The 57671-nt window shown below is 51.0% G+C and carries 43 protein-coding genes, 4 tRNA genes and 3 pseudogenes (1 of these 50 running past the window's edge); 11 read left to right on the forward strand and 39 right to left on the reverse strand.

The features are described from left to right. Window positions 1-202 (forward strand): hypothetical protein (locus DBY90_RS13350; RefSeq protein ID WP_234405119.1); only part of this gene is annotated, 202 nt, incomplete at its 5' end. Between the two features lie 51 nt (window positions 203-253). Here the strand turns inward: DBY90_RS13350 and dnaJ are convergent. Next, a complete protein-coding gene (dnaJ, locus tag DBY90_RS07760) occupies window positions 254-1390 on the reverse strand; it encodes a molecular chaperone DnaJ (RefSeq protein ID WP_070493231.1) in 1137 nt (378 codons plus the stop codon). A gap of 361 nt (window positions 1391-1751) precedes the next feature. On the opposite strand from dnaJ, the gene leuS reads away from it, so the two are divergent. The 4 genes from leuS to DBY90_RS07780 all read left to right on the forward strand — a co-directional run bounded on the left by leuS (window position 1752) and on the right by DBY90_RS07780 (window position 6918). Continuing rightward, window positions 1752-4382, forward strand: coding sequence for a leucine--tRNA ligase (gene leuS / locus DBY90_RS07765; protein WP_107986968.1), 2631 nt, complete (start codon window positions 1752-1754; stop codon window positions 4380-4382). Between the two features lie 314 nt (window positions 4383-4696). Further along, on the forward strand, window positions 4697-5047 hold the full coding sequence (locus tag DBY90_RS07770; RefSeq protein WP_234405120.1) for a helix-turn-helix domain-containing protein: 351 nt from the start codon (window positions 4697-4699) through the stop codon (window positions 5045-5047). Next, on the forward strand, window positions 4951-5847 hold the full coding sequence (locus DBY90_RS07775; protein ID WP_107986940.1) for an IS3 family transposase: 897 nt from the start codon (window positions 4951-4953) through the stop codon (window positions 5845-5847). The genes DBY90_RS07770 and DBY90_RS07775 overlap by 97 nt, the downstream gene beginning before the upstream one ends. A 159-nt stretch (window positions 5848-6006) precedes the next feature. After that, the gene (locus DBY90_RS07780) at window positions 6007-6918 is read left to right on the forward strand and encodes an AraC family transcriptional regulator (protein ID WP_070492401.1); all 912 of its coding nucleotides are present in this window, start codon (window positions 6007-6009) and stop codon (window positions 6916-6918) included. 316 nt (window positions 6919-7234) lie between these two features. Here the strand turns inward: DBY90_RS07780 and adhE are convergent, their stop codons facing one another. The 3 genes from adhE to gltS all read right to left on the reverse strand — a co-directional run bounded on the left by adhE (window position 7235) and on the right by gltS (window position 12592). Beyond that, on the reverse strand, window positions 7235-9850 hold the full coding sequence (gene adhE / locus DBY90_RS07790; protein WP_070492400.1) for a bifunctional acetaldehyde-CoA/alcohol dehydrogenase: 2616 nt from the start codon (window positions 9848-9850) through the stop codon (window positions 7235-7237). A 388-nt stretch (window positions 9851-10238) separates the two neighbouring features. Beyond that, the gene (locus DBY90_RS07795; RefSeq protein WP_060975247.1) at window positions 10239-11246 is read right to left on the reverse strand and encodes a lysozyme inhibitor LprI family protein; all 1008 of its coding nucleotides are present in this window, start codon (window positions 11244-11246) and stop codon (window positions 10239-10241) included. Between the two features lie 125 nt (window positions 11247-11371). Next, a complete protein-coding gene (gene gltS, locus DBY90_RS07800; RefSeq protein WP_070492399.1) occupies window positions 11372-12592 on the reverse strand; it encodes a sodium/glutamate symporter in 1221 nt (406 codons plus the stop codon). A gap of 408 nt (window positions 12593-13000) precedes the next feature. Between gltS and DBY90_RS07805 the strand changes: the two are divergent. After that, window positions 13001-13950 (forward strand): annotated as a pseudogene (locus DBY90_RS07805) (bile acid:sodium symporter family protein). A gap of 95 nt (window positions 13951-14045) precedes the next feature. Here the strand turns inward: DBY90_RS07805 and ubiG are convergent. Next, on the reverse strand, window positions 14046-14765 hold the full coding sequence (gene ubiG, locus DBY90_RS07810; RefSeq protein ID WP_107986942.1) for a bifunctional 2-polyprenyl-6-hydroxyphenol methylase/3-demethylubiquinol 3-O-methyltransferase UbiG: 720 nt from the start codon (window positions 14763-14765) through the stop codon (window positions 14046-14048). A gap of 253 nt (window positions 14766-15018) precedes the next feature. On the opposite strand from ubiG, the gene DBY90_RS07815 reads away from it, so the two are divergent. After that, entirely contained in the window at window positions 15019-15921 is a 903-nt protein-coding gene (locus DBY90_RS07815) for a hypothetical protein (protein ID WP_107986944.1), read from the forward strand. A 101-nt stretch (window positions 15922-16022) separates the two neighbouring features. Next, the gene (locus tag DBY90_RS07820) at window positions 16023-16829 is read left to right on the forward strand and encodes an integrase core domain-containing protein (protein WP_107986946.1); all 807 of its coding nucleotides are present in this window, start codon (window positions 16023-16025) and stop codon (window positions 16827-16829) included. Between the two features lie 313 nt (window positions 16830-17142). On the opposite strand, the gene rpsJ is transcribed toward DBY90_RS07820, so the two are convergent. The 20 genes from rpsJ to rsmD all read right to left on the reverse strand — a co-directional run bounded on the left by rpsJ (window position 17143) and on the right by rsmD (window position 36833). After that, entirely contained in the window at window positions 17143-17454 is a 312-nt protein-coding gene (gene rpsJ, locus DBY90_RS07825; RefSeq protein WP_002642322.1) for a 30S ribosomal protein S10, read from the reverse strand. Window positions 17455-17471: 17 nt separating this feature from the next. After that, entirely contained in the window at window positions 17472-18656 is a 1185-nt protein-coding gene (gene tuf, locus DBY90_RS07830; protein WP_041961236.1) for an elongation factor Tu, read from the reverse strand. An 89-nt stretch (window positions 18657-18745) separates the two neighbouring features. After that, window positions 18746-20851, reverse strand: coding sequence for an elongation factor G (gene fusA / locus DBY90_RS07835; RefSeq protein ID WP_013448215.1), 2106 nt, complete (start codon window positions 20849-20851; stop codon window positions 18746-18748). Window positions 20852-20869: 18 nt separating this feature from the next. Further along, window positions 20870-21340 carry a 30S ribosomal protein S7 gene (gene rpsG, locus DBY90_RS07840; protein WP_003745196.1) on the reverse strand — a complete coding sequence of 157 codons (471 nt, stop codon included), beginning with the start codon at window positions 21338-21340 and terminating at the stop codon, window positions 20870-20872. A 117-nt stretch (window positions 21341-21457) separates the two neighbouring features. Further along, window positions 21458-21829 carry a 30S ribosomal protein S12 gene (rpsL, locus tag DBY90_RS07845; protein WP_002218431.1) on the reverse strand — a complete coding sequence of 124 codons (372 nt, stop codon included), beginning with the start codon at window positions 21827-21829 and terminating at the stop codon, window positions 21458-21460. A gap of 351 nt (window positions 21830-22180) precedes the next feature. Next, entirely contained in the window at window positions 22181-26356 is a 4176-nt protein-coding gene (rpoC, locus tag DBY90_RS07850) for a DNA-directed RNA polymerase subunit beta' (protein ID WP_070491701.1), read from the reverse strand. A gap of 162 nt (window positions 26357-26518) precedes the next feature. Then, window positions 26519-30697 (reverse strand): DNA-directed RNA polymerase subunit beta, encoded by a 4179-nt coding sequence (rpoB, locus tag DBY90_RS07860; protein WP_070491699.1) that lies wholly within the window; start codon window positions 30695-30697, stop codon window positions 26519-26521. Between the two features lie 190 nt (window positions 30698-30887). Beyond that, on the reverse strand, window positions 30888-31259 hold the full coding sequence (rplL, locus tag DBY90_RS07865) for a 50S ribosomal protein L7/L12 (protein WP_003742649.1): 372 nt from the start codon (window positions 31257-31259) through the stop codon (window positions 30888-30890). 58 nt (window positions 31260-31317) lie between these two features. Beyond that, entirely contained in the window at window positions 31318-31818 is a 501-nt protein-coding gene (gene rplJ / locus DBY90_RS07870; RefSeq protein WP_003760504.1) for a 50S ribosomal protein L10, read from the reverse strand. A 226-nt stretch (window positions 31819-32044) separates the two neighbouring features. After that, entirely contained in the window at window positions 32045-32740 is a 696-nt protein-coding gene (gene rplA / locus DBY90_RS07880) for a 50S ribosomal protein L1 (RefSeq protein ID WP_003742647.1), read from the reverse strand. Continuing rightward, window positions 32740-33174 (reverse strand): 50S ribosomal protein L11, encoded by a 435-nt coding sequence (gene rplK, locus DBY90_RS07885; protein ID WP_002220151.1) that lies wholly within the window; start codon window positions 33172-33174, stop codon window positions 32740-32742. Before rplK ends, rplA begins: the two co-directional genes overlap by 1 nt. A 105-nt stretch (window positions 33175-33279) precedes the next feature. Then, window positions 33280-33813 (reverse strand): transcription termination/antitermination protein NusG, encoded by a 534-nt coding sequence (gene nusG / locus DBY90_RS07890; RefSeq protein ID WP_003760509.1) that lies wholly within the window; start codon window positions 33811-33813, stop codon window positions 33280-33282. A 2-nt stretch (window positions 33814-33815) separates the two neighbouring features. Beyond that, complete coding sequence (secE, locus tag DBY90_RS07895; protein WP_003742644.1) at window positions 33816-34088, reverse strand: preprotein translocase subunit SecE; 273 nt, start codon at window positions 34086-34088, stop codon at window positions 33816-33818. A 119-nt stretch (window positions 34089-34207) separates the two neighbouring features. Then, a tRNA-Trp gene (locus tag DBY90_RS07900) sits at window positions 34208-34283 on the reverse strand. A 6-nt stretch (window positions 34284-34289) separates the two neighbouring features. After that, on the reverse strand, window positions 34290-35474 hold the full coding sequence (tuf, locus tag DBY90_RS07905) for an elongation factor Tu (protein ID WP_041961236.1): 1185 nt from the start codon (window positions 35472-35474) through the stop codon (window positions 34290-34292). A 40-nt stretch (window positions 35475-35514) separates the two neighbouring features. After that, window positions 35515-35589: transfer RNA gene (locus DBY90_RS07910), tRNA-Thr, on the reverse strand. An 11-nt stretch (window positions 35590-35600) separates the two neighbouring features. After that, window positions 35601-35674 (reverse strand) — tRNA-Gly (locus DBY90_RS07915). A gap of 36 nt (window positions 35675-35710) precedes the next feature. Then, window positions 35711-35794 (reverse strand) — tRNA-Tyr (locus DBY90_RS07920). A gap of 99 nt (window positions 35795-35893) precedes the next feature. Continuing rightward, window positions 35894-36145: a YfhL family 4Fe-4S dicluster ferredoxin gene (locus tag DBY90_RS07925; protein WP_003679513.1), complete on the reverse strand. Its 252-nt coding sequence runs from the start codon at window positions 36143-36145 to the stop codon at window positions 35894-35896. A 121-nt stretch (window positions 36146-36266) separates the two neighbouring features. Further along, a complete protein-coding gene (rsmD, locus tag DBY90_RS07930; RefSeq protein WP_070492517.1) occupies window positions 36267-36833 on the reverse strand; it encodes a 16S rRNA (guanine(966)-N(2))-methyltransferase RsmD in 567 nt (188 codons plus the stop codon). A gap of 281 nt (window positions 36834-37114) precedes the next feature. Here rsmD and DBY90_RS07940 point away from each other — a divergent pair, with 281 nt between their 5' ends. Beyond that, window positions 37115-37336, forward strand: a complete 222-nt coding sequence (locus DBY90_RS07940; RefSeq protein WP_049331412.1) for a hypothetical protein — start codon at window positions 37115-37117, stop codon at window positions 37334-37336. 77 nt (window positions 37337-37413) lie between these two features. Here the strand turns inward: DBY90_RS07940 and topA are convergent, their stop codons facing one another. From topA to rsmB, 8 genes and pseudogenes are all read right to left on the reverse strand, one after another. Further along, window positions 37414-39720, reverse strand: coding sequence for a type I DNA topoisomerase (gene topA / locus DBY90_RS07945; RefSeq protein ID WP_107986950.1), 2307 nt, complete (start codon window positions 39718-39720; stop codon window positions 37414-37416). An 84-nt stretch (window positions 39721-39804) separates the two neighbouring features. After that, the gene (locus DBY90_RS07950; RefSeq protein ID WP_003742632.1) at window positions 39805-40260 is read right to left on the reverse strand and encodes a Smg family protein; all 456 of its coding nucleotides are present in this window, start codon (window positions 40258-40260) and stop codon (window positions 39805-39807) included. A 26-nt stretch (window positions 40261-40286) separates the two neighbouring features. Next, a pseudogene (locus DBY90_RS13670) lies at window positions 40287-40442 on the reverse strand (DprA-like winged helix domain-containing protein); the annotation flags it as partial. A gap of 141 nt (window positions 40443-40583) precedes the next feature. Beyond that, window positions 40584-41507 (reverse strand): annotated as a pseudogene (gene dprA, locus DBY90_RS07955) (DNA-processing protein DprA); the annotation flags it as partial. 377 nt (window positions 41508-41884) lie between these two features. Then, entirely contained in the window at window positions 41885-43168 is a 1284-nt protein-coding gene (locus DBY90_RS07960) for a sigma-54-dependent transcriptional regulator (RefSeq protein WP_107824882.1), read from the reverse strand. Beyond that, complete coding sequence (locus tag DBY90_RS07965) at window positions 43161-45284, reverse strand: sensor histidine kinase (protein WP_003760528.1); 2124 nt, start codon at window positions 45282-45284, stop codon at window positions 43161-43163. The genes DBY90_RS07960 and DBY90_RS07965 overlap by 8 nt, the downstream gene beginning before the upstream one ends. A gap of 3 nt (window positions 45285-45287) precedes the next feature. Then, window positions 45288-45881 carry a DUF4390 domain-containing protein gene (locus DBY90_RS07970; RefSeq protein WP_009312693.1) on the reverse strand — a complete coding sequence of 198 codons (594 nt, stop codon included), beginning with the start codon at window positions 45879-45881 and terminating at the stop codon, window positions 45288-45290. Then, a complete protein-coding gene (gene rsmB / locus DBY90_RS07975) occupies window positions 45847-47106 on the reverse strand; it encodes a 16S rRNA (cytosine(967)-C(5))-methyltransferase RsmB (protein WP_070492519.1) in 1260 nt (419 codons plus the stop codon). Before rsmB ends, DBY90_RS07970 begins: the two co-directional genes overlap by 35 nt. Window positions 47107-47278: 172 nt before the next feature. Here rsmB and DBY90_RS07980 point away from each other — a divergent pair, with 172 nt between their 5' ends. Continuing rightward, window positions 47279-47563 (forward strand): PepSY domain-containing protein, encoded by a 285-nt coding sequence (locus DBY90_RS07980; protein ID WP_009312691.1) that lies wholly within the window; start codon window positions 47279-47281, stop codon window positions 47561-47563. Between the two features lie 284 nt (window positions 47564-47847). On the opposite strand, the gene DBY90_RS07990 is transcribed toward DBY90_RS07980, so the two are convergent. The 3 genes from DBY90_RS07990 to def form a co-directional block, all read right to left on the reverse strand. Further along, the gene (locus DBY90_RS07990; RefSeq protein ID WP_070490844.1) at window positions 47848-48369 is read right to left on the reverse strand and encodes an O-acetyl-ADP-ribose deacetylase; all 522 of its coding nucleotides are present in this window, start codon (window positions 48367-48369) and stop codon (window positions 47848-47850) included. Between the two features lie 334 nt (window positions 48370-48703). Continuing rightward, window positions 48704-49630, reverse strand: a complete 927-nt coding sequence (gene fmt / locus DBY90_RS07995) for a methionyl-tRNA formyltransferase (protein WP_070490843.1) — start codon at window positions 49628-49630, stop codon at window positions 48704-48706. A gap of 297 nt (window positions 49631-49927) precedes the next feature. Beyond that, window positions 49928-50431, reverse strand: a complete 504-nt coding sequence (def, locus tag DBY90_RS08005) for a peptide deformylase (protein WP_036491081.1) — start codon at window positions 50429-50431, stop codon at window positions 49928-49930. A 281-nt stretch (window positions 50432-50712) separates the two neighbouring features. Between def and DBY90_RS08010 the strand changes: the two genes are divergently transcribed. Beyond that, entirely contained in the window at window positions 50713-51993 is a 1281-nt protein-coding gene (locus tag DBY90_RS08010; protein ID WP_107986952.1) for a LysM peptidoglycan-binding domain-containing protein, read from the forward strand. Between the two features lie 388 nt (window positions 51994-52381). Here the strand turns inward: DBY90_RS08010 and DBY90_RS08015 are convergent, their stop codons facing one another. The 3 genes from DBY90_RS08015 to DBY90_RS08030 form a co-directional block, all read right to left on the reverse strand. Then, on the reverse strand, window positions 52382-53002 hold the full coding sequence (locus DBY90_RS08015; protein WP_107986954.1) for an NAD(P)H-binding protein: 621 nt from the start codon (window positions 53000-53002) through the stop codon (window positions 52382-52384). A gap of 992 nt (window positions 53003-53994) precedes the next feature. Further along, on the reverse strand, window positions 53995-55815 hold the full coding sequence (hutW, locus tag DBY90_RS08020) for a heme anaerobic degradation radical SAM methyltransferase ChuW/HutW (RefSeq protein WP_107986956.1): 1821 nt from the start codon (window positions 55813-55815) through the stop codon (window positions 53995-53997). A 348-nt stretch (window positions 55816-56163) separates the two neighbouring features. Continuing rightward, window positions 56164-57671, reverse strand: partial view of a TonB-dependent hemoglobin/transferrin/lactoferrin family receptor gene (locus tag DBY90_RS08030; RefSeq protein WP_107986958.1) — the 3' portion only. 697 nt of this gene lie beyond the right edge of the window; only the last 1508 of its 2205 coding nucleotides appear in the window; the start codon falls outside the window, past its right edge; its stop codon occupies window positions 56164-56166.

Below are 57671 nucleotides of genomic sequence, written 5' to 3' on the forward strand. Positions count from 1 at the left end.
GTGGGAAGCGGTCGATGTGTTTGGCAATCATGGCTTGGGCGGTTTGCCGGAAGAAGGTGCTCATGAGAAATCCCCTAAATGTCTTGGTGGGAATTTAGGGGATTTTGGGGAATTTTGCAAAGGTCTCATCAAGTGTATCGGTTGCAAATTATCCGTTCTATCTGCGGCTTTCTTTGAAACAGGTTGGAGAAAGGTCGTCTGAAAGCCGACAACATCAGCTTTCAGACGACCTTTTTCTGTTTTTAAACCCGAATCAGTCAAACAGTTCGCCCACTTTGTCCCAGAACGATTTTTTGCGCGGGGTTTGGCTGCGGTCGAGACCGGTCGAGATTTTTTCGAACTCTTCCAGCAATTCTTTCTGGCGGTCGGTCAGGTTGACCGGCGTTTCCACCAAAACGTGGCAGTACAAATCGCCCATCGAGTTAGAGCGCAGGGATTTGATGCCTTTGCCTTTGACGCGCATACGGCGGCCGGTTTGCGTTTCTTTCGGGATGCTCAGTTTGACTTTGCCATCCAAGGTCGGGACTTCGACTTCGCCGCCCAAGGCTGCGACGGCGAAGCTGATAGGCAACTCGCAATGCAAATCCAAGCCGTTGCGCTCGAAGATTTTGTGTTTTTTGACGCGGACGTTGACGTACAAATCGCCTGCGGGCGCGCCGTGCGTACCCGGTTCGCCTTCGCCGCTCAAGCGGATGCGTTGACCGTCGTCGATGCCGGCGGGAATGTTGACCTCAACGGTTTTGCTGGTTTTGGTGCGGCCTTCGCCACGGCATTTGACGCACGGGTCTTTGATTTCCTTGCCTGTGCCGTGGCAGGTCGGACAGGTCTGCTGCATTTGAAAAATGGCTTGGCGGACGTGTACCGTACCGGAGCCGTGACAGGTCGAACAAGTTGATGCGGACGTACCGGGTTTTGCGCCGCTGCCGTGGCAGACATCGCATTCTTCGTAGGTTGGGATGTTGATGCGTTTTTTGATGCCTTTGGCGGCATCTTCCAGCGTGATTTCGACGCCGACCTGCAAATCCGCGCCTTGATAGTTTGGCTGACGGCCGCCGCCCCCGCCTCCGCCGAACATTTGGCTGAAGATGTCGGAAAAGTCGAAGCCTTGCGCGCCGCCGAACCCGCCAAAACCGCCGAATCCGCCTGCGCCGCCGCCCATGCCTTGTTCGAACGCGGCATGGCCGTATTGGTCATACATGGCGCGTTTTTCTTTGTCGGACAAGGTGTCGTAGGCTTTTTGAACTTCTTTAAATTTTTCTTCCGCTTCTTTGTCGCCGGGATTGCGGTCGGGATGGTATTTCATCGCCAGCTTGCGGTAGGCTTTTTTGATTTCGTCGTCGCTCGCACCGCGCGCCACGCCGAGTGTTGCATAAAAATCTTGGTTGCTCATGATAGTGATGGTTGTTGATATGTGTAAAAACTAGACCGGATATATGGGTGGGGTGGGGAAAACTCAAGTGTCTGAATGTGAGGTCGTCTGAAAAATACCGTTCTGTTTTCAGACGACCTTTGTCAAACCGACCTAACGACAACCTGCTATAATCCCTCTTTTATTTTTCTCAGGGCGGACGGGCGATTCGAAACGGGCTGGATTTTGGCACAGAAATGCCGGATTCAAGGCAAAAAACGCAGCAAGATTGGACATCTTGCGAGTATTTTTAACGCAGAAGGCGGCAATTTATGGAATAAAATACCGCCGTTATCGAATCGTCAGCCCGCCCTCACATTTTCAAGCGAAAAACAGAATGACCATGCAAGAACATTACCAGCCCGCCGCCATCGAGCCTGCGGCGCAGAAAAAATGGGACGACGTCCGTATTTTCAACGTCTCCGAAGACGCTTCCAAACCCAAATACTACTGCCTCTCCATGTTCCCCTACCCCAGCGGCAAGCTGCACATGGGGCATGTGCGCAACTACACCATCGGCGACGTATTGAGCCGCTTCAAACGCTTAAACGGCTTCAACGTCATGCAGCCTATGGGTTGGGACGCGTTCGGCATGCCGGCGGAAAACGCGGCGATGAAAAACAACGTCGCCCCTGCCGCTTGGACGTACGACAACATCGAATACATGAAAACCCAGCTCAAAAGCCTGGGTTTTGCGATTGACTGGGAACGCGAAGTCGCCACCTGCAAACCCGAATACTACCGCTGGGAACAATGGCTGTTTACCAAGCTGTTTGAAAAAGGCATCGTCTATCGCAAAAACGGCACGGTAAACTGGGACCCCGTCGACCAAACCGTCCTTGCCAACGAGCAAGTCATCGACGGGCGCGGCTGGCGTTCGGGCGCGTTGATCGAAAAACGCGAAATCCCGATGTATTACTTCAAAATCACGGATTACGCCGAAGAGCTGCTCAACGATTTGGACAAGCTGGAACACTGGCCGGAACAAGTCAAAACCATGCAGCGCAACTGGATCGGCAAATCTCGCGGTATGACCGTGCGCTTCGCCGTTTCAGACGACAGCAAACAAGGCTTGGAAGGCGATTACGCGAAATTCCTGCAAGTTTATACCACCCGCCCCGACACGCTGATGGGCGCGACTTATGTCGCCGTTGCCGCCGAGCATCCGCTGGCAACCGCCGCAGCCGCCGACAAACCCGAATTGCAGGCATTTATCGCCGAATGCAAAGCGGGTTCCGTTGCCGAAGCCGACATGGCGACGATGGAGAAAAAAGGCGTGCCGACCGGCCGCTACGTCGTCAACCCGCTCAACGGCGACAAGCTGGAAGTGTGGATTGCCAACTATGTATTATGGGGTTACGGCGACGGCGCGGTGATGGCTGTTCCGGCGCACGACGAACGCGATTTCGAGTTCGCCACCAAATACAATCTGCCGAAAAAACAAGTCATTGCCGTTGGCGACAACGCATTCGACGAAAACCAATGGCAAGAATGGTACGGCGACAAAGAAAACGGCGTATTGGTCAACAGCGGCGACTTGGACGGCATGAATTTTCAGACGGCCTTCGACGCCATCGCCGCCAAACTGCAAAGCCAAGACGCAGGCGAACCGAAAACCCAATACCGCCTGCGCGACTGGGGTATTTCGCGCCAACGCTACTGGGGCTGCCCGATTCCTATCGTCCATTGCGAAAAATGCGGCGACGTTCCCGTCCCCGCCGACCAACTGCCCGTCGTCCTGCCTGAAAACGTCGTACCTGACGGCATGGGTTCGCCGCTGGCAAAAATGCCCGAGTTTTACGAAACCACCTGCCCATGCTGCGGCGGTGCGGCAAAACGCGAAACCGACACCATGGACACCTTCATGGAATCAAGCTGGTACTTCTTCCGCTACATGTCGCCTAAGTTCGCAGAAGGCATGGTATCGGCTGAAGCCGCAAAATACTGGGGCGCGGTCGACCAATACATCGGCGGTATCGAACACGCGATTTTGCACCTCTTATACGCGCGCTTCTTCACCAAACTGATGCGCGACGAAGGTCTGGTCAATGTTGACGAACCGTTCGAACGCCTGCTCACGCAAGGCATGGTCGTCTGCGAAACCTACTACCGCGAAAACGCCAACGGCAGCAAAGACTGGATCAACCCTGCCGATGTCGAATTGACTTTCGACGACAAAGGCCGCCCCGTTTCCGCCGTCCTCAAAGCCGACGGCCTGCCCGTCGTCATCAGCGGCACGGAAAAAATGTCCAAGTCCAAAAACAACGGCGTCGATCCGCAAGAGCTGATTAATGCCTACGGCGCGGATACCGCCCGCCTGTTCATGATGTTCGCCGCACCGCCCGAACAGTCCCTCGAATGGAGCGACAGCGGCGTCGAAGGCGCACACCGCTTCCTGCGCCGCCTGTGGCGTACCGTTTACGAATACCTGAAGCAAGGCGGCGCGGTCGAAGCGTTTGCAGGCAACCAAGACGGTTTGTCTAAAGAACTCAAAGACCTGCGCCACAAACTGCACGCCACTACCGCCAAAGTCAGCGACGACTACGGCCGCCGCCAGCAGTTCAACACCGCCATCGCCGCCGTGATGGAACTGCTCAACCAATACGACAAAACCGACACCGGCAGCGAACAAGGCCGCGCCGTCGCCCAAGAAGTATTGGAAACCGCCGTACGCCTGTTGTGGCCCATCGTGCCGCATATCTGCGAAACCCTATGGAGCGAATTGAACGGCGCGAAACTGTGGGAAGCAGGCTGGCCGACAGTCGACGAAGCCGCCTTGGTCAAATCCGAAATCGAAGTGATGGTTCAAGTCAACGGCAAACTGCGCGGCAAAATCACCGTCGCCGCCGACGCCTCCAAAGCCGACCTCGAAGCCGCCGCACTCGCCACCGAAGGCGCGGTGAAATTCATGGAAGGCAAACCCGCCAAGAAAATCATCGTCGTACCGGGCAGACTGGTGAACATCGTGGTGTAAAGCCAATTCGGCATTGACCGTTGCAATAAGATAAGGTCGTCTGAAAACTTGGAAACAGGGTTTTCAGACGACTTTTTTACATTTTTCAGCGGAAGATTTTGGGAGGCGAGGTATGTGCTGAGATGACGGCATGGAATTTTTGTTTAATTGATGGGCTGTTTTATAGGAAAAGCCTGCGTTTCAGGTTGAAAGACAGCTAACCGTAGCGTAGGCTTTGCCCACAGATTATTTTTGGGAAAGCAAAGGTCGTCTGAAAACTGAACTGCACCCCAAAAGTTGGACATCCCCTCCAACTCACAAGGTGCAGTTTTTTTATGAGCAAATATACATTACACTTCAAATACCAAGCCGTACTCCACTACCTGCATATACGCAGCCAACAGCGTACCGCAGATCATTACGGCATTTCCCGAACCCACCTGCGACGATGGATACGCGCCTATCAGGAAGGCGGCATCGGCGCACTCGAACATCCCCAATCCAAAACCATGCCCCAACACCGCAAAAACCCCTTCATCGCCGACAAACCCGACCACGAAAAAACACAGGCAGAGCTTATCGAAGAGTTGTGCTATATGCGCGCAAAGGTTGCCTATCTAAAGGAGTTAAAAGCCCTCAGCCAAAAGCGGACCGAAAAGGACAAAGCCAAACCGTCCAAACACTGAGGGCGCAACACCCGCTCAAATACCTGCTGCACATCGCAAACCTGCCCAAAAGCAGCTTTTACTACCACCACCAAGACCGGCCTGACCCCGACGCAGCCGACAAAGCCCTCCTTGTCGAAACCTACAAACGGCATAAAGGACGCTACGGGCAAAGGCGCATTGCCGCAGCATTGGGTTGGAACCGCAAAAAAGCAGCGCGGTTGATGAAGCAGATGGAACTGAAAGCCCTCATACGGGCGAAAAAAGCCTACCGCCATCCCGCCATGGGCGAAATATCGGAACACCTCCTCAAACGCCTATTCAAAGCTGAAAAGCCTAACGAAAAATGGCTGACCGACGTTACCGAACTCAAAGGGAAGGACGGCAAACTGTACCTCTCGCCAATCTTGGACTTGTTCAACCGCGAGATCGTCGCCTACGCCATGAGCCGCAATGCTAACAGCGAAATGGTGAAGGAAATGCTCGAAAAAGCCGCACCCCGTCTGACTGATAAGGGAACGATGCTGCATTCCGACCAAGGTGTGCTGTACCGTACGGCGGGGTATAGGGAATTGCTTGCGGAGCATTCCATGGTTCAAAGCATGTCGCGTAAGGCGAACTGCTGGGACAATGCGCCGATGGAAAGCTTCTTTGCGGTGTTGAAGACGGAGTGTTTCTATAACGCAGGTGAATTGACGGTAGATGAATTGATGAAGCAGATAGATGACTATATGGATTACTACAACCGGGAGCGTTGCAGTTTGAAATTGAAAAAGCCGAGTCCTGTCGCATACAGAACCCAGCTTGCACAGAGCGCCTGAATAGGCTTTTATGAGTGTCCAAGATTTGGGGGCCAGTTCAAACCTGCGTACCGGTTTCAGACGACCTTTTATGGGTTTTCACCGTTTTCCGTCTTTCTGCCATTGTGATAAAGTAGCCCGACCTTTTGTTCAAAATACGCGGATTCCACCACACAGCTTATGGAAATATCCTGTCTTAACAGCCAACAGCTCGTCAACATGGTTCAACAGGGCGAAGGGGGCGACTATTTGGACGGCAGCTACCGTTTTGAAACCTTGTGCAGCGGCATTTCCCTGCACGGCGGCAGCCTGACCGCGCGCAAAACGTTTCAAAGCACGCGCCTGTCGGAGCCATACATCGCGTTTGTCCTGCTGCTCGAAGGCAGTTTGGATTTTGGCATCAATCGCGAACGTTACCGTATTGAGGCTGAAGGCGGACATGTCCTATTGATTGCGTGCGACGAGGAAATCTTGTTCAGCCGTTATTTGTATGAAGGCGGGCATACGGCGAAACTGACGCTCAAGGGGCTAGACCGCTGGCTGGTGCGCCCGCAATATGCGGGTTTGCTGCAGGCGGTTTATCGGGAAAAAGTCAGACATTGGCCGCTGGACAGCGGTCTGCGCCGCCTTGCTTTAAGCAGCTTGAAGGGGGCGGAGCAAGGTGGATTGGCGGACGACTTACAGCGTGAAGCGGACGTGTTGCAACTTTTGGCAGGACTGTGGACGGATTTTCTCAACCGCTATCCCTATACCGAAACCGCCGCCGAACCGCCGCATCCTTCGGAAAGTTTCATCCGTCTGCTCAACCAGGCATTTGAGGCGGGCGCGCACCAAGTATCCGCGCTTGCCGACGCGCTGCATATCAGCGAGCGGACGCTGCAACGCCGCCTGAAAGAATCGTTCGGTACGACGGCGAGCGAGTGGCTGCGGCACAAGCATATGCAATATGCGCTGTATGCTTTGGGTACGGACAGCGTCAGCATAGGCGAAACAGCCTACCGTTGCGGCTACGCCCATGTTTCAAGCTTTACCAAGGCATTTCGCGAATATTTCGGCTGCACACCGGCGGAGTTGAGAAAACGAGGTGAGTGATAGGGCAAATAGTGAGGGGGTCGTCTGAAAACTATGTTTCAGGTTTTCAGACGACCTTTGTTGACATGAACCTGTTAGATGTTTGACAACGTTTGGAGTGGAAGGATTTGGGATGCAGCACATCGTAGCGTGGGCTATGCCCACGAAAGACAAAATCTTGCCGAGACTATTCTGCTTTGTCTGCTCCGTGGGCAAAGCCCACGCTACGGCCGCTAAAAATAAGTGGGGCACAATATAAAAAACAGAGGTCGTCTGAAAACCGTATTTCTGGTTTTCAGACGACCTTTTCCTTACGCCTTATTGTGTTTCGCGAACTTTATTCGCCGTAATAGGCTTTGGTCAGGATTTCCTCCATGTCGGCGACCAATGCCAAACGCGGGTTGGCGGGAGTGCATTGGTCTTCGAAGGACAGCATTGCCAGTTCTTTGCGGCCGTCGATGAAGGTTTTTTCGTCTATGCCTTGTTCTTTGAACGACATTTTGATGCCGACGTTGACCGCCAGTTCATGACAGGCGCGGGCGAAGGATTCTACGCCTTCGGCAGGGGTGGCGCACGGCAGGCCTAAGGTACGGGCGATTTCCTGATATTTCAGGTCGGCTTTGTAGTAGTTGTACTTCGGCCAAGTGGCGGTTTTCTGCGGGCGCGTGCCGTTGTAGCGGATGACGTGCGGCAGCAGGATAGCGTTGGCGCGGCCGTGCGGAACGTGGTATTTGCCGCCGATTTTGTGCGCCATCGAGTGGTTGATGCCGAGAAATGCGTTGGAGAACGCCATGCCTGCGATGGTGGAAGCGTTGTGCATGTGTTCGCGCGCTTCGGGGTCGGACGCGCCGTGTTTGTAGGAGCGTTCGAGGTATTGGAACACGAGCTTGATGGCTTGCAGGGCGAGGCCGTCGGTAAAGTCGTTGGCGAGCACGGAAACGTATGCTTCTACGGCGTGGGTCAGTACGTCCAGACCGGTGTCGGCGGTTACGCTGGCGGGGACGGTCATGGTAAACGCGGGATCGACGATGGCAATGGTCGGGGTCAGCGAGTAGTCGGCGATGGGGTATTTTTTGTCGCCGTCGCTGATGACGGTAAACGGCGTGACTTCGGAGCCGGTGCCCGATGTGGTTGGGATGCCGATGAATTTGGCTTTGCGGCCCAACTCAGGGAAGCGGAAGGCGCGTTTGCGGATGTCCATGAATTTTTGAACTAAATCCTCAAAATCGACTTGGGGTTGTTCGTAGAAGAGCCACATGGCTTTTGCCGCGTCCATCGGCGAGCCGCCGCCCAGCGCGATGATGGTGTCGGGCTGGAAGCTGCGCATCAAATCCGTGCCTTTATAGACGGTTTGGACGCTCGGATCGGCCTCGACATCGGTGAAAAGCTGGATGGTGACTTTGTTTTTACGTTGGTGGAGCTGGTGGGTTACTTTATCGACGAAGCCCAAATCGACCATCGAACGGTCGGTTACAATCATGACTTTTTCGCAGTCTTTCATGTCTTGCAGGTATTGGATGGAATCGCGCTCGAAATAGATTTTGGCGGGTACTTTGAACCATTGCATGTTGTTTCTCCGACGGCCTACTTTTTTGATGTTTAACAGATTGACTGCGCTGACGTTGCCGCCGACAGAGTTTTTGCCGTAAGAGCCGCATCCCAAGGTCAGGGACGGCAGGAAGGCGTTGTAAACGTCGCCGATGCCGCCGAAGGTGGAGGGCGAATTCCAAATCACGCGCAGGGCTTTGACGCGGGTGCCGAAGGTTTTTGCCAATTCTTGATCAGCGGTATGGATGGCGGCGGAGTGTCCCAAGCCGTCGAAGGCGACCATTTGTTCGGCAAACTGCAAGCCTTGTTCGGTGGAATCTGCTTTGAGCATCGCCAGTACGGGCGAGAGTTTTTCGCGGGTCAGCGGCTCGTTGGGGCCGACTTCGCGGCATTCGGCGATGATGATGTTGGTTTTTTCAGGGACTTTAAACCCGGCCTGTTCGGCAATCCACGCCGCCGGTTTGCCCACAACGGCGGAATTGAGTTTCGCGCCGCCGCAGTTGGCGCAGTTTGCCGTAACGCCGAAGATGAAGTCTTCGAGCATGGCTTTTTCTTTTTTGTTGGCGAAGTACACGCCGTAGGATTTGAACTCTTCGACCAACTCTTTATAAATCTCTTTATCGGCGATGACGGCTTGTTCACTGGCGCAGATCATGCCGTTGTCGAACGCTTTGGACATCACGATGTCGTGTGCCGCCTGTTGGATGTTTGCCGTTTTTTCGACATAGGCAGGCACGTTGCCCGCCCCGACGCCGAGCGCGGGTTTGCCGCAGGAATAAGCGGCTTCCACCATCGCATTGCCGCCGGTCGCCAAAATCGTCGCCACGCCCGGATGCTTCATCAGCGCGGAAGTGCCTTCCATAGACGGTTTTTCAATCCACTGGATGCAGTTTTCCGGCGCGCCAGCGGCAATCGCGGCATCGCGCACGATTTGGGCGGCGTGGGCGGAACACTGCTGGGCGGAAGGGTGGAACGAGAAAATAATCGGATTGCGGGTTTTCAGCGCAATCAGGGATTTGAAAATGGTGGTGGAAGTCGGATTGGTGGTCGGCACGATACCGCAGACGACCCCGACCGGATCGGCGATTTCGGTAATGCCGGTTACATCGTCCTCGCTGATGACGCCCACGGTTTTCAAATCGCGCAGGCGGCGCACGACGTTTTCGCAGGCAAACAGGTTTTTGGTCGCCTTATCTTCAAATACACCGCGTCCCGTTTCTTCGACCGCGTGCATGGCGAGTACACCATGTTTGTCCAGCGCGGCAATGGAGGCTTTGGCAACGATATAATCAATCTGCTCCTGATTCAGCTTGCGAAACTCGTCCAACGAGCGCAAACCCTTTTCAACCAAACTGTTGACCTCGGCTACGGCGGGGCTGACGACATTGTCGGCTGATGCGTTCATGGTGTATCTCCTTGATATAAGGTGGCAATAAAGTCGATAAATTTTCACTACGATTACTATAAGTAATTTTGTTACATTTCTCTTTGACTTACATCACAAACCATGCATGCTGTTTTCAGACGACCTCTTTCAGGATTTTTCTGTTTTTAATACATTGAAATAAAATCATTTTAACGAGTTTGATAAAAGGGGTCGCCGAGTTTCCTCCTTTGCCATATCGCTATTGTTTTACCTGCTGCAATTCATATGGAAACGAAATTCGTCGGATTTTGTATCAAAATTACAAATGAATCAGACAAAGCTAAATAAAGAAAAAAGGAAAAAGGTCGTCTGAAACCTTGAAGTCAAAGTTTCAGACGACCTTTTGATGATTGGAAGAAAAATCCGTCTAGTCAATCGAATAGCCGCGAAGGTATTGCGTGCGTTCGCGCGTCATGCGGGTGTCGCATTGGAGCTTGAGGTATTCGGCATGAGCAGGGCTGTCAGCCTGGGCAGCAGCCTGTTGACAGTTTTGGATCTTGTTCTGAATCCAGGCACGCTGTTCGGTGAGCAGTTCCTTTTGAACAGTATGTTCCATTCCGTCCCATATTCTTTGAATTTCGGAATCTGCATTGCGGTTTTGGCTGCGTGCATTGTCCAGATCGCTTTGCGAGAACGACGGCTCTTCGCGTTTCGCTTCTGTATCAGGATGCAGGATTTCGGTTTCCAATCCTGCTGCCTGCGGCACGCCCGATGCTTGGCTTGCAGCATTGTTTTCCAGAATATCTTCCGGAGAAACGACAGGCGGCTCATCGTATTTGCCTTTCAACAACTTCATAGCATCTTCTTTGCTGACTGCCTTGCCGTCAATCATCACAATACTTTTAACACCGTAGGGCAGCAGCAGCGAGGACAGCGTGCGCGCCGTCATGGAGACAGTGTTGTCTTCCAAAACGGCGTTGCCGTCTTTATCAGGCGTATAACGTACGGAAGTCGAAAGCGTATTGTCGGCAAATTTCAAATTGCTGCCTGTCAGCTTTTGTTCCAGTATTTCGGCCAAAGTCGTTTCGCTGTAAATCAAAGGGCTATTGTCTTCCGCTGCATTAAGGACATCGGCAGGAACGCGGATACTTAAATCCGCACCGCACATGGTTTTGTTGTCTTCATCAATTTGTTGGGCATTGTTTAAGCCGATTTCCAGTTCGGAACCGGCAGCAATGACTTTGTCCGCATCGACAAATTGGCGGCTGTCGTTGCGGGCGAATGCGCGCGCTTCTTGGCGGATAATGTTTTGGATTTGTGTTTTAATGCTTTGGATGGCGGCGGGATGATTGCATTCCAAAGCCTGCTTGGGCTCATCCTTGCCGCACGCGGCCAATATCAGGACGAGCGGCAAAGCCAGCAGTTTTTTGTTCATAAAATATCTCCTTGATGCGGTTGCAGACCAGACCGGACTGCTTTTCAGACGACCATCATAACAAAAGCACTTGCAGCAAGTAAATGTTGCAAGTGCTTTTTCAACGAACCGTTATAAACGCTTACTTATTTGGTGATAACGTTTACGAAACCGGAAAGGATTGCCGCGTTAATCAAGTCCACGAAGAACGCGCCGACCATAGGCACAATCAAGAAGGCTTTGTGCGAAGGGCCGAAAGTCTGCGTGATGGACTGCATATTGGCAACGGCGGTCGGGGTTGCGCCCAAACCGAAGCCGCAGTGGCCTGCCGCCAAAACCGCCGCATCGTAATCGCGTCCCATAAAGACGTAGGTAACAAATGTCGCGTACAGAATCATCACTACGGTTTGTACGGCGAGGATGATGGTTACAGGACCCGCCAGACCGGTCAATTCCCACAATTTCAAGTTCAAAAGTGCCATTGCGAGGAAAAGCGACAGGGATGCATTGCCGAATACGTCGATGGCGCGGTCGAACATATTGACTTTAAACGCAGAAGTCAGGATGTTACGAATAACGACACCGGCAAACAAACACCATACGAATTTCGGCAAGTCATACAGATATTCTTTATCGTAGCTGTCCACAATTTCGGCAAATGCCAAACACGCTGCAAACATGGCAAGTGTTTCGACTGCGGATTCGGCGGTAATCAGGCGAGTGCGCTTTGCTTGCTCAAATACGTCATCAGTCTGCTCATCAGTATTCTCTTTGCCTGCGCTTTGTTCAATCGGTTTGCGTCCCAATTTGTTAATCAGACGACGTGCAACCGGACCGCCGATCAAGCCGCCGAATACCAGGCCGAACGTTGCCGAAGCCATACCCAATCCGGTAGCACCGACCAAGCCGAATTTGCTTTCAAAGTCAGGACCCCATGCACCTGCCGTACCGTGTCCGCCGGTCAGAGTAATCGAGCCGGTAATCAGGCCGATAAGCGGATCCAGTCCCAAAACCTTCGCCAAGCCGACGCCGACAAAGTTCTGCACGATGATAAACGCACCGACAATAGCGGTGAAAATCACCAACGGCAGACCGCCCGCTTTCAGACGGGAGAAGTCCGCGCTCAAACCGATAGAGGTGAAGAAAATCAGCATGAATGCATCTTGCAGCGGTTTTTCAAATTTGAAGCTCACGCCGTAGGCTTGATGCAGTGCAAACAGGACAATCGCAGCAATCAAGCCGCCTGCCACAGGCTCGGGGATGTTGAAATCGCGCAGGAATTTGACTTTGTTTACCAAAACCTTACCAATCAACAAAACCAATGTGGCGGCAATCAACGTGTAGTAACTGTTAAATTCCCATTCCATAATCGTGTTACCTCTCAAAATCTCAAAAATGTTTTTCTTAAATCCGCCTTGCGGAATCAAACTGTTGGATATTAGGGTATGGGTTAAAGATTGTCAAAGACTAGTGAGGATTTCGGGCATTTTTATACGGAATACTCAGCAAATAAATGAAATATTTTTTTCAATCATGGCATTACTTTTGACTACTTATTGATTGATTGTGAATGGTTTATAGGTGTCAACTAAACATTGTTGACAATATATAAACCAGTTCCTATAAAAACGTCGTTATCCAAAACAGCACTTTCTTAGTTTTCAGACGACCTTTGACACACGTCTGTCATTATTGCCAGAATCACATGGAAAAGTTAATATCCGTTAAATTAAGGCAACCGCCGTCATACATAACAACTTACAAAGGAGCAAACTATGAACTTTCTGACTGCCGTCAGCCGGCAAATGACCCGATTCACCGCCCTGATTATCGTCCTTGCCTCTGTCGTCGCCTTTATCGAGCCTGCTACCTTTTCATGGGTAAAAGGCGACACACAAGTCGTTGTACTCGGCATCATCATGCTCGGTATGGGCATGACCTTGGGCAAAGAAGACTATCAAATTCTGGCTAAACGTCCGCTCGATATTTTCATCGGTGCAGTCGCCCAATACACCATCATGCCGCTGCTCGCCATCGGTATTGCCAAAGCCTTCAACCTCTCGCCCGGATTGACGCTGGGTCTGGTTTTGGTCGGTACTTGTCCGGGTGGGGTTTCGTCCAATATCATGAGTTTCCTTGCCAAAGGCGATGTTGCCTTTTCGGTCGGCATGACCACCGTTTCCACCGTCCTTGCCCCCGTTATGACGCCGCTGTGGATGACTTACCTTGTCGGACAAACCGTCGAAATGGATGGCTGGGGCATGTTCAAGTTTATGTTGCTCGTTACCCTGTTGCCCGTCGTTATTGGCTCTGCCGCCAATATTTTGCTGCACAAAAAACACTGGTTTGAAGATGTCCGCGCCATTATGCCCGCTGTTGCCGTTGCCGCCTTTGCCTGCATTGTCGGCGGTGTTGCCGCCGTCCACGGCCACCGTTTTGCCGAATCTGCCTTAGTTATGGTGCTCGCCATTGCCGCACACAATATCGGCGGCTACATCCTCGGCTATTACAGCGGCGCGCTAACCGGTATGAACACCGCCAAAAACGTACCATCGCTATCGAAGTCGGCGTACAAAACGCCGGTCTCGCCACGGGTTTGAGCGCCAAATTCTTCCCGGGTAACGCCGAATCCGCCGTCGCCACCGCCGTCGCCTGCGTCTGGCACTCCGTATCGGGAACCGTCTTGGGCAACTTATTCGCTTGGTGGGATAAGCGCAAGCAATAAGTTTCGGTGGTCGGTTCAACCTTCGGTAAAGAATCAAAAGGTCGTCTGAAAAACATGTTTCAGACGACCTTTTATCATGATCCCGACAAACAACTTTAGACTGGACGGCAGGCAATCATATAATTCACTTCTGTCGAATCGCATAAAGAATAGCGGCGGGTCAAAAGATTGTAGGTCATGCCCTTAGTGTCAATCACGTCCAACCCTGCCTGTCTGCACATCCGCGCCAGCTCGGCGGGCGTAATGAATTTTTGCCAATCGTGCGTCCCTTTGGGAACGACGTTCAACACATATTCCGCGCCGACAATCAGATGAAGATACGATTTAGGATTGCGGTTGATGGTGGAGAAAAACACCATGCCGTCGGGCTTCACCAGCTCCGAGCAGGCTTTGATGATGGCGGCGGGATCGGGAACGTGTTCCATCATTTCCATACAGGTTACAACATCGAAACTGTGCGGCTGTTCGGCGGCGAGATCTTCGACACGGATGCAGCGGTAATCAATGTTGTCCATGCCTTCGGCAGCAGCATGGGCTTGGGCGGTTTGCAACGATTTTTCTGCCATATCGATGCCGGTAACGTGCGCCGCGCCGCGTTTTGCCATGCTTTCCGACAAAATCCCGCCGCCGCAGCCGACATCCAAAACACGCTTGCCTGCCAACTGCGCGAATGAGTCGATATAACCCAAGCGCAGGGGATTGATATCGTGCAGAGGTTTGAACTCGCCGTTTTTATCCCACCATTTATCCGCAATTTGGCTGAATTTAGCGATTTCGTCCGCATCGACGTTGTGTTGTCCGGCTGCTTCCATCATGATTTTCCTGATTCGGATTTCGGGTTGAAGAGAGGTTTGATTTTATAGCAAAGCAGCAGGATGGAACAGAGACAAACTGCCGCCAGCCGCCAAAAGGTCGTCTGAAAACGCCGCTTATCCTTTTCAGACGACCTTTGACTTGTTTTTACCCCTTCCGCCTTGTTTGCTACGACCTTTCCCATTAATTTATATAAACTTGCCCACGCATTGCCGAAGCAGCAAATACCCCATTCCCCATTCAAAAGAAAATCCAATGAAACCATTTATCCGCGCCGCATCCCTGCTCTTCCTTGCCGCCGCATCCGCGCTTGCCTCAGGCAAAGACTTTATCATTTACGACTGTATGTACTACGTTGGCAAACCCGATCTGACTGCCGACAAACTGTCCAAAGTATTCCTGATTTACGAATCCGAGCTGGTGATGCCCGATCCTGCCGGCAAGCGCAAACACGGCATATTGAACGAAAAGCGCATCCGCGAATTGGCGCGTCAATCCTATCGCGAAGGCTACCGCACCATTTCTACCGACATCGAAACCTGGTTTGCCGAAAAAGACGGACAAATCCTCACGCCTCAAGAACTTAAAACCGACTTTGCCCGTATGTACCAGATTTTCAAAGAAGAAAATCCCCGCACCTACATCAGCAACTACGGTTTGCCCGACGAACACTTACACGCCATCCGCTACTACCAAACTCAGTCAGATAACGAAGCAGTATTGGCAAAATGGCGGCAGTTCAGCAAACGTCGTCAGATGAGTGCAGCCATCAGCGACTACGCCAATCCCGTGTTCTACATCACCACGCCCGATTTGGCGCAATGGGAAAAAGACGTCCAAACCACGGTTACTGACATCAAAAAACGCTATCCCGATAAAAAAATCATCGGCTATCTCTGGCCGCAATATTATTCCGCCACTGGTAGTCCTTATTTCAAACAATTTATTGATGCCGAACGTTGGAAAAAAATGCTGGAAATCAGTAAAAAATATACTGATGGTGTGATTATCTGGTCTGACAAACGTGATGAACACAACAGAATCGTCCCATGGACTGATCCTCGCATTCAAGCAATTCTCAAAGCGACCAAATCATTTATCGCTGACCATCCGAAAGACATTCAGGTAGAGAAACTCCAGCCTCCCGGAAATCGTTAAAAACCGATTCCTTTTGGTTAAATCCATAAAGGTCGTCTGAAAGATATAAATTGTAGAAACTAGTAGCGTTGTTTACAGTATTTCCAGGAGAATACTGAAACATGAACATGCACAAAAACACCCGTCTCACCCCGCACCACCGACAAGCCATTTGGCTGGCCTACACGCAGGAGAAGGAAAGCGTCACCTCCCTGGCACGCCGCTACCAAGTCAGCCGCGTCACCATTTACCGCGCACTTAAAGCCGCAAGAGGCAGACTGCTCAAACCCCAAACCAGTACCAACAACCGTTTCAAACAGGCAAAGTACGGAATGAAACGCCTGGCCAAGGTAGAACGCGGCATTCAGGAAAAACTTAAAAGGCAGGCCAAACGCTACAATAAATCCTACCCCGGAGAGCTGGTACATCTCGATACCAAACGGCTGCCGCTGCTCAAAGGGCAGAAAGCCGCCGATAAGCGGGATTACTTGTTTGTCGCCATCGACGATTTCTCAAGGGAGCTATACGCCGCCATTTTGCCGGACAAAACCGCAGACAGTGCCGCCAAGTTTCTGACTGAACACCTGATTGATCCCTGCCCATACCTGATTGAGTGCGTTTACTCCGACAACGGTACGGAATATAAAGGCTCGGCCAACCATGCTTTCGGTGTAGCCTGTTATGAGAACGGGATTGGTCAAAAGTTTACCCGGGTTGCCCGTCCGCAGACCAACGGTAAGGCGGAACGGGTTATCCGCACCCTGATGGAGATGTGGCATGAGAAACAGTTGTTTGACAGTCCGGAACACCGGCGAAAGGAGTTGTGCCGCTTTGTTAATTTCTATAACACTGTGATACCGCACCGCAGTTTGAACGGCGATACGCCGTTTGAGGTCTTGCAGGCTTATTTTTCTCAACCTGTGGTGTAAACAACGCGACGTTTTCCTACATATAAATGGTTTTCAGACGACCTTAGATATAGGAAATTGTCATATTGTTTATACTTTTTTTCTACCTCAAACAGCTTTTGTTTTTGCTTAAATGTTTCTTTAAATAACTATCCAGCGTTGTCAAGAACAGAGCGTGTTTCCTACGTCTATCGACATTCTTGATAATACCGAATCACTTCCCAATCAGATCTTCAAACAAAACGGAAAGTGTAACAGTGATGTTAATTTTTACAACACACATGAATAACAAAAAACCGAACGGGATACCCGTTCGGTTTCATAAAAGCAACAATTATTGAACTTTAATTTCTACATCAACACCGGCTGGCAAGTCCAGTTTCATCAGTGCGTCGGTAGTTTTGTCAGTCCAGTCCACGATGTCCATCAGGCGCAAGTGGGTGCGGATTTCCAATTGTTCACGAGAAGTTTTGTTCACGTGTGGAGAACGCAGAATGTTGAAACGCTCGATTTTAGTCGGCAACGGAATCGGACCTTTTACAACGGCGCCGGTACGTTTTGCAGTTTCAACGATTTCTTGAGCAGAACGGTCAATCAGGCTGTAATCATAAGCTTTCAGGCGGATACGGATTTTTTGGTTTGCCATTTATCAATATCCTTCAATTAAGCGATAACAGAAGAAACCACGCCCGCACCTACGGTACGACCACCTTCGCGAATTGCAAAGCGCAGACCTTCTTCCATAGCGATAGGTGCAATCAGTTCTACAGTGATAGCCACGTTCTCACCAGGCATAACCATTTCTACGCCTTCTTCCAAAGTAACCGCACCGGTTACGTCGGTAGTACGGAAGTAGAATTGTGGACGGTAGTTAGCGAAGAACGGAGTATGACGACCACCCTCTTCTTTGCTCAATACGTAAACTTCTGCTTTGAATTTGGTGTGCGGAGTGATGGTACCCGGTTTAGCCAATACTTGACCGCGTTCCACTTCTTCACGTTTGGTACCGCGCAACAATACGCCTACGTTGTCACCCGCCTGACCTTCGTCCAGCAGTTTGCGGAACATCTCAACACCGGTACAAGTGGTTTTTTGGGTTTCTTTCAGACCTACGATTTCGATCTCGTCACCAACGTGGATAACACCGCGCTCTACACGGCCGGTTACTACTGTACCACGACCGGAGATAGAGAATACGTCTTCGATAGGCAACAGGAACGGTTTGTCCACGGCACGCTCAGGAGTCGGGATGTAGCTGTCCAATGCAGCAGCCAGTTCGAAGATTTTTTCTTCGTAAGCAGCGTCGCCTTCCAAGGCTTTCAGTGCAGAACCTTGTACGATCGGGCAGTCGTCACCAGGGAAGTCGTAGCTTGACAGCAAGTCACGGATTTCCATTTCAACCAATTCCAACAGCTCGGCATCGTCAACCATGTCGCATTTGTTCATGAACACGATGATGTAAGGTACGCCCACTTGGCGGGCCAACAGGATGTGTTCGCGAGTTTGCGGCATAGGGCCGTCAGCAGCTGAACATACCAGGATTGCGCCGTCCATTTGTGCGGCACCGGTAATCATGTTTTTAACGTAGTCAGCGTGACCCGGGCAGTCTACGTGTGCGTAGTGGCGGGTTTCGGTTTCGTATTCTACGTGTGAGGTATTAATGGTAATACCGCGGGCTTTTTCTTCGGGAGCGTTGTCGATTTGGTCGTAGGCTTTTGCAGCACCACCGAATTTTTTAGCCAAAATAGTAGTCAAAGCAGCAGTCAGAGTGGTTTTACCATGGTCAACGTGACCGATGGTGCCAACGTTTACGTGCGGTTTGCTACGTTCAAATTTTTCCTTAGCCATGAGCTAATTCCTTTACATTAAAGATCGATTAAAGAACAGAGGTCGTCTGAAAAATCATTTCAGCCTTTCAGACGACCTATTTTGCCTGATTAGCCTTTACGGGCTTCAGTTACAGCAGCAGCTACGTGGGCAGGAGCTTCAGAATATTTCTTGAACTCCATAGAGTAAGTAGCGCGACCTTGGGTTGCAGAACGCAGGTCGGTAGAATAACCGAACATTTCTGCCAGAGGTACTTCGGCGCGAACTTTCTTACCACCGATACCGTCATCATCCATACCCAATACAACGCCGCGACGACGGTTCAAGTCGCCCATTACATCACCCATGTATTCTTCAGGGGTTTCCACTTCAACTGCCATGATCGGCTCAAGCAGAGCAGGATTGGCTTTACGCATACCTTCTTTGAAGGCTTGAGAAGCTGCCAATTCGAACGCCAGTTGAGAGGAGTCAACGTCGTGTGAAGAACCGAAGATCAAACGTACGCGTACGTCAACCACAGGGTAGCCTGCAACGATACCGTTAGGCAGGGTATCGCGGATACCTTTATCGACAGACGGAATGAATTCGCGAGGAATCACACCACCTTTAATTTCGTCAATAAATTCGTAGCCTGCACCACCCGGCTCCATAGGTTCCATTTTGATCACAACGTGACCGTATTGACCTTTACCACCGGATTGTTTAGCGTGTTTGTATTCAGCTTCAACTTCTTTACGGATGGTTTCGCGGTAAGCCACTTGAGGCGCACCGATATTCGCTTCCACTCCGAATTCGCGTTTCATACGGTCAACAATAATTTCCAAGTGCAATTCGCCCATACCGGAAATAATGGTTTGACCGGACTCTTCATCCGTACGGACACGGAAAGAAGGGTCTTCTTTAGCCAGGCGATTCAGGGCAATACCCATTTTCTCTTGGTCGGCTTTGGTTTTCGGCTCAACGGCAATATGGATTACCGGCTCGGGGAATTCCATACGTTCCAAGATAATCGGTGCATTTTCTGCACACAGGGTTTCACCGGTAGTAACGTCTTTCAGACCGATGGCAGCTGCGATGTCGCCAGCGCGTACTTCTTCAATTTCAGTACGGTCTGCAGCAGTCATTTGTACCAAACGACCGATACGTTCGCGAGTACCTTTTACAGAGTTCAATACAGTATCACCGGATTTCACTACGCCAGAGTAAACGCGGATGAAAGTCAGCTGACCAACGTATTTATCGTTCAACATTTTGAACGCCAATGCGGAGAATTTCTCTTCATCGCTGGCTTGACGGCTGTCGGCTTCTTCAGTGTTAGGATTAACACCTTGGACCGGAGGAATATCGGTAGGAGCAGGCAGCAATTCTACAACTGCATCCAACATACGTTGAACACCTTTGTTTTTAAATGCAGAACCACACAACATCGGTTGGATTTCGCCTGCCAGAGTACGTTGACGCAATGCGCCTACGATTTCTTCCTCAGTCAGCTCATCACCGCCCAAGTATTTATCCATCAATTCTTCGCTGGCTTCTGCTGCGGCTTCAATCATGTTTTGACGCCATTCTTCGGCAGTTTCAACCAATTCGGCAGGAATATCGCCATAGGTAAAGGTTGTACCTTTATCGGCTTCATTCCAAATGATAGATTTCATTTTCAACAGATCGACAACACCGGTAAAGCTATCTTCTGCACCAACCGGGATTACGATAGGTACAGGGTTTGCGCGCAAACGGGTTTTCATTTGCTCGACAACGCGGAAGAAGTTGGCACCTTGACGGTCCATTTTATTTACAAATGCCAAGCGTGGTACTTGGTATTTGTTAGCTTGACGCCATACGGTTTCGGATTGAGGTTGAACACCACCCACCGCGCAGTAAACCATTACCGCACCATCCAATACACGCATAGAACGCTCTACTTCTACGGTAAAGTCAACGTGTCCTGGGGTATCGATGATGTTGAAACGGTGTTCAGGGAATTGTTTCGCCATACCGGACCAGTAGGAAGTTACGGCAGCAGAGGTAATGGTAATACCACGCTCTTGCTCTTGTTCCATGTAGTCGGTAGTAGCCGCGCCGTCATGTACTTCACCCAACTTGTGAGTCAAACCGGTATAGAACAAAATACGTTCTGTAGTAGTGGTTTTACCCGCGTCAATATGGGCGGAAATACCGATGTTGCGGTACAGGCTGATCGGGGTCTTACGAGCCATTTTATTAGCCTTTCAAAATTAGAAACGGAAGTGAGAGAATGCTTTGTTGGCTTCAGCCATGCGGTGTACTTCTTCACGTTTTTTCAACGCACCGCCGCGACCTTCAGACGCATCAATCAATTCGCCTGCCAAACGCAGGTCCATGGATTTCTCACCACGTTTGCGGGCCGCATCGCGAACCCAGCGCATTGCAAGAGCCAGACGGCGTGAAGGACGAACCTCAACAGGAACTTGGTAGTTTGCACCACCTACACGGCGGCTTTTCACTTCCACGATAGGTTTGGCGTTTGCAATGGCTTCGTTGAATACTTCGATTGCTGCTTTGCCGGTTTTTTTCTCGATTTGCTCCAGCGCACCGTAAACGATACGTTCAGCAACGGATTTTTTACCGTCAATCATCAATACGTTCATGAATTTAGTCAGCTCGACGCTGCCGAATTTAGGATCAGGCAACACATCGCGCTTGGGGACTTCTCTACGTCTTGGCATTTTAATTTCCTTTAATCTATTCAGTTGGGTCAATTCCCATGAATACCCAAAAGAGCATTCACTTACTCGGCCGTTGTTCAGCTTAGGCGGCCGACGTGCCTATTTAAGTCCCTGCAATTATTTAGGACGCTTAGCACCGTATTTAGAACGGGCTTGTTTACGATCTTTAACACCTGCAGTATCCAAGGAACCGCGTACAGTGTGGTAACGTACACCCGGCAAGTCTTTTACACGACCGCCGCGAATCAGTACGACACTGTGCTCTTGCAGGTTGTGACCTTCACCACCGATGTATGAAATGACTTCAAAACCGTTGGTCAGGCGAACTTTACATACTTTACGCAATGCAGAGTTAGGTTTTTTAGGGGTAGTTGTGTATACACGGGTGCATACACCGCGTTTTTGCGGGCAAGCCTCCAGTGCAGGCACTTTGTTTACGTACACAGGCTTTTGACGGCCTTTGCGTACCAATTGGTTGATAGTTGGCATATTTTCTCGTCCTGTTGAGTTAAATACTTGCCGACACCATGTCGGCAAGAGTGGAATTATATTTTTATTGCAAGAGTTTAGTCAAGCAAACAGCGGATAAAAGTTGGTATTTTGTATTTACTAAGAACTATTTAGCAACTGAGGTCGTCTGAAATGGATAAAGAGTTCTCAAACTCTGCGCTCCCTATTTCAGACGACCTTTATCAAAAATAAGTCGGTTTGCAACTCTTTAAGGGCCCCCTTCCTCCCGTACTTTTCACGACAACCTTGGCAAGCCACACGGGTCATCTGAAAAAGAAAACCGCAAGCTGTGTTGGCTTGCGGTTTTCTTTCAAACAAATATCCTACGGATTATTCATCTGCTGCGTTAATTTCGGAAGTTTCTTGCTCTACTTCCTGCCATTGCTGGCGGCGGCTGCGGTGATAAGTCAACCCGGTACCGGCAGGAATCAGACGACCTACGATTACGTTTTCTTTCAAACCACGCAACTCATCCTGTTTGCCCATGATGGCAGCCTCGGTCAGAACGCGGGTCGTTTCTTGGAAGGATGCGGCAGAAATGAAGCTGTCGGTAGACAGAGAGGCTTTGGTAATACCCAACAATACGTTTTCGTAACGTGCCGGCTCTTTACCTTCTTCCAATGCTTTTTCATTGGCTGCCATGACATCGCCACGTTCCACTTGTTCGCCGGTAATGAATTCAGTTTCGCCTGAATCGACAATATTCACACGGCGCAGCATCTGACGGATGATGACTTCGATGTGCTTATCGGAAATCTTCACACCTTGCAGACGGTAAACCTCTTGCACCTCTTGGACAATGTAGCGTGCCAGTGCTTCGATACCTTGCAAACGCAGAATATCATGCGGATCAACAGCTCCGTCGACGATGGTTTCGCCGCGGTTTACCACTTGACCGTCGTGTACCAGAATTTGTTTCTCTTTGGAAATCAAAGTCTCGTATGCTACGCCGTCCACGTCAGTGATAATCAGACGTTGCTTGCCTTTGGTCTCTTTACCGAAGGAAACGGTACCGGTAATTTCTGCCAGCATACCTGCATCTTTCGGCACGCGTGCTTCAAACAGCTCGGCAACGCGCGGCAGACCACCGGTAATGTCGCGGGTTTTGGAAGAGGCTTGCGGGATACGCGCCAATACGTCACCTTTACCGATTTCCTGATCTTCGCGTACGGTAATCACTGCGCCCACTGGGAATGCCATAGATACCGGAGTGGAAGTACCCGGGATGCAGATTTCCAGACCGTTTTCATCCAACAGTTTCACAGTCGGACGCAGCAGTTTGGATGCGCTGCTGGAGCGGCGTTTGCCGTCAATAACCACCAAAGTGGACAAACCGGTTACATCGTCAGTTTGTTTAGCAACGGTTACACCCTCTTCCACGTTTTCGAATTTCACCCAACCTGCGTGTTCGGTAATCATCGGACGGGTATGCGGATCCCAGGTTGCCAACGTTTGACCGGCTTTGATGGCTTCACCGTCTTGAACCATCAAGATAGCACCGTAAGGCACTTTGTGGCGCTCACGTTCACGGCCGATGTCATCATGAATAACGACTTCGCAAGAGCGTCCGATGACAACCAATTCGCCTTTGTTGTTGGCAACATAACGCATTTGGCTGCTGAATCGTGCCGTACCGTTGGATTTGGCTTCAACTTGGCTGGCTGCTGCCGCACGGGATGCCGCACCACCGATGTGGAACGTACGCATGGTCAACTGGGTACCCGGCTCACCGATAGACTGAGCGGCAATCACGCCGACTGCCTCACCGGCATTAACCAATTTGCCTCGGGCCAAGTCGCGACCGTAACAGTGCGCACACAAGCCATGACGGGTTTTACAAGTAATTGGGGTACGGACTTTGACTTCATCGACACCGGATTGGTCAATCATATCCACCAGTTTTTCAGTCAACAACGTACCAGCTTCAACCAAGGTCTCGCCACTTGACGGATCGACAACGTCAGACGCGGTAACACGACCCAAAATACGATCGCGCAATGCTTCAATCACATCACCACCTTGTACGACTGCCTTCATGACAAAGCCGTCTGAAGTACCACAATCGTCTTCAACAACGACCAAGTCTTGAGTTACGTCTACCAGACGACGGGTCAGGTAACCGGAGTTCGCAGTTTTCAATGCGGTATCCGCCAAACCCTTACGCGCACCGTGGGTCGCAATAAAGTATTGCAATACGGTCAGACCTTCGCGGAAGTTTGAGGTAATCGGCGTTTCAATAATCGAGCCGTCTGGTTTTGCCATCAAGCCACGCATACCGGACAACTGTTTAATCTGAGCCGCAGAACCACGAGCACCGGAGTCGGCCATCATATAGATAGAGTTGAATGACTCTTGATCGACTTCGTTGCCGTCACGGTCGATAACTTTTTGTTTGGACAAGTTATCCATCATCGCTTTAGCGATTTTATCGCCAGCACGACCCCAAATATCCACCACTTTATTGTAGCGTTCGCCGTTGGTTACCAAACCTTGACGGTATTGGTCTTCGATTTCTTTAACCTCGGCATTGGCTTCAGCCAACAAGGCCGCTTTTTCTTTCGGAATCTCCATGTCGTCAACAGCAATGGAAATACCGCCTTTGGCTGCGAATCCGAAACCGGTATACATCAAGTGGTCGGCGAAGATAACCGTATCGCGCAAGCCGCACAGACGGAACGATGCGTTAATCAGCTTGGAAATTTCTTTTTTCTTCAGCGCTTTGTTGATGTATTCGAACGGCAGGCCTTTAGGCAGGATTTCGCTCAACAATGCACGACCGACAGTCGTTTCGTAACGGGTAACGACTGGTTCGAATTCGCCAGCTTCGTTTTTCACCCATTCGCGCAGACGTACGGTAATTTTCGTACCCAGCTCAACCTGTTTGGTATGGTATGCACGATGCACTTCTTTCACATCAGCAAACAGACTGCCCTCACCTTTGGCATTGATGCGGTCGCGGGTCATGTAGTACAGACCCAATACGATGTCTTGGGAAGGTACGATAATCGGTTCACCGTTTGCAGGAGACAATACGTTGTTTGAAGCCAGCATCAGGGTGCGCGCTTCCATTTGTGCTTCCAGGCTCAATGGAACGTGTACCGCCATTTGGTCACCGTCAAAGTCGGCGTTAAACGCGGCACATACCAACGGATGCAACTGAATGGCTTTACCTTCAATCAGGATAGGTTCAAACGCTTGAATACCCAAACGGTGCAGGGTCGGCGCACGGTTCAGCATAATAGGATGTTCGCGAATGACTTCTTCCAAGATGTCCCATACTTCCGGTACTTCTTGTTCTACCAATTTTTTCGCTGCTTTAACAGTAGAGGCCAGACCTTGTTTTTCCAGTTTATGGAAAATGAACGGTTTGAACAGTTCCAAAGCCATTTTTTTCGGCAGACCGCATTGGTGCAGACGCAGGTATGGACCTACGGTAATCACGGAACGACCGGAGTAGTCCACACGTTTACCCAGCAGGTTTTGACGGAAACGACCGCCCTTACCTTTAATCATGTCGGCCAACGATTTCAGCGGACGTTTGTTGGCGCCGGTCATGGCTTTACCGCGACGGCCGTTATCCAACAGCGAGTCAACCGCTTCTTGCAACATACGTTTTTCGTTGCGGACAATGATGTCAGGAGCGTGCAGTTCCAGCAAGCGTTTCAGACGGTTGTTACGGTTGATGACGCGACGGTACAAATCGTTCAAATCGGAAGTGGCAAAACGACCGCCATCCAACGGAACCAGAGGACGCAAATCAGGCGGCAATACCGGCAGCACGTCCATAATCATCCACTCCAGTTTCATACCGGAACGATGGAAGGCTTCCAATACTTTCAAGCGTTTAGCGATTTTTTTGATTTTGGTATCAGAACCGGTCGACTCAAGCTCTTGGCGCAGGATTTCGATTTCGCCTGCCACATCCAAGGTGCGCAACAATTCGCGGATACCTTCTGCACCCATTTTGGCATCGAAATCGTCGCCGTATTCGTCCAGTTTGTTGTAGTAGTCATCTTCAGTCAACAATTGACGGCGTTGCAGCGGAGTCATGCCGGGGTCGGTCACAACAAATGCTTCAAAGTACAATACGCGCTCGATGTCGCGCAAAGTCATGTCCAACACCATACCCAAACGAGAAGGCAGGGATTTCAAGAACCAAATATGTGCAACAGGTGCGGCCAATTCGATATGACCCATGCGTTCGCGGCGTACTTTGGACAAAGTCACTTCCACGCCACATTTTTCACAGGTTACACCTTTAAATTTCAAGCGTTTATATTTCCCGCACAAGCATTCGTAGTCTTTGACCGGACCAAAGATTTTGGCGCAGAACAGACCGTCACGCTCAGGTTTGAACGTACGATAGTTGATGGTTTCAGGCTTTTTAACTTCGCCGTAAGACCATGAACGGATGGTTTCGGGAGAAGCAATGCCGATTTTGATGGCATCAAACTCTTCTTCCATGCCGGCAGTTTGCAACGGATTAAATAAGTTCAACAAATTCATTTTTGCTCCTTGAAGGAAGTATTTTTACCGCGTGGCGGATTTTCGATATTAGAAACGGTACGTTGCGGTTTCAGACGACCTGATATGTTCAGATTCCGATTCATTCTTAATTCTGCAACCGCTTTTTCAGACGACCTAGAGAGGTCGTCTGAAAATTTCTGTTTAGTAACGTTCCAAATCGATATCCAAGCCCAGTGAGCGAATCTCTTTAACCAATACGTTGAAGGACTCAGGCATACCGGCATCGATTTTGTGTTCGCCTTTGACAATGTTCTCGTACATTTTGGTACGGCCTGTTACGTCGTCGGACTTCACGGTCAACATCTCTTGCAGTGTGTAGGCTGCGCCGTATGCTTCCAGCGCCCAAACCTCCATCTCACCGAAACGTTGGCCACCGAACTGAGCCTTACCGCCCAGAGGCTGTTGAGTAACCAGACTGTACGGACCGGTAGAACGCGCGTGCATTTTTTCATCAACCAAGTGGTGCAGTTTCAGATAGTGCATCACACCTACTGTTACCTTGCGGTCAAACGGTTCGCCAGAGCGTCCGTCATACAGCGTGATTTGGGTTTTGCTGTCGTTAAAGCCCAGTTTTTCGACTTCAGGATCATCGCTCGGATAAGCCAAGTTCAGCATTTCGCGGATTTCGGATTCTTTCGCACCGTCAAACACCGGCGATGCAAAAGATGCGCCTTTACGCAGGTTGGAAGCCAGTTCGATGATTTCTTCATCAGTCAGGGCATCCAAATCTTCTTTCTTACCGCTGCCGTTGTAGAGTTTGTTCAAGAACTCGCGCAGCTCGCTGGCTTTGCGTTGCTCTTTCAGCATACGGTCGATACGTTCGCCGATACCTTTTGCCGCCCACCCCAAGTGAACTTCCAAAATCTGACCGATGTTCATACGGGAAGGTACGCCCAACGGGTTCAGTACGATGTCCACAGGACGACCGTCCGCCATGTACGGCATGTCTTCCACAGGCAGAATGCGAGATACCACACCTTTGTTACCGTGGCGGCCTGCCATTTTGTCACCGGCTTGCAGACGGCGTTTGATGGCGATAAAGACTTTCACCATTTTTTGTACGCCAGGCTGCAATTCGTCGCCTTGAGTCAGTTTTTTCTTCTTGATTTCGTACAACTCGTCCGCTTCTTCGCGTTTTTGTTGCAGACTCAATTTAATCAGTTCTAATTGTTTGGCCAGGTCTTCATCAGACAAACGGATATCGAACCAATCGTGTTTGCTAGGCAGACCCGCCAGATATTCTGTCGAAATTTCGCTGCCTTTGGCCAGCTTCATCGGACCGCCATTGGCTTTTTGGCCGACAATCATACGCTCAATACGGTCGAATGCGTCGTTATCAAAAATACGCAACTGGTCGCCCAAGTCTTGACGGTAACGTTTCAGCTCGGAATCAATAATGGATTGGGCACGTTTGTCGCGTTGGATGCCTTCACGGGTAAAGACTTGAACGTCGATAACCGTACCGCTCATACCAGTAGGCATACGCAAAGAGGTGTCTTTTACGTCGGATGCTTTTTCGCCGAAGATGGCGCGCAACAGTTTTTCTTCCGGAGTCAGTTGGGTTTCGCCTTTAGGCGTTACTTTACCTACCAACACATCGCCTGCTTCGACTTCCGCACCGATGTAAACGATACCTGATTCGTCCAAACGGTTTTGCATACGCTCGGACAAGTTCGGAATATCGCGGGTAATATCTTCCGCACCCAGCTTGGTATCGCGGGCAACGACATTCAATTCCTCAATGTGAATCGAAGTATAGCGGTCGTCCGCAGCTACTTTTTCGGAAATCAGAATCGAGTCTTCATAGTTATAACCGTTCCATGGCATGAAGGCGATGGTCATGTTTTGACCCAAGGCCAATTCGCCCAAATCAGTGGATGCACCGTCAGCAATCAAATCGCCGCGTTGCAAAACATCGCCAGCTTTGACCGCAGGACGTTGGTTGATATTGGTAGATTGGTTAGAACGGGTGAATTTCACCAAGTTGTAAATATCGACACCTACTTCACCGGCAGTCGCTTCATCGTCATGAACACGAATCACAACACGGTTGGCATCGACATACTCAACCACACCGCCGCGACGGGCAACGATTGCAGTAGCAGAGTCAACGGCAACTGAACGCTCAATACCGGTACCAACCATCGGTTTTTCAGGACGCAGGCACGGTACGGCCTGACGTTGCATGTTGGCACCCATCAATGCACGGTTCGCATCATCGTGCTCCAAGAACGGAATCAGGGATGCCGCTACGGATACCACTTGACCGGTTGCCACGTCCATATATTGCACACGGTCAGGCGTTGCCATAATGGTTTCGCCTTTTTCACGACAAGTTACCAGGTCACCAATCAAATTACCGTCTTTGTCCAAATCAGCATTCGCCTGAGCAATCACATAGCGGCCTTCTTCAATGGCAGACAAGTAATCGATTTCCTCAGTTACTTTGCCGTCGATAACGCGGCGGTAAGGAGTTTCCAAGAAACCATAATCATTGGTACGCGCATAAACGGACAATGAGTTAATCAAACCGATGTTCGGACCTTCAGGCGTTTCAATCGGACATACGCGGCCATAGTGGGTCGGATGCACGTCTCGCACCTCGAAACCGGCACGTTCACGAGTCAAACCACCCGGGCCTAACGCAGATACACGGCGTTTATGGGTTACTTCAGACAAGGGGTTAGTCTGATCCATAAACTGACTCAATTGGCTTGAGCCGAAGAATTCTTTGATGGCAGCAGAAACAGGTTTCGCATTAATCAAATCATGCGGCATTAAGTTTTCTGATTCTGCCTGATTCAAGCGTTCTTTTACGGCACGTTCCACACGAGCCAAACCACTGCGGAATTGATTTTCAGTCAACTCACCTACCGAACGCACACGACGGTTGCCCAAGTGGTCAATATCGTCCACTTCGCCATGACCGTTACGCAATTCAACCAAAGTAGCAATTGAGGCAACAATATCTTCGACGCTCAGAACATAACCGCCTTTTTCGGCAGCACCTGCGAAAGTTTCGTTCAACAAACGGCCATACCAAGACTGCTGTTGTACTTCAGACAATTTTTGCTCATAAGTACGCGTATTGAATTTCATACGGCCTACGCGAGACAAATCGTAGCTGTCCTCACTGAAGAACAAGCGGTTAAACAATTGCTCGACAGCTTCCTCGGTAGGCGGCTCGCCCGGGCGCATCATGCGGTAAATCGCAACACGCGCTGCTTGCTGATCAGCAGTCTCATCAGTGCGCAGAGTATTGGAAATATAGCCACCCTGATCCAATTCATTAATGTAAAGCGTAGTAAGCTGTTTTACACCATGGATATCAAATTTTGCCAACAACTCTTCAGTGATTTCATCGTTGGCCACAGCCAATACTTCACCCGTTTCAGGATCAATCAAATCCGCGGCCAAAGCTTTGCCAATCAAGCTTTCCGGCTCCACATCCAAACGGGTTAATCCCGCATTGCTAATATCACGGACATTTTTTGCGGTAATGCGTTTACCTTTAGCAACCAATACGTTGCCCTCTTTATCCAAGATATCAACTTTGGCAGTTTCACCTTTCAGACGACCTACAACCAAATCGGTTTGAACACCATTTTCAGACAGATAGAACGTTTCTTTATCGTAGAAAATATCCAAGATCTGCTCATTGTTGTAGCCCAAAGCCTTCAACAAAATCGTAACCGGCATTTTACGGCGACGGTCGATGCGGAAATACAGCAAATCTTTCGGGTCAAATTCGAAATCCAACCACGAACCACGGTAAGGAATGATTCGGGCAGAGAACAATAATTTACCGGAGGAATGGGTTTTACCACGGTCATGCTCAAAGAACACACCGGGAGAACGATGCAACTGAGAAACAATCACACGCTCGGTACCATTAATGACAAACGAACCGCTTGGAGTCATCAATGGGATTTCGCCCATGTATACTTCATTTTCACGAACTTCTTTGACTGTCGGTTTAGACGCTTCCTTGTCTAAAATAACCAATCGGATACGCGCGCGCAGGGGGGCGGCATAAGTGATTCCTCGCAATTGACATTCAGGAATATCGAACAAAGGCTCACCCAACGTGTAATGCACAAACTCCAGACGCGCATAACCGTTGTGGCTTACGATAGGGAAAATAGAATTAAATGCAGCCTGCAGACCATCGTCAGTGCGCTGATCAAAAGCATTTTCTAATTGCAGAAATTTCGCATAAGAATCAATTTGTGTTGCCAACAAAAAGGGAACGTCCAATACGTTCTCTCGTTTTGCAAAACTCTTACGGATACGTTTTTTCTCGGTAAACGAATAGTTCATATACACTCCGAAAAGCAATTTTAAAGAAAGAGGTCGTCTGAAATAACGCCAATTGTTTGTGTGTTATTTACATTTATTTAAACTTAACTAGCGAATAAATTGCAAATAAATGTAAATAACCTATTAACCTAATAACAACAAGCAAAATAAGGCTGGCAGAAAACTGCCAGCCTTCACAGGAAGCATCAAATTATTTGATTTCGACTTTAGCGCCGGCTTCTTCCAATTGTTTTTGGATGTCTTCAGCTTCAGCTTTAGAAACACCTTCTTTAAGAGTTTTAGGTGCACCATCAACGATGTCTTTAGCTTCTTTCAGACCCAGACCAGTAATTGCGCGAACTACTTTAATCACGCCAACTTTTTGGTCACCGGCAGAAGCTAATACTACGTCAAATTCAGTTTTTTCTTCAGCAGCAGCTGCACCACCACCTGCAGGACCTGCAACTGCAACTGCAGCAGCAGAAACACCGAATTTTTCTTCAAAAGCTTTAACCAAGTCGTTCAATTCCATTACGGTCAAAGAACCAACTGCTTCCAAAATGTCTTCTTTAGTAATAGCCATGCTATTTATACTCCAAATATTGTATTAAAAAATAATTGATTAACAGAAACAAAATTGATTAAGCGGCCTCTTCGCCTGCTTTTTTCTCTGCCAAAGCAGCCAAACCGCGTGCAAAGCCTGATACAGGAGCTTGCATAACGAACAACAGTTTGGACAACAGCTCTTCGCGGCTCGGAATAGAAGCCAACTCAGCAACCTGAGCAGCATTCATCACTTCACCATTGTAAGAACCGGCTTTAACTACAATTTTGTCATCTTTTTTCGCGAATTGGTGCAGCACTTTAGCAGCAGCAACAGCATCTTCAGAAGCAGCATAAACCAACGGACCAACCATTTGATCAGCCAAAGCTGCGAATGAAGTACCTTCTACTGCACGACGAGCCAATGTGTTTTTCAGAACGCGCAAGTAAACGCCTTCTTTACGCGCATTAGCGCGAAGCTCTGTCATACTGGAAACACTGATACCGCGATATTCAGCAACCACAAGAGTCTGAGCGTTAGCAATTGCTGCGCTGATTTCCTCTACGGCTACTTTCTTGGTTTCAATATTGAGACTCAAGGTCTACCTCCCACTGTTTATAAACAGGATACCGGAATGATATCCCACCAGCGCGGTAACCTAAAAAGACATCTTGCAAACAATCTTGCAATGTGTTTCAGGACTACCGTCTGCGTAGGGCAGTTACGATTAAATCTTGCGATCCCTACGGTCTTGGACATCTACTTAATTCTAAGTAGCCCAAATTCAAGCAACTCAAAATAGAGTTGCTTGAAAATTTCTTAGATTAGTTATTCACGCTTGACGTATCAACGCGAACACCTAAACCCATAGTGCTGGATACAGCAACTTTTTTCAGGTACTGACCTTTAGCAGCAGCGGGTTTAGCTTTAACGATAGCGTCCAGCAATGCATCAAAGTTCTCTTTCAAATCAGCTTCAGCGAACGAAGCACGACCGATAGTTGCATGAACGATACCAGCTTTATCTGTACGGTATTGCACTTGACCTGCTTTTGCATTTTTAACTGCTTCAGCCACATTAGGAGTAACAGTGCCCACTTTAGGGTTTGGCATCAAACCACGCGGACCCAAGATAGTACCCAACTGACCAACAATGCGCATTGCATCAGGAGAAGCAATAACGACATCAAAGTTCAGGTTACCTGCTTTGATCTCAGCTGCCAAATCTTCAAAGCCAACAACATCAGCACCAGCTTCTTTAGCGGCATCAGCATTTGCACCTTGAGTAAATACTGCTACGCGAGTTGTTTTACCAGTACCTTTAGGCAGAACAACTGAACCACGGATAACTTGGTCAGATTTACGCGGATCAACACCTAAGTTGAAAGATACGTCAACAGACTCGTCAAATTTAGCAGTCGCTGCTTTTTTGACCAAAGCAATTGCTTCATCAATTGCATATAATTTATTGGCTTCAACAGAAGAGCGCAAAGCTTTCAAGCGTTTAGATACTTTAGCCATTATACAACACCCTCCACATCCAAGCCCATTGAGCGAGCAGAACCAGCAATAGTGCGAACAGCAGCATCCAAATCAGCTGCAGTCAAATCGGGTTCTTTAGTTTTAGCAATTTCTTCCAACTGAGCACGGGTCAATTTACCCACTTTATTTGTCAGAGGATTAGAACTACCTTTTTGCAGACCAGCAGCTTTTTTCAACAGAATAGAAGCCGGAGGAGTTTTCATCACAAAAGTGAATGATTTATCCGCAAATGCAGTAATGACAACTGGAATCGGCAAACCAGGCTCCATGCCTTGAGTTGCAGCATTAAATGCTTTACAGAATTCCATAATATTCAGACCACGTTGACCCAAAGCAGGACCAACTGGGGGAGATGGATTGGCTTTACCTGCAGGAATTTGCAGTTTGATGTAGCCGATAATTTTCTTTGCCACTTATAGGACTCCTAAAAACGGGTATAGCGCGGAACCATTTCCGCTTCCCAAAAAGAATTCAATATTATATTTGTTTAGAGATTTTTTTTCAAGAGATTTAAAAACTTAAATCTTTTCCACTTGACCAAACTCTAGCTCAACCGGGGTTTCACGACCAAAAATCTGAACAGAAACTCTCAATTTATTACGCTCATAATTTACTTCATCTACAATACCATTGAAGTCAGCAAAAGGCCCTTCGTTCACACGAACTTGCTGTCCAACTTCAAATTCAACCTTAGGTTTAGGCTTCTCAACTCCAGAACGAACCTGTTGCAAGATTGCATCAGCTTCTCTTTGAGAAATCGGAGTAGGCTTATTTGCCGTACCACCAATAAAACCTGAAACACGGGGGGTGCTTTTCACCAAATGCCATGAGTCATCAGTCATTTCCATTTCGACCAAGACATAGCCTGGATAAAACTTACGCTCACTAATGGTTTTTCGACCATTTTTAATATCGACCACTTCTTCAACAGGAACAAGGATCTGACCGAAATAACCTTCCATACCTTCGCGAGCAATGCGCTCTTTTAATGTCTTTTGGACATTTTTCTCAAAGCCGGAATAAGCCTGCACAACATACCAACGTTTTGACATTTTTACCCCCTCTTCAACAACACATCAAAAAACAGCCATGAAATAGCACTGTCTGCCGCATAAATAAATACTGCCAAGATTGAAACAAATATGACAACGAAAATCGTCATCTTAACTGCATCATCTCGCGCAGGCCAAACAACTTTTTTAAACTCAGACCATGAGTTTCTAAAATAGGAAAGCAGCCCTTCTCGCTTAGGTGGCGTAGAATGATTGCCGGACGTTACAAGCTGACCCGACTTTTCTGCTTTATGTTCAGATGTATGTTCAGTCATCTTTACTCACTTACCACAGCATCAAAGTCGCACTACCTCACTCATGCAATGGTTTAAATTAATTACTAAAAAAGAAATGCAAAAAAATTAACCGGCACAGGGCCGGTTAATTTTTTATTTGGCAGGCCAAGAGGGTCTCGAACCCCCAACCCTCGGTTTTGGAGACCGATACTCTACCAATTGAGCTATTGGCCTCTAAACTTAAGCGATAACAGAAGAAACCACGCCCGCACCTACGGTACGACCACCTTCGCGAATTGCAAAGCGCAGACCTTCTTCCATAGCGATAGGTGCAATCAGTTCTACAGTGATAGCCACGTTCTCACCAGGCATAACCATTTCTACGCCTTCTTCCAAAGTAACCGCACCGGTTACGTCGGTAGTACGGAAGTAGAATTGTGGACGGTAGTTAGCGAAGAACGGAGTATGACGACCACCCTCTTCTTTGCTCAATACGTAAACTTCTGCTTTGAATTTGGTGTGCGGAGTGATGGTACCCGGTTTAGCCAATACTTGACCGCGTTCCACTTCTTCACGTTTGGTACCGCGCAACAATACGCCTACGTTGTCACCCGCCTGACCTTCGTCCAGCAGTTTGCGGAACATCTCAACACCGGTACAAGTGGTTTTTTGGGTTTCTTTCAGACCTACGATTTCGATCTCGTCACCAACGTGGATAACACCGCGCTCTACACGGCCGGTTACTACTGTACCACGACCGGAGATAGAGAATACGTCTTCGATAGGCAACAGGAACGGTTTGTCCACGGCACGCTCAGGAGTCGGGATGTAGCTGTCCAATGCAGCAGCCAGTTCGAAGATTTTTTCTTCGTAAGCAGCGTCGCCTTCCAAGGCTTTCAGTGCAGAACCTTGTACGATCGGGCAGTCGTCACCAGGGAAGTCGTAGCTTGACAGCAAGTCACGGATTTCCATTTCAACCAATTCCAACAGCTCGGCATCGTCAACCATGTCGCATTTGTTCATGAACACGATGATGTAAGGTACGCCCACTTGGCGGGCCAACAGGATGTGTTCGCGAGTTTGCGGCATAGGGCCGTCAGCAGCTGAACATACCAGGATTGCGCCGTCCATTTGTGCGGCACCGGTAATCATGTTTTTAACGTAGTCAGCGTGACCCGGGCAGTCTACGTGTGCGTAGTGGCGGGTTTCGGTTTCGTATTCTACGTGTGAGGTATTAATGGTAATACCGCGGGCTTTTTCTTCGGGAGCGTTGTCGATTTGGTCGTAGGCTTTTGCAGCACCACCGAATTTTTTAGCCAAAATAGTAGTCAAAGCAGCAGTCAGAGTGGTTTTACCATGGTCAACGTGACCGATGGTGCCAACGTTTACGTGCGGTTTGCTACGTTCAAATTTTTCCTTTGCCATGGCAAATTTCCTATCTTTAAAATACTGAGAAAATGGTATTTGGTGCCCATGGGCAGATTTGAACTGCCGGCCTCTCCCTTACCAAGGGAGTGCTCTACCCCTGAGCTACATGGGCCAATAGACTATTGGAGCGGGTGAAGGGAATCGAACCCTCACCGTAAGCTTGGAAGGCTTCTGCTCTACCATTGAGCTACACCCGCAGACTTACTGCATCAATGCTCCAACACATTGGAATTTGGTGGTGGGAGAAGGATTCGAACCTTCGAAGCTCTCGCAACAGATTTACAGTCTGCCCCCTTTGACCGCTCGGGAATCCCACCAAAAGAGAACGCAAGTTTATTAGCGCCTCAGCTTTTCGTCAAGCTCTTTTTTAATTTTGTTTTTTAAAAATCACTCAATTTATTGCTTTAAAAAAGAATTTATTTGAACTGAATGATTTTTTCGTATTTTGCCATCAGCTCTTCATGCGTCTCCGGATGCTCTTCATCAATCAGGATGCAGTCTACAGGACATACCTGCTGGCATTGCGGCTCATCGTAATGACCTACACATTGCGTACACAAATTAGGATTAATTTCGTAGATTTCTTCACCTTGCGAGATGGCGTCATTGGGGCACTCCGGCTCGCAAACATCACAGTTAATGCACTCATCTGTAATAAAGAGCGACATTTCTTTTCCTTTTTCATTTAAATTATCAAAACCGATTGGGCGCGGATTATAGCACAAACGCGTCAAAAACAATCCGTTTAGGCGAATGTTTACACCCTGGTAATGATTCTCAAATCTCTTACTATTCAGCTACTTGGACAAATTGCAAAAGCACAAAACTGCTCTTGCCCGCCTGTCCTTCGCGATAAAGCTCCAACCACTCGGGAAAATCGGGCAGTTCCCCTGCTTCAATATAGACCATTGCCCCGTTTTTCAAGCTGTTTTTCAAAGAAGTAAACAAATTTTCCCAACCCTGCCACGCAAACGGCGGATCCAAAAAGACCACATCAAACTTTTCAGACGACCTCTGCAAATACGCAAGACCATCGACATTAAGGATTTCCAGCTTATCCAAACCCAATACTTTGGCGTTTTGCCGCAGCATATCGGCAGTTTTACGATTATTATCCGCCAGCACTGCCCTTTTCGCGTTACGGGACGCAGCTTCAAATCCTAGCGCACCGCTTCCTGCAAACAAGTCCAACACATTCATACCGGTCAAATCCTGACCGAGCCAATTAAACAGTTTTTCGCGGACACTGTCAGGCGTCGGACGCAGACCGTCTGCATCTGCAAAAACCAATTTCCGCCCCCTGCATTGTCCGCCGATGATGCGGACTTGATTTGAATGTTTGCTGTGTTTGCTCATAATTAAAACGAAATTAAAACGAATCGTCCGACAGTTTCAGACGACCTCTTAAAGAATGACAAAGCAGCCATTATACCGCAGCGTTTTTTCATTTAAGGCCGCATGAAAACAAATCTACCCATCGCAAAAATTTATTTTTTATGATGGTAAACTTACAAAATTTTATAAATTATAAAATATTTCCTCAAATAAAAAGGTCGCTTACGTTTGCCATTAGAACTTTCCCACCGCTTTTTCAGTCTATTTGCCATAATACTTAATGAAAATATGGATGGCTGACAATGCCACTTTGGAAAATTATTTTGGGTGTTTATATCAGCGGTGTGATTGCCTTCACCGCCCACGCCCATTTTTTTGATGAATATTACCGCCACTTGGGATTGATACCGAACTTGGGACGCGGTCTGCTTTGGTTCGTCTTTTGTCTGCCCTTGATTGGCAAAACTGTCGCTTTGATAGTCAGTTTGTTCTTTCTTGCCACGTTGGTTTTCGCGAGACGTTGAGTCCTTTCTTAATAAGACTGAAAAGGTCGTCTGAAAATTTTTTCAGACGACCTTTTCTCTTTCAAACCAACCTAATCTCACTCTTTCGGTGCAGGCGGTTCAATCTGCTCTTTCCAACCGCATTCTTTTTGCGGGCAGACTTTTTCCACGCCCCAGCGTTTGGTGGTTTTGATGGTTAAAACCGGCCAATGGCAGTTCGGGCATTCTTCGGCGACGGGCGGATTCCAAGTGGCGTAGTTGCAGTCGGGATAGGTGCTGCAACTGTAAAACAGTTTGCCGTAGCGGGATTTGCGTTCGACGAGGTTGCCTTTTTTACATTGCGGGCATTGGACGCCGGTGTCTTTCGGTTTTTCCAGCGGCTCGACGTGTTTGCATTTGGGGTAGTTGGCGCAGCCGATGAATTTGCTGCCGGTGCGGCTGTATTTGTACACCAGCCGTCCGCCGCATTTGGGGCACTCGCGCCCGTCGAGTTCGGCTTGTTCGGCTTCAGCTTTGGCGATGCGCTCGGCGGCTTCTTCGGCGGTTTCGTTGACGTTGCGGGTGTAGCTGCACTCTGGATAACCGGCGCAGGCAACGAAGCGGCCCATTTTGCCGAACTTGATTTGCAGTTTGTGTTCGCCGCATTTGGGGCAGGTTTCGTCGAGTTCCTGCGTGGTGAATTTGGCGCGTTCGATGCCCTCTTTTTCTTCCACTTGTTTGATGAACGGTTTCCAGAATTTGTCCATCACAGGAATCCAGCGGCGTTTGCCGTCGGCGATTTCGTCGAGCTGGTCTTCGAGTTTGGCGGTGAAGTGGTAATCGACGTACTGGGCGAAATGTTCGGTCAGGAATTTGTTGACGATGTCGCCTGTGTCGGTGGGCATGAAGCGTTTTTGCTCAAGGGTAACGTATTCGCGGTCTTTGAGCGTGGAGATGATGCTGGCGTAGGTCGAGGGGCGGCCGATGCCGTATTCTTCGAGAGCTTTAACCAGCGTGGCTTCGTTGTAACGCGGCGGCGGGGTGGTGAAGTGTTGCTCGCCGTAGAGTTTGTCCACGGGCAATTTGTCGCCTTCGCTCATTTCGGGCAGTTTTTTGCTGTCTTCGCCTTCTTCATCGTCGCTGCTTTCTTCGTAAACGCTGAGGAAGCCTGCGAAGGTTTGCACTTGTCCGGTTACGCGGAATACGCCTTTACCGACGGTAATATCGACGGTGGTTTGGTCGAATTTGGCGGGCGTCATCTGACAGGCGACGGTGCGCTGCCAAATCATTTGATAGAGTTTGAACTGGTCTGCGCTCAGGAAGGGTTTGACACTTTCGGGCGTGCGGTACACGGAAGTCGGACGGATGGCTTCGTGCGCTTCTTGGGCGTTTTTGGATTTGGTTTTGTATTGTTTGGCGGCACTCGGCAGATATTCTTTGCCGATTTTGTTTTCGATGTAATGGCGGATTTCGGTTAATGCTTCATCTGCCAAATTCACGCTGTCGGTACGCATATAGGTAATCAAACCGATGGCACCCTGCCCTACGTCTATACCTTCGTAAAGCTGCTGGGCGGTACGCATGGTGCGGTCGGTAGTGAAGCCGAGTTTGCGCACGGCATCCTGCTGCATGGTTGATGTCGTAAACGGCGCGGCGGGATTGCGGCTGCGCTTTTTCTTTTCGATGGCGGTAACGACGGCCTCTTTGCCTTCGAGTTCTTTCAACACATCGGCTTGCGCGGCTTCGTTCGGCAGGTCGAATTGTTCGAGTTTCGCGCCGTTGTATTGGACGAGTTTGGCGGTAAACTTGCTGCGGCCTTTGTGGCTGTCGAGATGCACCGTCCAATATTCCTGCGCTTCAAACGCGCGGATTTCGTTTTCGCGTTCGCAAATCAGACGCAGGGCAGGACTTTGCACACGGCCTGCACTCAAACCGCGGCGGATTTTTTTCCACAGCAACGGCGAGAGGTTGAAACCGACCAGATAGTCCAAAGCTCGGCGGGCTTGTTGCGCATCGACCAAGTCCATTTCGATTTCGCGCGGGTTGGCGACGGCATCGAGCACGGCGTTTTTGGTGATTTCGTGGAACACGACACGCTGCGGCTTGATGTTTTTCAGGCCGCGTTTGGATTTGAGGATTTCAAAAAGATGCCAGGAAATCGCTTCGCCTTCCCTATCCGGGTCGGTTGCGAGGTAGATGTTTTCGGCTTCTTTGGCTCCCGCGACAATCGCATCGACGTGTTTGGCGTTGCGTTTGATCAGCTCGTATTTCATGGCGAAGTCGTGTTCGGGATCGACGGCACCGTTTTTGGGGACGAGGTCGCGGACGTGGCCGTAGGAGGCCAGAATTTCGAAATCGCCGCCAAGGTATTTTTTCAGGGTTTTGGCTTTGGACGGTGATTCGACGATTAAGAGGTTTTTCGCCATTGTTTGTTCTCTTTTAATGTATTGGATGATGCGTTTCAGACGACCTTTCTGAACAAGCTGCGTCAAAAGGTCGTCTGAAAAGGTTTAATGCATGGTTGCTTTGCCGTTGAGCGCGCCCATCAGGTCGTCGCCGATTAAGACGGGCAATTCGCTTTTGTGCGCCCACAACAAGAGCAACACCAGCACTTTCGCCGTATCGAGCGTGATTTCTTCGGGCGGGATGTGCATCAGGGCGTGGATGACGATTTCGCGCTGCTCGTAAGTGATGGCGCGTTCGGCAACCAGATACTGCATCAGCCCCATGACTTCCTGCGGCAGGTTTTCCACTTCCTCGTTGCAATACACGCGCAGGGCATGGCTGTCAAACGGCGCAGCGGCGAATTCGGACGTGTTGAACAACACTTCCATCATCATCAGCGTATTGCCGATTTCCGTTACGTCAAAACCCGCATCTTCCAACAGGCGGCCCAAATCCTCCGGCGGCGGGCAATTGTCGAAATCTTGGAAGTGTTCGATGAGATAGGCGATGACTTCTGTCATGCTGGTTCCTTAATGAATGAATCGAATTATGCTTTTATGCGCTGATAGCGTCCGCCCGGCAAGGCGGCGACGATGCCGTCGAGTTCGTATTCCAGCAGTCGGGCGTAAACGTCTGCCGCCGCCCATGCGGTTTGCTGCGCCAATATATCGGGATGGACGGGGTCGTAACCCATCGCGTTCAGCAACTCGTCTTCTGACGTCGGTGCGGCAACCGTATTGGCTTGCGCCGGCTGTTTTTGGACATGAAGGTCGTCTGAAAACGGCAAAACAGGTTCAGACGACGTCTCTTTAACGGCAGTGCGTTTTTCCGTTTTTTTGTTTTTCTTATTTATAGAATATGATGGAACTGCCGCATTTTGCAATAGTCCCGGACATTCGTGAAGGATGTCGTCCAAACATTCCACCAGTTTTGCCCCGTCTTTAATCAGTTTGTGACAGCCTTTGCTGTGCGGATTATCTATCGAACCGGGTACCGCCATCACCTCCCGCCCCATCTCCGCCGCCAGCTTGGCGGTAATCAGCGAACCAGATTCCAACGCGGCTTCGACCACCAGCGTAACCTGCGACAACGCGGCAATCAGGCGGTTGCGGCGCGGGAAGTTGCCCGCAAACGGCCGCGTATCCAACGGAAACTCGCTGACAATCAATCCTTTTTCCGCGATTTCATAGGCAAGGTTTTTATTGGACGGCGGGTAAATGCGGTCTATGCCCGTTCCCCAGACGGCGATGGTGCCGCCGCCTGCCTGCAACGCGCCTTGATGGGCGGCGGTGTCGATACCCGAAGCCATGCCCGACACAATGGGAATATCCTGTTCACTCAACGCCCTGCCGAAATCTTTGGCAATCCGCATCGCCTGCGGCGTGGCATGGCGGCTGCCGACAATGGCGGCGGAAGGTTTGTGCAGCAGTTGCACGTTGCCGCGCAAGAACAAAACCGGCGGCGCGGTAATGCCCTGCGTCAACATTTCAGGAAAATCTCCGTCTTGCAGCAGCAACAAACGGCAGCCGTCCTGCGTTTCCCATTGCAACGCCGCTTCCGCAGCCTTTTGCGCCAACGCCCGTTTTTCCGCTTTGCGCCAAGATTCGGCTGCTTGCTTGTGGCGCACTATCGCGGCGATTTGCTCCGCCGGAGCATCCAGCGCGGCTTTCGCGCTGCCGAAACGTTGCAGCAGGAGCAAGAAACCCTCTGCGCCGACATAAGGCATAAACGCCAGTTGCAGCCAGGCAAGGCGGTCGTTTTCCGTCATGAATTGTGTCCCCTTGTTGTTTTCAGACGACCTTTGTTCGGGAGGTCGTCTGAAAGCGGATAAATGTCAGTATTTAAAGATACAGCCGGCGAACTTTAAACCGATACAGCGTTCCCGTGCCAGCTTCCGGTTTCGTGTCCGCTCACCGTTATGAGAATGCTGCCGAACAGCCGACAGCCCGTTAGTAACTTTTGTAATATTTTTATATTCTACACGATACGGCAGAAATATCCGTTATTTGGATGCTTGCCGCACCTTACGTCAAAAATGAGTCGGCTATACGGCAAAAGCGAACAGATTAATGGCAAACAAGGTCGTCTGAAAACATACCGCGGCGTGCCGTATGCTTTCAGACGACCTTTTATCCTACTGCCGCCCTACTCTTCTGCTTTTTCCGCTGTGCTGCGGCGGGAAACGCTGATGCCTAATTGTTTGAGTTTGCGGTAGAGGTGCGTGCGCTCCAAGCCGACTTTTTGGGCGACGCGGCTCATGTTTTGCCCCTCTTGGGCAATGTGGTATTCGAAATAGCGGCGTTCCAATTCTTCACGCAGTTCGCGCAAAGGCATATTGAAGTTGAAACCGCCGACGATTTCGGTAGCGACTGTCGCCCGTTTTTGCCCCAATGCGGCAACGACCGCCTGCTCGTGGACTTCTTGTCCGTCCGCTTCCAGCATCAGGTTTTTCACGACGCTGCGGAGCTGGTCGAAATTGCCCGGCCAGTTGTATTGGCACAGGACGGTCAGTGAGCCGTTGCTGAATTTGACGGGCTGGATTTTTTCGCTGTCCGCCAATTCGGTCATAACTTGGTTGACCAAGAAGGCGATGTCTTCGGATTGGCTGCGCAACGGCGGGATGCTGATGACGTTGCCGGAAAGCAGTTCGGACAACTTGGCATCGGCTATGGCGTCTGCCGGGCTTTCATCGGCGGCATGGCTGCCGGCGACGATGACGCGCACGTTGTAACGGTCTGCCTTGCCGAGGATGAAACTGATGCCGTTTTGGATGTTTTTGCTGTACTGCGCGGCATCACCGAGATAGAGCGTGCCGCCCGATGCTTTTTGCAGCAGTTCCAAAGGCGCATCGGCAATGAGTTCGACGCGGCTGAGTCCGACCCAAGGCGTGCCGCTTTTGTGGAAATAGCGGGCAACGATTTCAAACGGCGAACCGGTTTCGCCGCTGAGCAGCACGGGGCCGCTTTTTTTCACGGCAGGCTCAAGTTGTTGCTTGAATTCTTGAATGGCGGGGCTGTTGCCGAGTTTATCGAAGGACAAGCCCGCCGCCATCTGCATTTCGCCGTGTTTGAGGGCGCGGTCGACGGTAGAGAGCAGCTTTTGCAGGGCAATCGGTTTTTCCAGAAAGTCGAGCGCGCCGATTTTGGTGGCTTCGACGGCGGTGTCGATGCTGGCGTGTCCGCTCATCATCACCACGGGCATGTTGAGCTGTCCGTTTTTCGCCCACTCTTTGAGCAGGGTAATCCCGTCGCAGTCGGGCATCCAGATGTCCAACAACACCATGGCGGGACGGGTCTGGTGGCGCAGTTGGCGCGCCTCTTCGGCGTTCTCCGCCAAAGCCACGGAATAACCTTCGTCTTGGAGGATTTCCGAGAGCAAGTCACGGATACCTACTTCGTCATCTACAATTAAAATATCACTGCTACGCATAAGTTTCTACCAATCGGGGTAAGGCTATTTTCACACACGCGCCGCCTTCGTTCTGATTGCTCAGGCTGATGCGGCCGCCGTGCTCTTCGATAATTTTCTTCACAACGGGCAATCCCAGACCCGTACCTGTCGGCTTGTCGGTAACATACGGCTCGAAAGCATTATGCAGCATTTCCTTGCTGAAACCTTTGCCGTTGTTACAAACGGTCAATAAAACCTGTCCGTCGTTATCTTCACCGACGCTGACATTCACTTGCGGAACTTCTGCCTCTTCCGCCGCCTCTGCCGCGTTTTTGAAAATATTGTGCAACACCTGCCGCATGGCGGTGGTATCGGCGGAAATCGGCTGCGGTTTGTCGGACAAGTTCGGAACAAAGCGGCACGCCCCGCCTTCGTATAGCAGCAACACTTCTTCAACCAAGCGGTTCAAATCGTGTTTTTCAAAATTCAGCGACGGGGCGCGGGCGTAATTGCGGAAGGCTTCGACCATTTCTTTCAATGCCGCCACCTGTTTGACGATGGTGTCGGTCGAACGGCTGAGGATTTGGGCGTGTTGTTCGTCCAATTTATCATGCAATTTCCATGCCAATCTCTCGGCGGAAAGTTGGATAGGCGTGAGCGGATTGCGGATTTCATGCGCCAACCGTTTCGCCACTTCGCCCCAAGCGGCTTCTTTTTGGGCGCGGATGAGGACGGTGATGTCGTCAATCACCATCACCACGCCGTTGTCGTTGTCGTCGGGCAGGATGGTGGCTTTACCCAAGAGAATCCGCGCGTCGTCGGGGGCGGCGTATTCGACTTGGACGGGCTTGGCGGCATTGGCGGTTTCTTCAATGGCGGCAAACACTTCGGCAAGCAGGGTCTGCTGCGGCGATTGTCCGCGCCAGTCATGCCAGTTACTGCCCCAAAGCGGCACCAATTCAATGCCCAAAATCCGTTCGGCGGCTTTGTTGAAGGTTTTCAGACGACCTTCGGCATCTAAGGTAATCACGCCCGTGGTCAAACTTTCCAACACGCATTCGAGATAGTGGCGCGCCGCTTCTTCGCGCAGGCGGTTGTTCTCGTCGGCTTCTTTGGCGATGGCAAGCTGTTCGGTCATGTGGTTGAACAACTGGGTCAACCTGCCGAATTCGTCGTTGCGGAACACGGGGCGTTTCTGGCTGAAATCGCCCTGCGCCACCGCCCTTGCGCCTTCTGCCAACGACAATACCGGTTCGACGAAACGACGGGCGAAATACAGCGCCATTACCAAGGCAAGGAAAATCGCCAACAGCGCGGCAACCAGCAAAGTCGCCAAGAAGAAGGTTTGCAGGCCTTGTTTGGTATAACTCAATTCGGCGTATTTCGCCCGCGCCGCTTCAATCAGCGTCGCATCTTGCGCCACATCCTGCGGGATGGGCTGACGGAAAAACAAGGCGTAATCGCGTCCGTTGTGCGCGCCGATCAACATCCAGCCTTGCGCGTACAAGACATTTTCTATGTTTTCCAAACTGCGTATCGAGCCGGTCTGCTCCAGCTTCTCCCATCCTTCTTTGTCGAGTTCGGGTTGGTTTAGTTTCAGCGGATTGACACTTTTCTCGGTTTTGTGGGTTTTGACATCATAGAGCGAAAGCTGGGTAAAGCCGCCCGATTTGGCGGCATTTTTCAGCGCCTTGCCCAAATCGCCGTCCACAGACGCGGTGCTGATCAGGTCGATTTGCACCGGCGTAGCATTACTGACTGCGTTGTCCACTGCCAGATTCAGCGCGGATTTGCTCAAGTTCAGGCTGCGTTCGAGGGCTTCGTGGGTATCGTTGCCGAACCACGAATTAATCGTGCCGTTGATGAACTGCGCGGAAATGCCGAACAGAAACACGCCCGGCAATACCGCCACCAGCGTAAACATCCCCGACAGCCGCCGCGCAATCTGCGAACCGAACACGCCCTTGCTTTTGTCGCGCATAAGGAGCAGGACGTAGCGCGTCAAAACCGATGCCAACACCAGCATCAGCAGCGCACACAGGGCGATAATCCACCAGAAATATTCCGCCAGCGGGCTGGTGCTGCCCGTTGCAATGGTCAGTCCGTAGAGCAGTCCCACCGCCGCCAACACGGCAATCAGGAGAAAGCGGCGCATGGTTTACTCCTGAGAGATGGTCAGAGACTTCCAGCCGGAATCCAAGTGCCAGTTTTTAGAAGTCAATGCGTTGATTTGGAAGGGTTTGGGCAGCTTCGCCGTCGAGAGCAGCAGGCGGATTTCGGCTTGCGTATCTTTCGCTGCAACGCCGCTTAACGCGCCTTTGGACAGCACTTTCCAGTTGGCGACCGCCCCTACGCCGCGCAAGGCGGTATCGAGCGTGTCGTATTCGGTGGAAAACGTGCCGACGGTTATACGGTAGCGGTTGGTCAGCGGATGGAAGGAAAGTTTGTAGTGGATGGTGTTGTCGCTGTTGAGCAGCTGGTCAAACTTGAAGCGGTAAGACGGCATGGAAGGCGCAGAAAGCTGCCAGCTCAAAGTGAAATTCAACGGCACGCCCTGCCGGAGTGCCTGTTTGAGCTGGTCGGGCAAATCGGTGCGGAAACGGCTGCTGACGGAAAGCTGTCCGGTCTCGGTCAGTTTCGCCTCGGAGCGGGTCACGCTGATGCCCTCCGCCGCCGCATTCAGCGACAGGGCGAGCAACAGCGTTCCAAACAGCCGTTTACTGCTTTTTGATAAGCGCGTAATAAAAGCCATCTTGATGTTTGTTCGGTAAAAGCACACGCGATTCGATCAGCTCGGCATCGGCGTGGCGGTTGAGGAATTTTTGCAACTGAACGTCGTTTTCTTCGACGAACACCGAGCAGGTGGCAAGCAGCATTCTGCCGTTTTTCGTCAGGGTTTGCCAAAGCGCGTCCAGCAATGCCTCCTGCTGACGGGCGGTTTTGGCGGCATCGGTCGGACGGCGCAGCCATTTCACGTCGGGATTGCGCCGCGCCACACCCGAGGCGGTACACGGCACGTCGGCAAGGATGGCGTCGAAAGGCTTTCCATCATACCACGCCGCCAAGTCCTGCGCATCGGCGCAAGCCAGAGCGGTCGTCTGAAACCCCAAACGGTCGAGATTGTCCTTCACCCTTTTCAGACGACCTTCGTCTATATCCAAAGCGGTAACATGACAATCCGCCAGTTCCAACATATGCCCCGTCTTCCCGCCCGGCGCGGCACACGCGTCCAAAATTCGCTCACCGTCTTTAGGGTTTAACAGATACGCCGCCTGCTGCGCGCCGAAATCCTGCACCGACACCAGCCCTTCGGCAAAACCAGCCAGGCGGTTCACCGGCACGGCTTCTTCCAGCGTTACCGCATATTCGTCCAACGCCTTGGCCGCAATCCCTTCCGCCGCCAGCTTTTCCAAATACGATTCGGCATTGCCGTGGCGTCGGTTGACCCGCAGCGTCATCGGAGGATGCGATTGCAGCGCAGTGGTGATGTTGTGCCAATGTTTCGGATAATGGTTTTTCAGGTATGCCACCCACCACAGCGGCAGGTTGTGCTTCGCCACATCGTCTTTTTTGCACGAAGCCGCGAGCTTGTCGCGTTCGCGCAAAAAACGCCGCAAAATCGCGTTGGCAAACGAACGGTACTGCCCGCGCCCGATTTTCGCGATACTCTCGACCGCCTCGTTGACCACGGCATGAGGCGCGTTGCGCGTGTAATGCAGTTGGTACATCGCCGCCAAAAGCAGGCTTTCAAGCTGCGGATTGTCAATCGGCTTTTTCAGCATCTGCGCGAGCATATGTTTCAAGCTGCCCAAATAACGCTGGCAGCCGTAGGCAATATCCTGCAACGCGCCGTTTTCCTGCGCCGTCAGCTCGGGATGCGCCGCGCGGATTTGCGCCAACACATCCTGAAGGTTACGCCCTTCGGCGACTGCCGCAATGCTGTCGGCGGCGAGTTTTTGGGCGAGGGACATACTCATAAATTCAATTCCTTAAATACCTGCTGTGGTTCGATTTGTTCGTTAAAAATGTAAACGCCGCACAAGCGGTTCGGGCGGTGTTCGGGGCAAGATTCAAATTGTGTTAATCCGATTGCCCGCTCATGACAATATCCATATAGTCCGTTCTTTTCAACACACATAAGGATTCATCATGACTTTGCGCGCCCTTTCCCTGCTTGCCGTTTCCGCCGCACTCGTTTCCGGCAGCCTGACCGCCGCGGCAGCACCGCACAAACATTCCCGCGCCATCTCCCAAGCGCAAGCCGTCAAAATCGCCAAGAAACGCGTCGGCGGCGGCCGCGTTACCGACATCGACCACAGCGACGGACGCTGGGAAATCGAAATCCGCAGAGGCTGTACCGAATACGATGTGGACGTTTCTTCACAAAGCGGCCGCGTCATCAGAGTCGACACCGACAACCACTGCGACGATTAATCGATTCTTGATAATGGATTCTTATAGGAAGCCGGACTGTATAGTGGATTAACTTTAAACCAGTACGGCGTTGCCTCGCCTTAGCTCAAAGAGAACGATTCTCTAAGGTGCTGAAGCACCAAGTGAATCGGTTCCGTACTATCTGTACTGTCTGCAGCTTCGTCGCCTTGTCCTGATTTAAATTTAATCCACTATATATCCAGCTTTTCTGTTTTCAGACGACCTCAAGTTGCCTAAGGTCGTCTGAAAACATTTAATCTGCCGTTTTGCCTGATTCGGGACTTTCAGACGACCGCCCCGTCCCGTTCCAACAATGCCCGATAGCGTTCGGCATCCTGCGGCGAATAGCAACAGAAAACGATTTTTTCGACAGACGGACACTGCGGCAAAGTTTTTTTCAAAATCGCCAAAGCGGTTTCGGCAGCCAAGTCGGCGGGGAAACGGTACACGCCTGTGCTGATACAGGGGAAGGCGATGCTGTGGATGCCGTGTTCTTGCGCCAACAGCAGGGAATTTTGATACGCCTCCGCCAGCTTGACCGCTTCGCTGCGGTGTCCGCCGAACCAAACCGGCCCGACGGTGTGAATCACAAATTTCGCCGGCAGCCGGTAGCCTTGGGTGATTTTCGCCTCGCCCGTACGGCAGCCGTTCAACTGTCTGCACGCTTCCAGCAACTCTCGTCCCGCCGCGCGGTGAATCGCGCCGTCCACACCGCCGCCGCCCAACAACGAGGCATTGGCGGCGTTCACGATGGCATCGACTTCAAGTTTCGTAATATCGCCTTCGACTACTTCAAACACTGCCATGATCTACTCCTAAACTTGGGGAATCTTGTCGTCAGTTTAATAAAAACCAAACGTTTCCCTGCCGATATTTTCAGACGACCTCTAAATCATCAGAAGAAAGGTCGTCTGAAAATTAATAACCGGCCCGCTGTTTTTTGATACAGCACCTACCGCCAACCGTCATTCCCTTGCAGGCTGGAATCCACCTTTGAACTTCAACAACGTTTTTCGAGCACCCGTTTCTTGGAATTTTCAATGGATTCCCGCCATAGCTCATCCTTGCGTAGGCGAGGAAGGCATGGCAGCTAAGAAATGGAGGGATGGGCTGGTTCTAAATTAGTTTACGAAACGGCTTCTACAAAACTGTTCCAACCTCAATCTTATGTCCTGCCGCAAACGCCGCAATCGGCATCCGTTTGCTGCCGGAAGGCTGCAATTCGGTAATCTTCAGTGCGTTCTCGCCACAGGCGACAACCAAGCCGTCAGCCGAGCAAGACAACACTTCGCCCGCCCTGCCTTGTTGTGCCACTACTTCAGCCCGCCAGATTTTCATTGGTTTGCCCTGATATTCCACCCACGCAGCGGGGACGGGGTTGAAGGCACGGATTTTGCGTTCAATCACTGCCGCGCTTTCGTTCCAATCGATACGCGCTTCTTCTTTGCTTAATTTTTGCGCATAAGTCACGCCTTTTTCTGGCTGTTTGACGCTTTTCAGACGACCTTCTGTTTTTAATTGTTGCAAATCAGCAACAATCGCCGCCGCACCGAGATTCATCAGCGCATCGTGTACTTCATTCGCCGTATCGGTCGGTTGGATGGCGTAACGGTGTTCGCTGACCACATCGCCGGTGTCCAAACCAATGTCCATCTGCATGATGCACACGCCCGTCTCGGCATCGCCCGCTTCAATCGCGCGCTGAATCGGCGCTGCGCCGCGCCAACGGGGCAGCAGCGAGGCGTGGATGTTGAGGCAGCCGTGTTTCGGCGTATCCAACACGTCTTGCGGCAGAATCAGTCCGTAGGCGGCAACGACCATCACGTCGGCTTCAACCTCTTTGAGCATTTGCAGGGCTTCGGCGTTGTTGCGCAGTTTTTCAGGCTGCGCCACGCGCAAACCCAACTCCAATGCGGCCTGCTTCACGGGAGACTGGGCAAGCTGCATCCCGCGTCCTTTAGGACGGTCGGGCTGGGTCAACACCAGCGGGATTTCAAAACCGGCGGCGGCTATGGCTTTTAAGGCGGCAGCGGCAAAATCGGGCGTACCGGCAAAGATGACTTTCATGGGGAAACTCCTTGGAAATGGGTTTCAGACGACCTATAGTGGATTAACTTTAAACCAGTACGGCGTTGCCTCGCCTTAGCTCAAAGAGAACGATTCTCTAAGGTGCTGAAGCACCAAGTGAATCGGTTCCGTACTATCTGTACTGTCTGCGGCTTCGTCGCCCTGTCCTGATTTAGTTAATCCACTATATATAGCGCAACGGCAAACATTGCGACAGGTCGTCTGAAAGTTTGAAAAACAACGGCTTGCTGCCGTTTTCCTCTTTCAGACGACCTGTTCGACCGTATCATTCGGCTTTTAGATGGTGTGTTTCTGACGTTTTTTCAGTTTGGTCTTAATCCGACCCTGTTTGAGCTGCGACAGGCGTTCGACAAAAACGATGCCCATCAAATGATCCAACTCGTGCTGCACGCAAATCGCCAACAGCCCGTCCGCCTCCAGCGTGAATTTCTCGCCTTTTTCGTTCAAAGCCTCGACCTTGACGCGTTCGGCGCGGGTAACGGTGTCGTAAATGCCCGGCACGGACAGGCAGCCTTCTTCGTAAGTGGTTTCGCCGTCTTTTTCAATAATGACGGGGTTGATAAACACGCGCGGCTCGCTGCGGTCTTCGGTCAAATCCATCACAACCACGCGCTCATGCACATCGACCTGCGTCGCCGCCAGCCCGATACCGCGCGCTTCATACATGGTTTCAAACATATCGGCAACCAGCTTTTGGATGCGCTCATCGACTTGCTCGACAGGCTTCGCCACGGTGTGCAGACGCTCGTCGGGATATTGCAGGATATTCAGTAAAGCCATAATTTTCTCTTCGTTTTTCAATACTTGGGACGCGCATTCAAACACGTCCGGCAGCAGATTGTGTGTGTTTTCATACAAATTTTGCGCCTGTCTTCACAATTCCCGTGATGACACTAACATTCAATGATAAAATATGCGTCAATGAATTTCTGTTCAATGCGCACGAAACGCCTATTGACGTTTTTTAAAGGGGGACGGCGGTTTTTTGCAAACTCCCGGCCATTTCATTTTCTCCGTTTATCATTTAAAGACAAACCGAATCAATTTCAAGGGGAACGGTTATGCAACAACGTATTATAACCCTGCTTTGTGTCGCGGGCATGGCAATTTCCGCCCACGCTCAAGCAGCTTCATTAAAAGTGCGCCCCGATGCGCCGCAACGCTACGTCGTGAAAAACGGCGACACACTCTGGGGCATCTCCAGCAAATATCTGTACAGCCCGTGGCAGTGGAACCGCCTTTGGGGCGCAAACCGCGGCGAAATCCGCAATCCGCATCTGATTTATCCGGGTCAGGTGTTGGTTTTGCGCTACGTCAACGGCCGCCCGCAACTGGGCTTCGAAAACGGCTCCGCAGGCAATGACGGCATTCCGGTCATCAAACTCAGCCCGCGCGTCCGCGAAACCTCTTCAGGCTACGGCATCCAAACCGTCAACGTGAACTTCTACCGCATGTTCATGCAACATCCGCAGTTCATCGACCAAATGAAGACCCAAGACGCACCGCGCCTGATCGACGGTCCTGACAACCGCATCATGTACAGCAAAGGCGAACGCGTGTACGCCTACGGCGTTACCGAACCCGGCCGCTATCTGGTTTACCGCGCCGTCAAAGACCTGACCGATCCCGATACCCGCAAATACCTCGGACAAGAAGTCGTCTTCAGCGGCATCGTCAGCACCCTGCCCTACACCAACAGCGCGCTGGACTCCGCTTCCGACGAAGACCGCAAATACCTGAAAGACGGCGAATACTACACCCGCCTGCATCCGCTGGCGAAAGTACCGACCCAAACCGCGCAGCCTATGATTGTGGAAGAAGCCGTTTCCGAAATCCGCAAAGGCGATTTCCTGCTGAAAATGGACGGCGAAACCGAGCCTTTCCAAATCATGCCGCACGCGCCGACGCAACACATCGACGGTAAAGTCATCTCCATCCTCGACGGCGTACACGAAGCCGGACAATTCCAAACCGTTACCCTGAACAAAGGCTCCGCCGACGGCTTGGATAAAGGCACGGTCTTGAGCATTTACAAACGCGACCGCCAAGTGAAAGTCGATTTGGAAGAAGGCAAAAAAGGCCGTAAGAACATCGTTAAATATGTTTCCATCCCTGCCGAAGAAACCGCATTGGCTATGGTATACCGCACCGGCGAACATCTCTCGTCCGCCATCATTTTGGAAAACCTGACTAGCATCAACATCGGCGACACCGTATCCGAACCCGGCCGCGACTTGGACAACATGTCTGACGACAAACCGCACGTCCGCAACGAGCCGCAAGATTCCCACGATACGGAACACAACCAATACAATATCCACAGCAATATCAATAAATATTGATGGATTGCCGGCAAAAAAACGTCGTCTGAAAATTTCAGACGACGTTTTTTCATAAAATTTTGAATAAGCAACACCGTATTGTCATTCCTACTCAGGCGTGAGTCTGATCCTGAGTTTTTCAGAAAAATATGAAGATTGCCGCAATCCCAAGCCTCCAAATACCCGCCCGCGCGGGAATGACGATGTCGGCATTTCCTGTTATCGCCCGCTCTATCTGCCCAATCCGATTTATCCTCAAGATAACTTGTTTCTTAAATTTGCCGATAAACTTCTGCCGCTCATCCCCACCAAGTCATAAGCAGACATCTTATTGCCTATCGAATCAATCATGCATCAAACAGGTCGTCTGAAACCTTTTCAGACGACCTGTTTGGCTATGGGCGCGGTGTTAACTGCCTGCGCCGACGGTGTAAACCTTACCGATGCTGTCGGAGTCTTGCAGGACGGTGGCGACGGCGGCGGCGAGTCCGTTTCGGCTCATGTAGTTTTTAGGGATGCCGTCGGGGTGGTCGGTCAGGATGTGGCGGTTGTCTTCGCTGTTGTCCAAGCCGCAGGGGCGGAGGATGCTCCAGTTCAGGCTGCTTTGTTTGAGGTAGATTTCGGCTTCGGTTTTGGCACGGACGGCTTCGCCGAGGGCTTGTTTGAAGGGTTCGCTCATCATGTCCCATTGTTCGCCGCAGCCCATGCTGGTAATCAGGATGAAACGGGCTTGCGGGTTGGCGGCCTGGGCTGCGGCGATGATGTTGATGTTGCCCAGTGCGTCGCTGCGTATGCCTTGTTCGTTTTTGCCGCCGACGAAGCTGATGACGCTGTCGGGGCGGTATTGTGCGAACACTTTGTCGAGCGCGTCGGCATCGAGCGCGTCGGCTACGGTCGTCTGAATGCGGTATTCGCTGAAGAATGAATCTTCAGACGGCTTTCTTAATACGGCGACGGTGTCGGCGGGATGGGTGAGCGTGCGGATGAATGCGCGGCCGGACGGGCCGTTGGCGCCGAAGATGAGTTGCATGGGGACTCCTTTGTGTGTCGGATGGTAAGGGGTTCAATAATTTGTCCACTTTGTTGAGGAAGAGTTGTGTGGGGTAAGAATTTTTGATTTTTCAGACGACCTTGTTGTGTTTGATGCTGCGTGGTCGTGGGCATAGCCCACGCTACTTCTTTTTGGTTTTCTTTTGCGGCAGAGCTGAGGTCGTCTGAAAACGGGTAAAGTAGGTTTCATGACAACTGCCGTAGCGTGGGTTTTGCCCTCTCCCATCCCCTCTCCCGCGGGGAGAGGGGATGGGTGGGCAGGGAAACTGTAAGTGGCATGGAAGCAAAAAATGAGGGGCAGTCGTAGCGTGGGCTTCGCCCGCGACTTTGACCCAAAGGTCGTCTGAAATCTGTATTTGGGTTTCAACAAAACTCGCTGCATTCGTTTTAACTTCGTTGATACTACTTTTTCAGACGACTTGTTGTGTTTGATGCTGCGTGGTCGTGGGCATAGCCCACGCTACTTCTTTTTGGTTCTCTTTCGCGGCAGAGGCAGAGCTGAGGTCGTCTGAAAATGGGCGAGACAGGTTTTATAACAACTGTCGTAGCGTGGGTTTTACCCGCGGAATTGACTTGCCGGTTTGGTGCTATGCCCTCTCCCACGGGGAGAGGGGATTGAGGATACTGAGATTCAACCATTTTTGGATTCTCTGCCACTTGGAGTCTCCCTGCCAATTTATCCCCTCTCCCCGTGGGAGAGGGTTAGGGAGAGGGCGGTAAGCGCGAGCTTACTTTGGAAACAAACACCAATCTTGCAGGCAGCCTGTCGAATTTCATCGGATATTTATAGTGGATTAACTTTAAACCAGTACGGCGTTGCCTCGCCTTGCCGTACTATCTGTACTGTCTGCGGCTTCGTCGCCTTGTCCTGATTTAAATTTAATCCACTATACAATGCCGAAAGATGATTTCGTTTGCGCAGGAATGCGGCAATTTCTATCGGTTTTCAGCCAAAGGTCGTCTGAAACCTCTTTAAGCTGCCTCAAACAGTTTTCTCATGGCTTCGATTTGGTGTTGTTTGAGTTCGCCTGCTTCGTCGCGGCCGACGAAGATTTTGAACATGGCGCCGCCGTTACGGTTGATGAAGTTGAGCGAGCAGGTGTCTTTGCCCATAAACGGACGCTCTAAAAGGTAGATGGCGGCGCAGTTTTCGTAATAGATATGACCGTGTACGCCGCCGTCGGTTTCGGGGTGGTCGAAGTTGTAGAAGCCGCGACCGACTTTGCCGCCGGGCAGTTTGCCGGTGACTTCGACGATGGCGTCGGGGGTGTGGGCGATGAAGGTGACGGCTTCGTCCCAGGCGGCGACGGCTTGGAGGATTTCGACGATGCGGCTGCCTTCGGTTTGGCGTATGCAGTTTTCGGGCAGGCAGCGGATGACGTCTTCAAAGCTGCATTGGTTTTGCGCGGCGAGCATTTCGAGCACTTGGCCGGGATTTTTTTCCAATGATTGGCGCAACATGATTTGTTGTTCGGATGAAAGTTTTTGCATGGTTTGATCCTTTTCTTGAGTCGGAAGGGTGAGCATGAGTTTGCGGATGAGGGTGGGCGACCAGTAGCGGCCGCTGGTGTTCAGGCGGATGAGGCCGTCTGAACCTTGTTCTTCAAAGAGTTGCATTGCCTGCCATTGGGCAATCAGTTTCTGCGCGGCGGCGTTGCCGTCAAACAGCGAGGGATTCAGACGACCTGTTTCCATATCGTGCTGCACTTGTCCGAGCAGGATTTTGTTCGGGCTGTGGCCGCTCATGAAGGCGATGTTTTTTTCGCCTGTCGGCGTGGCGAGGTAGCTGTCCAAATCGCCCTGCACCTGATAGCTGAAGCCGCCGAAGTTGCCGCCTGCGCCGGAGCCGAACGCCCAGCAGGGGATATTAGATTTAACTAGGGTATTGTAGCGGTTGCGTTCGCCGCGGCCGGGGTAGGCGAAATGGCTGTTGCTGACTTGGTTCCAGCCTTTTTGTGCCAGCGTTTCGACGGCGTAGGCGTATTGGTCTGCCTGAACGTCGAAACCCGGCGGGGCGGGAAATGCGCCTTTTTCCACCATGCGGTTGATGGGCAGCATGGGATAGAGGTTGAAGGCGTAGGTATCGAGTCCGGACAAAGGCAGGGCGGTGGCGCGTTCGAGGTCGTTTTGCCAAACGGCGTCGGTTTGGTTGGGCAGGCCGAACATCAAATCGACAACGATGACGGCGTTGATTTCACACAGTTTTTCCAGATAGGCAAAGGCTTCGTCGCCGCCGTGTTTGCGGCCGAGGCGGCGGCGGATGGCGGTGTCGAAGGTTTGCACGCCGATGGAAATGCGGTTGGCACCCGCTTCGACGCAGGCTTGGGCTTTTTCGATGTCGAAATGGCTCATGCGGCCTTCGATGGTGAACTCGCAGTCGTCGGCAATCGGCAGGTATTGGTAACAGGCGCGGATGAGTCTGGCAAGGTCTGGGGTTTGCAGCGCGGTGGGCGTGCCGCCGCCGAAATAGACCGCGCGGATTTTGCCGTTGCCTTGGCGGATTTCTGCTTCCGCCGCCATTTCTTCGATGATTTTTTCGGTGTAAACGCTGCTGTAACTCTCTTTCCACGCGTTGCGGTAGAAGCCGCAGAACACGCAGTGGTTGGCGCAGAAGGGGATATGCAGATAGGCGAGCGCGTCGGAATCGGCGGCATGGGGGAGCTGCTGCCGCCAAATATTTTGCCATTGCGGACGGGGAATCGGTATGCCGCCCCATATCGGCATCAGCGCCTGCCGTTCGGGAAAGGCTTTGGGCGCGGATTGGCGCGGTGTCCAAACAAGCTGCTGTTCCATATTTGATTAAAAATGATTATTAACCAGATTTGAAAATTAAATCACTAGCAATCGATAGTGTCAAGGGACGATAGCGAGGGGAAACAGAAAATGAAAAGTATCGGTAACTGACTATAGTGGATTAACTTTAAATCAGGACAAGGCGACGAAGCCGCAGACAGTACAGATAGTACGGCAAGGCGAGGCAACGCCGTACTGGTTTAAAGTTAATCCACTATAAATTTTGAGGTCGGCATTGTGCGGGATGGCTTGAGGTCGTCTGAAAAATCAAAGGCTTGGTTTGCTGTTTGGTTTGGGTGTCAGGCATTTAACCCATGACCTGTTTTCAGACGACCTCTTGGGTTTACCTCAAAACTTAAGCTGCACGCGGGCGGCAAAATTGCGTCCGGTTTCGGTGTATAAATCCATCACGCTTGAGCGGCTCATGCCGGCGACGTCTGCGTGTTGCCAGTATTTTTTGTTGCCGATGTTGTAAATGTTCGCGCCGATTTCGACGTTTTTAGACGGCTTGTACCACGCGCCGACATCCCATACGCCGTAGCCCGGCGCTTGGAAAACGCTGTCGCTGCTGACGCGGCTGTGTTTTTTCGACCAGCGCAGTTTGGTATCGACGCCCCATTTTTCTTGCGCGTAGTCCACGCCCAAAACGCCGTTGAGCGGGTAGGCGGAATCCAGCGGCGTGCCGTCTTGCTGCTTGCCGCGCATCCAAGCGATGCTGCCGGAGACTTGCCAGCCCGGCAGGAATTTGTAGGCGGCAGAGGCTTCGGTACCGTAGGTTTTGACCCTATCCAGATTTTGATATTGGTACTGGATAATCGGGCGGCCGCCTATGGAGGCAGTGCCGACTTCGGTACGGTCGATGAAGTTTCGGTAACGGTTGTAGAACGCGGTAACTTGCGCGCGGGCGCGTTCGTTTTTGAACTTCATGCCCAATTCAAAGCTGTTGGAGCGTTCGGATTTGAGATTCGCATTCGGGATGACGGCATAGCCGTAGGTCGTGTTGGCAAACGCCATGGTCGCGCTGTCAAACGGCGGCGTGCGGAAGCCTTGTGAATAAGTGGCAAAACCGGTGAACTGCCCACCCATCGGTACACTCAGGCGCAGGCTGGGCGTGAGCGCGGAATCGTTGAAGCGGGTTGCCGTGCCGTCGGGATTGGCGTTGAGATAGGCTTGGTCGGTTTCAGTGTTCAGTTTGTCTTTCTCGTAACGCAGGGCAGGGGTCAGGACGATGCCGTTGCCGAAAGTCAGGCTGTCTTGCGCGTACAGACTGACGGTTTTGCGTTTGCTGTCTGGGAAAGTTTTGTTCGGATAGGTGCTACCCGCATAGGTTTTGCTGACGGCGCCAGTTAAGTTATCCACCGTCAGGCTGTCACGCGGACGGGCGGTTTCGGTGTGTTTGTATTCGGCTCCGGCAACGACGGTTTGTTTGACCGCGCCGTCAAATGCCCACACGCCGCGTCCGGTCAGACCGCGTATCACCTGCTCGAAACCGTAATCCGAATAGCGGGTCGAATTGCCCAGTTGGCGCGCGCCCATGCGGGTAATGCTGACATCGACGGCATCGTCTTCCGTGCGCAGTTTTTGCTGATAGGCGGTCAGGTTCGCTTCTTTCAGACGACCCTCGCCAGAGTAGCGGTAGCCCGCTTCAATGCGTTGGCGGCGGATGCGGTCGCGGGCGTTGCTTTCCGAAGTCGCCACCGTTACCGGTCCGCGCGATTGCGAACCCAAGCCGTTTGCCAACACGGTGTCGTTGGCGTGGTAATACTGTTCGTACAAGGTTTCAAAACGGTGGCGTTCGTTGCCGATACTGCCTTTCGCCAAAATATTGTAGGCATTGTTTTTCTGCGGATTGGTGG

Origin of the sequence: Neisseria mucosa, assembly GCF_003044445.1 — a bacterium.
Classification (GTDB): Bacteria; Pseudomonadota; Gammaproteobacteria; order Burkholderiales; family Neisseriaceae; genus Neisseria; species Neisseria mucosa_A.

Bases quoted from the DNA above. Each gene is read 5' to 3' on its own strand.
- dnaJ (WP_070493231.1), bottom strand. From the start codon at position 1,390: ATGAGCAACCAAGATTTTTATGCAACACTCGGCGTGGCGCGCGGTGCG.
- leuS (WP_107986968.1), top strand. From the start codon at position 1,752: ATGCAAGAACATTACCAGCCCGCCGCCATCGAGCCTGCGGCGCAGAAA.
- DBY90_RS07770 (WP_234405120.1), top strand. From the start codon at position 4,697: ATGAGCAAATATACATTACACTTCAAATACCAAGCCGTACTCCACTAC.
- DBY90_RS07780 (WP_070492401.1), top strand. From the start codon at position 6,007: ATGGAAATATCCTGTCTTAACAGCCAACAGCTCGTCAACATGGTTCAA.
- adhE (WP_070492400.1), bottom strand. From the start codon at position 9,850: ATGAACGCATCAGCCGACAATGTCGTCAGCCCCGCCGTAGCCGAGGTC.
- DBY90_RS07795 (WP_060975247.1), bottom strand. From the start codon at position 11,246: ATGAACAAAAAACTGCTGGCTTTGCCGCTCGTCCTGATATTGGCCGCG.
- gltS (WP_070492399.1), bottom strand. From the start codon at position 12,592: ATGGAATGGGAATTTAACAGTTACTACACGTTGATTGCCGCCACATTG.
- ubiG (WP_107986942.1), bottom strand. From the start codon at position 14,765: ATGATGGAAGCAGCCGGACAACACAACGTCGATGCGGACGAAATCGCT.
- DBY90_RS07815 (WP_107986944.1), top strand. From the start codon at position 15,019: ATGAAACCATTTATCCGCGCCGCATCCCTGCTCTTCCTTGCCGCCGCA.
- DBY90_RS07820 (WP_107986946.1), top strand. From the start codon at position 16,023: ATGAACATGCACAAAAACACCCGTCTCACCCCGCACCACCGACAAGCC.
- rpsJ (WP_002642322.1), bottom strand. From the start codon at position 17,454: ATGGCAAACCAAAAAATCCGTATCCGCCTGAAAGCTTATGATTACAGC.
- tuf (WP_041961236.1), bottom strand. From the start codon at position 18,656: ATGGCTAAGGAAAAATTTGAACGTAGCAAACCGCACGTAAACGTTGGC.
- fusA (WP_013448215.1), bottom strand. From the start codon at position 20,851: ATGGCTCGTAAGACCCCGATCAGCCTGTACCGCAACATCGGTATTTCC.
- rpsG (WP_003745196.1), bottom strand. From the start codon at position 21,340: ATGCCAAGACGTAGAGAAGTCCCCAAGCGCGATGTGTTGCCTGATCCT.
- rpsL (WP_002218431.1), bottom strand. From the start codon at position 21,829: ATGCCAACTATCAACCAATTGGTACGCAAAGGCCGTCAAAAGCCTGTG.
- rpoC (WP_070491701.1), bottom strand. From the start codon at position 26,356: ATGAATTTGTTGAACTTATTTAATCCGTTGCAAACTGCCGGCATGGAA.
- rpoB (WP_070491699.1), bottom strand. From the start codon at position 30,697: ATGAACTATTCGTTTACCGAGAAAAAACGTATCCGTAAGAGTTTTGCA.
- rplL (WP_003742649.1), bottom strand. From the start codon at position 31,259: ATGGCTATTACTAAAGAAGACATTTTGGAAGCAGTTGGTTCTTTGACC.
- rplA (WP_003742647.1), bottom strand. From the start codon at position 32,740: ATGGCTAAAGTATCTAAACGCTTGAAAGCTTTGCGCTCTTCTGTTGAA.
- nusG (WP_003760509.1), bottom strand. From the start codon at position 33,813: ATGTCAAAACGTTGGTATGTTGTGCAGGCTTATTCCGGCTTTGAGAAA.
- secE (WP_003742644.1), bottom strand. From the start codon at position 34,088: ATGACTGAACATACATCTGAACATAAAGCAGAAAAGTCGGGTCAGCTT.
- tuf (WP_041961236.1), bottom strand. From the start codon at position 35,474: ATGGCAAAGGAAAAATTTGAACGTAGCAAACCGCACGTAAACGTTGGC.
- DBY90_RS07925 (WP_003679513.1), bottom strand. From the start codon at position 36,145: ATGTCGCTCTTTATTACAGATGAGTGCATTAACTGTGATGTTTGCGAG.
- rsmD (WP_070492517.1), bottom strand. From the start codon at position 36,833: ATGAGCAAACACAGCAAACATTCAAATCAAGTCCGCATCATCGGCGGA.
- DBY90_RS07940 (WP_049331412.1), top strand. From the start codon at position 37,115: ATGCCACTTTGGAAAATTATTTTGGGTGTTTATATCAGCGGTGTGATT.
- topA (WP_107986950.1), bottom strand. From the start codon at position 39,720: ATGGCGAAAAACCTCTTAATCGTCGAATCACCGTCCAAAGCCAAAACC.
- DBY90_RS07950 (WP_003742632.1), bottom strand. From the start codon at position 40,260: ATGACAGAAGTCATCGCCTATCTCATCGAACACTTCCAAGATTTCGAC.
- DBY90_RS07960 (WP_107824882.1), bottom strand. From the start codon at position 43,168: ATGCGTAGCAGTGATATTTTAATTGTAGATGACGAAGTAGGTATCCGT.
- DBY90_RS07965 (WP_003760528.1), bottom strand. From the start codon at position 45,284: ATGCGCCGCTTTCTCCTGATTGCCGTGTTGGCGGCGGTGGGACTGCTC.
- DBY90_RS07970 (WP_009312693.1), bottom strand. From the start codon at position 45,881: ATGGCTTTTATTACGCGCTTATCAAAAAGCAGTAAACGGCTGTTTGGA.
- rsmB (WP_070492519.1), bottom strand. From the start codon at position 47,106: ATGAGTATGTCCCTCGCCCAAAAACTCGCCGCCGACAGCATTGCGGCA.
- DBY90_RS07980 (WP_009312691.1), top strand. From the start codon at position 47,279: ATGACTTTGCGCGCCCTTTCCCTGCTTGCCGTTTCCGCCGCACTCGTT.
- DBY90_RS07990 (WP_070490844.1), bottom strand. From the start codon at position 48,369: ATGGCAGTGTTTGAAGTAGTCGAAGGCGATATTACGAAACTTGAAGTC.
- fmt (WP_070490843.1), bottom strand. From the start codon at position 49,630: ATGAAAGTCATCTTTGCCGGTACGCCCGATTTTGCCGCTGCCGCCTTA.
- def (WP_036491081.1), bottom strand. From the start codon at position 50,431: ATGGCTTTACTGAATATCCTGCAATATCCCGACGAGCGTCTGCACACC.
- DBY90_RS08010 (WP_107986952.1), top strand. From the start codon at position 50,713: ATGCAACAACGTATTATAACCCTGCTTTGTGTCGCGGGCATGGCAATT.
- DBY90_RS08015 (WP_107986954.1), bottom strand. From the start codon at position 53,002: ATGCAACTCATCTTCGGCGCCAACGGCCCGTCCGGCCGCGCATTCATC.
- hutW (WP_107986956.1), bottom strand. From the start codon at position 55,815: ATGGAACAGCAGCTTGTTTGGACACCGCGCCAATCCGCGCCCAAAGCC.